Below are 57,671 nucleotides of genomic sequence, written 5' to 3'. Positions count from 1 at the left end.
AGTCGCTCGGCCATGTTGTTCGGTGTGTACAACTGGCCGCGCGGGTTCAGCGCGACGGCCTGCTTCTCCAGCACCAGCGCGGCCAGCGGGATGTCCTGGGTGACCACCAGGTCCCCCGCGGCGACCCGCTCGACGATGGCGCTGTCGGCCACGTCCAGCCCCTGCGGCACCTGGATCGAGCGCAGCCAGCGCGAGGGCGGGGTGCGGATCCACTGGTTGGCGACCAGGGTCAGTTCGATCCCGACCCGTTCAGCCGCACGGAACAGGATGTCGCGGATGACGGTGGGACAGGCGTCCGCATCCACCCAGATGCGGGGAGAGGCGTGTTCAGCGGGGGTTTCAGCTTCAGTCATTTACCCAGTGTAGGGTAGGAAAAACCTGAATGGGGACTCGGAGTTAGCCGCGAGAGGCTGCCAACCCTTGTCACGCCTAGCGGGTGACGTATTCCCATGAACGTCGGGGCTATCGCTTTTTGCAGAAAACACGCGTATCGTGCGACCCACTGTGTTTGCTAGGGTCACCGTGAATCGTGGCCTGGTGCAGTTGATCTCACGATCCGCTCATCGATCCGCTTTACCAACGCCTGCAACTCAGTCTCGGCCCCGATACCCGGTGGCTGCGATTTTTTTCAACATGTGTTTCAGGAGTTAGTAAAAATGTCTGAACGTCAGACCGGTACCGTCAAGTGGTTCAACGACGCCAAGGGCTTCGGCTTCATCACCCCGGAAAGCGGCCCGGACCTGTTCGTGCACTTCCGCGCGATCCAGGGCACCGGCTTCAAGACCCTGCAGGAAGGCCAGAAGGTTACCTTCATCGCCGTCCAGGGTCAGAAGGGCATGCAGGCTGACCAGGTGCAGGCGGTCTAATCCGTCTGCTACCGTTGGGTAGCCAGAACGCCGGAAGCGAAAGCTTCCGGCGTTTTTTATTGCCCGCCGTTTTTTTTTGTAGAGTCGAGCCATGCTGGACTGCGCCCAAAGACAGTCGAGCATGGCTCAACTCTACAAAGGACATGCAGCCGGCGCGGTACGATGCGCGTCTCCCCAAGGGATCACCCCCATGCGCATCGTCCACCATCTGGAAAACTCCCGTTCGCTGCGCGTGCTGTGGATGCTGGAGGAGCTGGGGTTGGACTACGAACTGCGCCGCTATCCGCGCGATCCGAAGACGCTGCTGGCGCCGCCGGAACTGCGCAGCGTGCATCCGCTCGGCAAGTCGCCGGTACTGCAGGATGGTGAGCTGGTACTGGCCGAGTCCGGCGCGATCCTCGACTACCTCGCTGACCGTTACGACACGCAACGCCAGCTGTCGCCGTCACCAATGCCGGCCGACGGGGCCGAACGCATCGCTTACCGCTACTGGCTGCACTACGCCGAAGGCTCGGCGATGCCACCGTTGCTGCTGACCCTGGTGATGGGCCGCATACGCAACGCGCCGATGCCGTTCTTCGCGCGCCCGATCGCACGCAGCATTGCCGACAAGGCCGAGCGCGGCTTCATCGGCCCGCAGCGGCGCCTGCACCTGGACTGGATGGAGCGCCGCCTGGCCGAAAGCCCGTGGTTTGCCGGCGAGCGTTTCAGTGCGGCCGACATCCAGATGAGCTTCCCGATCCAGGCCGCTGCCGCGCGCGGTGGTGGCCTGGACGACAAACCGGCACTGCGTGGCTTCCTCAAGCGTATCGGTGAACGCCCGGCCTACCAGCGTGCCGAGGCCCACGGCGGCCACCTGCAGGCGCTCGGCGGCAATTGAGGAGGGCGGCCGTCGCCCTCATCTCCAGCACCATGGATACCGACACTCCCCGTTTCGACAACCGCCTGCTGCACACCCTGCCGGGCGACCCCGAATCCGGCCCGCGCAGGCGCGAAGTGCTGGGCGCCGCCTGGTCGCCCGTGATGCCGACCCCGGTGACGGCGCCCACGCTGTTGGCCTGGGCGCCGGACGTCGCCGAAATGCTTGGCTTCGATACCGCTGAAGTCGAAAGCGAAGGTTTCGCGCAGGTATTCGGCGGCAATGCGCTGTACGCCGGCATGCAACCGTGGGCAGCCAACTACGGTGGCCATCAGTTTGGCCACTGGGCCGGCCAGCTCGGCGACGGGCGTGCGATTTCGCTGGGTGAGCTGGTTGCGCCGGATGGCCAGCACTGGGAGCTGCAGTTGAAGGGGGCCGGGCCAACGCCGTACTCGCGGGGGGCCGATGGACGGGCAGTGCTGCGCTCATCGATCCGCGAATTCCTGTGCAGCGAGGCGATGCATCACCTTGGCGTGCCGACTACGCGCGCGTTGTCACTGGTCGGCACCGGTGAGGACGTGGTGCGCGACATGTTCTATGACGGCCATCCGCGTGCCGAGCCAGGCGCCATCGTATGCCGGGTCTCGCCGTCGTTCCTGCGCTTCGGTTCGTTCGAACTGCCGGCCTCGCGCGGTGAAACCGCCCTGCTGCAGCAGCTGGTGGATGCCTGCATCGCCCGCGACTTCCCCGAACTGCAAGGGCAGGGCGAGGCGCTGTACGGCGACTGGTTCGCGCAGATCGCGGTGCGCACGGCCGAGATGATCGCGCACTGGATGCGTGTCGGCTTCGTGCACGGCGTGATGAACACCGACAACCTGTCCGTGCTCGGTGTGACGCTGGATTACGGCCCCTATGGCTGGGTCGAGGACTTCGATCCGGACTGGACGCCGAACACCACCGACGCCCAGGGGCGCCGCTACCGCTTCGGCACCCAGCCGCAGGTGGCGTACTGGAACCTGAGCCGATTGGCGCAGGCGCTGTCGCCGCTGTTCGCCGATGTCGCACCGCTGCAGGCAGGCCTGGCGGCTTACCAGTCCACGTTCGTGGCCTGCACGCGTCGCGATGCTGCAGCGAAGCTGGGGCTGGCTGCTGCCGACGATGATGACCTGCAGCTCTACCAGCGCTGGCAACAGCTGATGCAGGAGGGCGCAATGGACATGACCCTGGCTTGGCGCGCACTGATGCGCATCGACCCGGCGGCAGCAGATGCGACGGTTCTGGACGCGGTGTACTACGACGAGGCGCGGCGACAGGCAGTGCAGGCACCGCTGCGGCACTGGCTGCAGGACTACGCAGCGCGCCTGCGCCGCGATCCGCTGGCGGCCAGCGAACGCCAGGCGAAGATGGCAGCGGCCAACCCGCTGTACGTGCTGCGCAACTGGCTGGCCCAGGAAGCGATCGACCGCGCAGAGCAGGGGGATCTCGGCGGCGTCCATGCACTGCAGGACGTGCTGCGCGACCCGTACACCGAGCGTGCCGGCCTGGAACACTTCGCTGGCAAGCGCCCGGCGTGGGCCGACAATCGCGCCGGTTGCTCGATGCTGTCCTGCAGTTCCTGAGGGTGGGTTTCGGCAGGGCTGAGCCCTGCACCTGCGGAGGCCAGATCAACAGCCAGAGCAAAAGCGGATTCCGTGGTTTGGCGGGGCGGTGTCGGAGTGCGGGGACGCTGCAAGTACGTCCCTGTAAGCTTGGCAGCCGCATCCATGCGGCTGACACCCCGCACTCCGACACCGCCCCACCTCCGACAGATTCCCGCGGCTGTGGGTAGGTGTCGACCTTGGTCGACACATCTGTCAGATATCGAATGAAATTCCGGGGTCAGATCCGTTTTCCTTCGTAAAACGGATCTGACCCCATGAGCAATTCCGACAGATCGCAGGAAACTGTCGAAGGCGGGGTGGGTCCGGTTGCGGGGGCGTGAACGCCATGGATGGCGCGACCGAGCCTACGCGGACGTATCTACGGCGTCCCCCGCAACCGGGCCCGCCCCGCCATCCCCCGGGATGCAGGCAGTTGCAGTTGCAGTTGCAGTTGCTGTTGAGGTTGCCGGCCAGCGGCCGGCACTACGGCAGGTGCCGGGCGCAGCCCGGCCGGACACCACCAACAGGCAGGCGGCGCCCGGAACAGGTACCCTATGCCGCCATCAGATAGCCAATGTGACATGACCGACGCCATCGTCGCTCCGCAGTGGGCCTCCCGCCTGCGCGACATCGCCGACTTCCCCAAGCCCGGCATCCTGTTCAAGGACATCATGCCGCTGCTCGCCCATGGCGAGGATTTCCGCGGCGCGATCACCGCGATGGCCGACCGTTGGCGCGACCAGAAGCTGGACGCAGTGGTCGGCATCGAATCGCGTGGGTTCATCCTCGGTGCCGCGATGGCGCTGGAGCTGGGCGTCGGCTTCGTGCCGGTGCGCAAGCCGGGCAAGCTGCCGGGCCAGGTCCTGCGCGAGGAATACACGCTGGAATACCGCAGCGACTGCATCGAAGTGCATGCCGATGCGCTGCCGGCCGGCGCCCGCGTGGTGATCATCGACGACGTGCTGGCCACCGGCGGCACGCTGGTCGCTGCGCTGTCGCTGGTGCGCCGCCTGGGCGTTGAAGTGGTCGGCGCCGGTGTACTGGTCGAACTGGACGGCCTCGGAGGTCGCGCCCGCTGGGAATCGGACCTGCCGCTGCACACCGAACTGGTGTTCTGACCGAAGGGTGGGTGCCAACCAGGGTTGGCACCTGCCAGAGCGAATGGCCGGGAGCCGGTCGTTGCCAACCTTGGTTGGCAGCACTTTTCGCGACGGGTGCCATGGACGGGCCAACCAAGGTTGGCCGCTACCAGGCCAGATCGTTACCAACCGTGGTTGGCAACGCTGCTTCAATCACATCATCCGCACGCGGAAACGACGGCCCTTGATCTTGCCGGCTTCCAGCTTGGCCACGGCCTTGTTGGCCTGCTCGCGCGCGATCGCCACATAGGAGCGGGTCGGGAAGATCGCGATCTTGCCGATGAACTTGCTCGACAGGCCGGCATCACCGGTCAGCGCACCGAGGATGTCGCCCGGGCGCAGCTTGTCGGTCTTGCCACCGTCGATGCGCAGCGTGCGCATCGCGGCCTGCGGCAGTTCGGCCGGGCGCGAGGTTGCCAGCGGCGTCTTCTGCCAGTCCAGCGGCTGCCCCATCTGCGCTTCGATGGCGTCGGCGCGGGTCTTCTCGCGGCCGGCCACCAGGCTGATCGCCAGGCCGCTGGCACCGGCGCGCCCGGTACGGCCCACGCGGTGCTGGTAGCTTTCCACGTCGGTCGGAAGCTCGTAATTGATCACTGCCGCCAGCTCTTCCACGTCCAGGCCGCGCGCGGCGACGTCGCTGGCGACCAGCACGTTGCAGCTGCGGTTGGCCAGCAGCAACAGCACTTCCTCGCGGTCGCGCTGCTCCATGTCGCCGTGCAGGGCCAGTGCGGAGAAGCCGAACTGCTGCAGCGAGTTGGCCACTTCGTCCACGTCCTTGCGGGTGTTGCAGAACACGACCGCCGATTCCGGCGTGTACTTCAGCAGCAGGCCGGCCAGCGCCTTCTGGCGATGCGCCGGTTCCACCTCGCAGAACAGGTGGCGGATGGCCGGTGCCTGGTCGGCGCCTTCCACGGTCACTTCCACCGCGTCGCGCAGCAGGTCACGCGCCATGGCGCGGATGCTGTCGGGGAAGGTGGCGGAGAACAGCAGGCTCTGGCGGTCCCTATGGGTGCGGCCGGCGATCTCGCGGATCGGCTCCTCGAAGCCCATGTCGAGCATGCGGTCGGCCTCGTCCAGCACCAGCGTGCGCACCGCGCCCAGGTTCAGCGCGCGCTTGCGTGCCAGCTCCTGCACGCGGCCGGGCGTGCCGACCACCACATGCGGATCGTGGCCTTCAAGCGAGGCCAGCTGCGGGCCCAGCGGCACGCCGCCCACCAGCAGCAACAGCTTCAGGTTGGGGATGCCGGTGGCCAGCTTGCGGATCTGCTTGCCGACCTGGTCGGCCAGTTCGCGGGTCGGGCACAGCACCAGCGCCTGCACGCGGATCAGGCTGGGGTCGATGGCCTGCAGCAGGCCCAGGCCGAAGGCGGCGGTCTTGCCGCTGCCGGTGGGTGCCTGTGCGATCACATCACGGCCATCGAGGATGGCCGGCAGGCTCTGCGCCTGCACGGGGGTGAGGGTGGTGTAGCCGAGGGCATCCAGGCCGGGCTGCAGGGCCGGGCTCAGCGGCAGGGTCGAGAAGTCAGTCATGGCGCATTGTACCTGCCTGCGCGGCCGGTCCCGCCTGATCGGATGGGGTCGAATCCCTTTCCGCAGGAAAGGGCTCCGACCCCATCGGAGTCGTCATCCACGCAGGGCGTGAATATACCCGGGGGGCGTCCACGCATGGCGTGAGTACACCGGGGGCATCCACGCATGGCGTGGATCTACGGGTGGATGCCGACCTGGGTCGGCACGCTCCTGCTCAGCCAAGCACCGCCAGTGCACCCTGATGGATCGCCAGGCCACCGAACAGCAGCCAGGCGAACAGGATCAGCGCCAGCAGCAGCGGCTTCAGCCCGGCCTGGCGCAGCGCCGAGACGTGGGTGGTCAGGCCCAGCGCGGCCATCGCCATCGCCAGCAGCACGGTATCCAGCTGCACCAGCCCCGCCTGCAGGCCCGCCGGCAGCAGATGCAGCGAGTTGAACCCGGCCACCGCCACGAAACCAAAAGCGAACCACGGCACCACGATGCGCGCCTTTTTGCCGTCGGCGCTGGCCTTGCCGCCACGCGCCAGCCACAGCGACAGCGCGACCAGGAACGGCGCCAGCAGCATCACCCGCACCATCTTGGTGATCACCGCCGTGTCGGCCGCTGCTTCGTTGACCGCGCGGCCTGCCGCCACCACCTGTGCCACTTCATGCACCGTCGCACCGGTGAACAGGCCGTACTGCCGCGCGTCCATTGCCAGCCAGCCGTGCGACTGCACCAGTGCATACAACGCCGGGTAAAGGAACATCGCCAGCGTGCCGAACACCACCACCGTAGAGACCGCGACGGTGACCTGCGCAGCGCGGCCGCGCACCACCGGCTCGGCGGCCATCACCGCCGCCGCGCCGCAGATCGCGCTGCCGGCGCCGATCAGCATCGCCGCTTCGCGCTCCATCTTGAACACGCGCATGCCCAGCCAGCAGGCCAGCCCGAAGGTGCTGGCGACCACCAGCACGTCCATCAGCACGCCGGCCACGCCGACGTGGCCGATGTCCTGGAAGGTCAGGCGCAGGCCGTACAGCACGATGCCGGCGCGCAACAGCCAGTGCTTGGAGAAGCCGACACCGGCCGCGCTGCTCGGCGCCAGCCGCGGGTAAAGGGTGTTGCCGACCACGATGCCGGCGACGATGGCCACGGTCAGCGCGCTCAGGCCATGCGCCTGGAGCCAGGGAAGCTGGGCCAGGTACAGCGACGCCGCCGCGATCAGGCCCACCAGCAGCAGGCCGGGCAGGCGAGGCTGCCAGCGTTGGCGCAGGGCGGGCAGGGACCAGGAGGAGAGAGCGGTGGCGTTCATGGCGCGACAGGACTGGAGTGATGGGCCAAGCGTGCGCCTGTGTCACTGACCTGTAAAACGAATAATATGGGTGAAACCTACCTATAAAGCGGGTACATTCCATGCGCCTGACCTTGCGCCAGCTGCAGGTCTTCGTCGCCATCGCCGACCATGGCACCACCACTGCCGCCGGCCAGGCCGTCGCGCTCTCGCAGTCGGCCAGCAGCGCCGCCCTGCAGGAGCTGGAGGCGCACTTCGGCACCCCGCTGTTCGACCGCATCGGCCGCCGCCTGGCGCTGAACGGGCACGGCCGCGCGCTGCTGGAGCCGGCGCGCACCTTGCTGGTCAACGCCGCCGATCTGGAGCGGCAGCTGGCCGCCGGCGGCGACCCGTCGCAGGGCGCACCGCTACGGCTGGTGCTGGCCGCCAGTACCACCATCGGCAACTACCTGCTGCCGCCACGCATCGCCGAACTGCTGCGGCAGGCGCCTCAGGCCGAGGTCGATCTGCGCATCGACAACAGTGCCGGCGTGGTCGCCGCGGTACAGCGCCTGGACGTCGACGCCGGCCTGATCGAAGGCCCGTGCCATGAGCGTGGCCTGCAGGTGACCGCCTGGCAGCAGGACCCACTGGTGATCGTGGCTGCCGCCGATGCCCGCGCACGCTGGTCGCTGGATGAACTGCGCCGCGCACGCTGGCTGCTGCGTGAGCCTGGCTCCGGCACCCGCGAAGCCGTGGAACAGGCCCTGCTGCCGCACCTGCGTGGCTTCGCGCAGACCCTGCAGCTGGGCAATACCGAAGCGATCAAGCAGGCCGCCATCGCCGGCCTCGGCCTGGCCTGCCTGTCGCGCCACGCGCTGGAAGAGCCGCTGGCCCTGGGCCGCCTGCGCGTGCTCGAGACTCCGCTGCCGGCCCTGCAGCGCACCCTGTGGCTGGTGCGCCACCCCGGCAAGCAATGGCTGCCGGGGTTGCAGGCGTTGCTGGGGGAGGTGGGGTAGCCATCAGATTTCCAGTCGATTCCATCCATCGACCCTTCTTGTAGCGCTCATCCACGCATGGCGTGGATCTACCGTGTCGACCAAGGTCGACACCCACCAGAGCAGAATGTAGTTCCGACAGATTGCAGGAATCTATCGAAGGCGGGATGGGTCCGGTTGCGGGGGTGTCCGCGGCATGGATGCCGCGGCCAAGCCCCCAGGGACGGGTTTACGGCGTCCCCCGCGACCGGACCCATCCCGCCATCCCACAGGAAACCAGCTTTTGACGTTGCCGTTGAGGTTGCCGGCCAGCGGCCGGCACTACCGCGGGTGCCGGGTGCAACCCGGCCGACGCCCCCAACCCGTACAATATCCGGATGCCTCTGATTACTCTGCAGAACGTCGACTTCAGCGTCGGCGGCCCGTTGTTGCTGGAAAAGGCCGAACTGTCGATCGAGCCGGGCGAACGCATCGCCCTGATCGGCCGCAACGGCGCCGGCAAATCCACCCTGCTCAAGCTGCTGTCGGGCGACCACAAGCCCGATGACGGCGAAGTCCGCGTGCAGCAGGGCGTGCGCGTCACCCGCCTGGAGCAGGAAGTGCCACACGGCGCAGCCGGCTCGGTGTTCGACGTCGTTGCCGATGGCCTCGGTGAACTGGGCCAGTGGCTGGCCGAGTTCCACCATCTCAGCCATGCCGAGGTCTTCGATGGTGAAGCCCTCGGCAATGTGCAGGCCAAGATCGATGCCGCCAACGGCTGGGGCCTGGACCAGCGTGTCAGCGAAACGCTGACCAAGCTCGACCTGGACGGCGATGCCGAATTCGGCCGCCTGTCCGGCGGCATGAAGCGCCGCGTGCTGCTGGCCCGTGCACTGGTATCGAGCCCGGACGTGCTGCTGCTGGACGAACCGACCAACCACCTGGACATCGAAGCCATCGACTGGCTCGAAGCGTTCCTGAAGGGCTGGAGCGGCAGCGTGGTGTTCGTCACCCATGACCGCCGCTTCCTGCGTGCGCTGGCCACCCGCATCGTCGAGATCGATCGCGGCCAGGTCACCAGCTGGCCGGGCGACTGGGCCAACTACGAGCGCCGCCGCGAGGAACGCCTCAATGCGCAGGCGCAGGAAAATGCCCGCTTCGACAAGCTGCTGGCGCAGGAAGAAGTCTGGATCCGCCAAGGCATCAAGGCCCGTCGTACCCGCGACGAGGGCCGCGTGCGCCGCCTCAAGGCGATGCGCACCGAACGCTCGCAGCGCCGCGACCTCAGCGGTAACGTCAAGATGGAAGCCGCGCAGGGCGTCAGCTCCGGCAAGAAGGTCATCGACGTCAAGGACATTTCGTTCGCCTTCGGCGAGCGCACCATGGTCCGCGATTTCACCACCACCATCCTGCGTGGCGACCGCATCGGCCTGATCGGCCCCAACGGCAGCGGCAAGACCACGCTGCTGAAGCTGCTGCTGGGTGAACTGCAGCCGGCCAAGGGTGAGGTCAATGCGGGCACCAACCTGCAGATCGCCTATTTCGACCAGTACCGCGCGGTGCTGCGCGAAGACTGGAGCGCGATCGAGAACGTGGCCGAAGGCCGCGATTTCCTCGAGTTCAACGGCAAGCGCAAGCACGTGCATGCCTACCTGCAGGACTTCATGTTCACCCCCGAGCGCGCGCGTGCGCCGATCACCCGCCTGTCCGGTGGCGAGCGCAACCGCCTGCTGCTGGCCAAGCTGTTCGCGCAGCCGTCCAACCTGCTGGTGATGGACGAACCGACCAACGACCTCGACGTGGAAACCCTGGAGCTGCTGGAAGAGCTGCTGGGCGAGTACACCGGTACGCTGCTGCTGGTCAGCCACGACCGTGACTTCATCGACAACGTGGTGACCTCCACGCTGGTGATGGAAGGCGACGGCGTGATCGGCGAGTACGTCGGTGGCTACAGCGACTGGCAGCGCTATGCGGCCAGCGTGGCTGCGCCTGCCGCGGCCCCGGCTGCCAAGGCGGCGACTGCTGCACCGGCCGCTGCTGCGGCCGCGACTCCCGCAGCCCCCAAGCGCAAGCTGGCGTACAAGGAAGCGCGCGAGCTGGAGCAGCTGCCAAAGACCATCGAGAAGCTGGAAGGCGATGTCGAAGGGCTGACCTCGGCGATGAACGACCCATCGTTCTACACCCGCAGCAGTGCTGAAGTGACGGCGCACACCCAGCAGCTGGCCAAGGTGCAGGCCGAACTGGATGCCGCTTACGCGCGCTGGGAAGAGCTGGAAGGCTGAGCGTTGACCGGCGCCAGCGATCGCGCCGATTGATGTAGAGCCGAGCTCACGCTCGGCTCAGCAGATCCACGCCAGGCGTGGATATCCGGAATCTGTGCGGACCAACGGTCCGCACCTACCAACCAACGGTCCGCACCTACCAACCGACGGTCCGCACCGACCGGGGGGCCGGCCGTCATTTGACCCCGTGCAGATCCCGCAGCTGGCTCGGCCGGCTGCCGAAGTACGCCGCCAGATCGGCGATGTCCTGATCACTCAGGTCCTTCGCCTGCGGCGTCATCAGCGCATGCTGGCGGTCACCGGCGCGGTAGGCCTGCAGCGCGTGCGCCAGGTAGTCACCGTACTGCCCACCCAGCTTCGGATAGGTCGGATCGATCGGCGCATTGCCGTCGGCCCCATGGCAGTCGATGCAGCTCTGGTTGGTGGCTTTGCCCTTCACCTTGGCGCGGGCCTCACCGGCGGCCTCGCGACCTGCCGGCAGGCCGGCGGAGGACGATGAACCGTGCTCGCCGCTGGCATGGCCCGGGTCGGCGGCCGATTTTTCGCTGTTTTCCACCTGCGACTGTGAGCAGGCGGCCAGCAGCAGGGCAACGGACAGGGCGATGGCGTGACGCATCGGATGCGCGGCTTTCGACATGGGCGGGCCTTACTTGACGGTGGACAGGTAAACAGAGAGATCGGCGATCTCCTGTTCGCTGAAACTCATCGACTGCGCCTGCATCGTCGGATGCCGGCGCTTGCCCTGGCGGTACTCGGTCAGGGCCTGGGCCAGATACTGCTGGGTCTGGCCGCCGATCTTCGGCACCCGGTAACTGGGGTAGGCGTTCTTGTAGCCGGTGATCCCGTGGCAGCCCTGGCAGGTGTAGGCCAGGACGCGGCCATTGTCGAAGTTGCCGGTGGGTGCGGCGGGCGCTGGCGCAACGGCGGGAGCCGGGGCCGGGGCGGGTGTGGCAGGAGCAGGAGCGGGCTGTGCGGCGGCCCCAAGGGGCAGGAGGACGGCCAGAGCGAGACAAGCGGCGAGCGGCTGCGGGCGCATGGTGTCGTTTCCGGGGATTCGGGTCTGGTCGTTCCGGCGTGGGGTACGGAACGACCCGAGTATAGCCTCAGGTTTCATCTAGCTGAAATGGGGGCGCGCCGACCAGCGGCGTGAAGGCACCATGACCTTTGGGATATGGTGTTGCCGTGAAGTGGTGCATTACTTTGCCACCACACCTGTCCACGCATCCTTCAGGGACCCGACGATGTCGCACCCAACCTTCCTGTCCGGCCGTCGCAGCGGAATCTGCGCTGCCGCACTGCTGATCTCCACCTCCCTGCTGCTGGGCGGTTGCGCCGCAGGGCCCAATTCCGAAGCCAAGGCTGCCGAGACCAAGGAGGAGAAGAAGGTCGACGCAGTCCCGGTCGAAGTGGCGGTGGCCAGCCATCGTGCCGTCGCGGCCAGCTACACCGGCACGGCCGCGCTGGAACCACGCGCCGAGTCGCAGGTGGTCGCCAAGACCTCCGGCGTGGCGCTGGCGGTGCTGGTCGAGGAAGGGCAGCGGGTCACCGCCGGCCAACCGCTGGTGCGGCTGGACCCGGATCGTGCACGGCTGGCCGTTGCACAGAGCGAAGCGCAGATGCGCAAGCTGGAAAACAATTACCAGCGCGCACAGAAGCTGGTCGGCCAGCAGATGGTCAGCGCCGCCGATGTCGACCAGCTGCGCTACGACCTGGAAAACGTGCGCGCGCAGTACCGGCTGGCCACGCTGGAGCTGTCCTACACCACGGTGGTGGCGCCGATCTCCGGCGTGATCGCATCGCGCTCGATCAAGACCGGCAACTTCGTGCAGATCAACACGCCGATCTTCCGCATCGTCGACAACTCGCGGCTGGAAGCCACCCTCAACGTGCCCGAGCGTGAACTGGCCACCCTGCGCGCCGGCCAGCCGGTGACGCTGGCGGCCGACGCGCTGCCGGGGCAGAGCTTCACCGGCACCGTTGATCGCATCGCGCCGGTGGTGGATTCGGGCAGCGGCACGTTTCGCGTGGTCAGCGCCTTCGACGGCGCCGCACACGCGCTGCAGCCCGGCATGTTCGGTCGCATCCGCATCGACTACGACCAGCGTGCCGATGCGCTGGTCGTACCGCGCCTGGCGTTGCTCGACGACGGTGAGCCGGCGGTGTTCCGCGTGCGCGAAGGCAAGGTCGCACGCGTTCCGGTCAAGCTGGGTTACGCCGAGGGCCCGTGGGTGGAGATCCGTGATGGCCTGGCGGCCGGTGATCAGGTGGTCACCGCCGGCAAGGTCGCCCTGCGCGACGGCACCACGGTGCAGGTGATTGCCGATCCGAAGGCGAAGACGGTCGCTGCGGCCGCCAAGCCCGCAGACAAGGCCGGGAGCAAGCAATGACCGCCCCGGGCCACGACCACGGTGCCTCGCCGGCGAGCGACGGCGCCGCCGCCGGCATGCGCGGCGGCCTGGTGGAGTTTGCCACCCGCCGCCGCGTGACCATCGCCATGTGCACAGTCACGCTGCTGCTGTTCGGCCTGATCGCGCTGGGCAATCTCAAGGTCAACCTGCTGCCCGACCTGAGCTACCCGACGCTGACCGTGCGCACCGAATACACCGGTGCAGCGCCGACTGAAATCGAAACCCTGATCACCCAGCCGGTCGAAGAAGCGGTCGGCGTGGTCAAGAACCTGCGCAAGCTGAAGTCGGTCTCGCGCACCGGCCAGAGCGACGTGGTGCTGGAATTCGCCTGGGGCACCAACATGGACCAGGCCAGCCTGGAGGTGCGCGACAAGATGGAAGCGCTGAACCTGCCGCTGGAGGCCAAGGCCCCGGTGCTGCTGCGCTTCAATCCGTCAACCGAGCCGATCATGCGCCTGGTGCTGTCGAACAAGACGGCGCCGACCAGCGATGCCGATGCGGTGCGCGAGCTGACCGGCCTGCGCCGCTATGCCGATGAAGACCTCAAGAAGAAGCTGGAGCCGGTCACCGGTGTGGCGGCAGTGAAGGTGGGCGGCGGCCTGGAGGACGAGATCCAGGTCGACATCGACCAGCAGAAGCTTGCCCAGCTGAACCTGCCGATCGACACCGTCATCAAGCGCCTGAAGGACGAGAACATCAACATTTCCGGCGGCCGCCTGGAGGAGGGCTCGCAGCGCTTCCTGGTGCGTACCGTCAACCAGTTCGCCGACCTGGAGGAGATCCGCAACCTGCTGGTGACCACCCAGGCCGCCAATGGCAGCGCGGCGGACTCGGCGCTGCAGCAGATGTTCAACATCGCCGCGTCGACCGGTTCGGCGGCCGCCATCGCGGCGGCGTCGGCGGCACAGAGCGCATCGTCCGGCGGTGGCTCCAGCGTGGTTGCCAACGGCGTGCCGGTGCGCCTGAAGGACGTGGCCACCGTGCGCCAGGGCTACAAGGAGCGCGAAGCGATCATCCGCCTGGGCGGCAAGGAATCGGTCGAGCTGGCCATCTACAAGGAAGGCGACGCCAACACCGTGGCCACCGCTGAAGCGCTGCGCAAGCGCCTGGAGCAGATCAAGGGCACGTTCCCGTCCGATGTCCAGCTGACCACCATCGAGGACCAGTCGCGCTTCATCGAGCACGCCATCGCCGACGTCAAGAAGGATGCCGTGATCGGCGGCCTGCTGGCGATCCTGATCATCTTCCTGTTCCTGCGCGATGGCTGGAGTACGTTCGTGATCAGCCTGTCGTTGCCGGTCTCGATCATCGCCACGTTCTTCTTCATGGGCCAGCTCGGCCTGAGCTTGAACGTGATGTCGCTGGGTGGCCTGGCATTGGCCACCGGCCTGGTGGTGGATGACTCGATCGTGGTGTTGGAGAGCATCGCCAAGGCCCGTGAGCGTGGCCTGGGCATCCTGCAGGCGGCGATCGCCGGCACCCGTGAAGTGAGCATGGCCGTGGTCGCCTCGACCCTGACCACCATCGCGGTGTTCCTGCCGCTGGTGTTCGTCGATGGCATCGCCGGGCAGCTGTTCCGCGACCAGGCGCTGACCGTGGCGATCGCCATCGCGATCTCGCTGCTGGTGTCGATGACCCTGATCCCGATGCTGAGCTCGCTGAAGGGGCGGCCGCCGCTGGCGTTCCCGGAAGAGGCGCCGAACGCAGCATGGCAGCCGCAGAAGCGTTGGCAGAAGCCGGTTGCACTGGGCCGCCGTGGCCTGCTCGCCAGCGTGCGCTGGAGCTTCTATGCGCTGGCCTGGCTCGTGGTGCGCCTGTGGCGCGGCGTGGTGGCGGTGGTCGGCCCGGTGATGCGCAAGGCCAGCGACCTGGCGATGAAGCCCTATGCAGGCGCCGAGCGAGGCTACCTGCGCCTGCTGCCGAGTGCGCTGGCGCATCCCGGCAAGGTGCTGGGCGTGGCAGCCATCATTTTCGTGGCGACCATGGCGCTGGTGCCGATGCTTGGCGCCGACCTGATCCCGCAGCTGGCGCAGGACCGTTTCGAAATGACGGTGAAGCTGCCGGCCGGCACGCCGCTGAAGCAGACCGATGCGCTGGTGCGCGAGCTGCAGCTGGCGCATGGCAAGGGCGAAGGCGTGGCCTCGCTGTATGGCGTCAGTGGCAGCGGCACCCGGCTGGATGCCAGCCCGACCGAAAGTGGCGAGAACATCGGCAAGCTGACCGTGGTGATGGAAGGTGGCGGCAATGCGCACACTGAAGCGGCGATCACCGAGCGCCTGCGCGGCACCATGAGCCAGCACCCGGGTGCCCAGGTCGACTTCGCGCGGCCGGCGTTGTTCAGCTTTTCCACGCCGCTGGAAATCGAACTGCGCGGGCAGGACATGGCGACCCTGGAAGTGGCCGGCCAGCGCCTGGCGGCGATGCTGCGCGGCAACGCCCACTACGCCGACGTGAAGTCGACGGTGGAAGAGGGCTTCCCGGAAATCCAGATCCGCTTCGACCAGGAGCGCGCCGGTGCGCTGGGCCTGACCACCCGCCAGATCGCCGACGTGGTGGTGAAGAAGGTGCGTGGCGACGTCGCCACCCGCTACAGCTTCCGTGACCGCAAGATCGACGTGCTGGTGCGCGCCCAGGAAGGTGACCGCGCCAGCGTGGAGAGCATCCGCCGGCTGATCGTCAATCCGGGCAGCACCCGCCCGGTGACCCTGGACGCGGTGGCCGACGTGGTCGCCACCACCGGCCCCAGCGAGATCCATCGTGCCGACCAGACCCGGGTGGCGGTGGTGTCGGCCAACCTGCGCGACATCGACCTGGGCGCCGCCATGCGCGAAGTGCAGCAGATGGTGGCCGAACAGCCGCTGGGCGCAGGCGTGGGCCTGCACATCGGTGGCCAGGGCGAGGAGCTGGCGCAGGCGGCGAAGTCGCTGATCTTCGCCTTCGGCCTGGCGATCTTCCTGGTCTACCTGGTGATGGCCTCGCAGTTCGAATCCCTGCTGCACCCGTTCGTGATCCTGTTCACCATCCCGCTGGCGCTGGTCGGCGCGATCCTGGCGCTGATGCTGACCGGAAAGCCCATCTCGGTGGTGGTGTTCATCGGCCTGATCCTGCTTGTCGGCCTGGTCACCAAGAACGCGATCATCCTGATCGACAAGGTCAACCAGCTGCGCGAGGCCGGCGTGGCCAAGCATGAGGCGCTGGTGGAGGGTGCGCGTTCCCGCCTGCGCCCGATCATCATGACCACGCTGTGCACGCTGTTCGGCTTCCTGCCGCTGGCGGTGGCGATGGGCGAGGGCGCCGAAGTGCGTGCACCGATGGCGATCACCGTGATCGGTGGCCTGCTGGTGTCGACGCTGCTGACGCTGCTGGTGATCCCGGTGGTGTACGACCTGATGGATCGTCGCGGCGACGCCTACTACCGTGAGCGCGGCCGCAAGCACGCCGGTGAAGGCCTGCATGGCGACGAGGGCGGCACAGCGGGTGTGGAGGAACCGGCATGAGTGTTGCCGAGTTCTCCATCCGCCGTCCGGTCACCACCATCATGTGCTTCGTGTCGCTGGTGGTGATCGGCCTGATCGCTTCGTTCCGGCTGCCGTTGGAGGCGCTGCCGGACATCTCCGCGCCGTTCCTGTTCGTGCAGATTCCCTACACCGGCTCGACCCCGGAAGAAGTGGAACGGACCATCATCCGTCCGGTCGAGGAATCGCTGGCGACGATGACCGGCATCAAGCGCATGCGCTCGTCGGCCACCTCCGAGGCGGCGCTGATCTACATCGAGTTCAGCGACTGGGACCGCGACATCGCCATTGCCGCGTCGGACGCGCGCGAGCGTATCGACGCGATCCGCAGCGACCTGCCCGACGACCTGCAGCGCTACAACGTGTTCAAGTGGTCCAGCAGCGACCAGCCCGTGCTGAAGGTGCGGCTGGCCAGCACCACCGACCTGACCACCGCCTATGACATGCTCGATCGTGAGTTCAAGCGGCGCATCGAGCGTATTCCCGGTGTGGCCCGCGTCGATATCACCGGTGCGCCGCCGAACGAGGTGGAGATCGCCATCGATCCGAACCGGCTCAACGCGCATGGGTTGAGCATCAACGAGCTGAGCGAGCGCCTGCGCACGCTGAACTTCTCGATCTCGGCCGGGCAGATCGATGACAACGGCCAACGCGTGCGCGTGCAGCCGGTAGGCGAGATCACCGACCTTCAGGAGATGCGCGACCTGGTGATCAACGCCAAGGGCCTGCGCCTGGGCGACTTCGCCGACGTGCGCCTGAAGCCGGCGCGGATGAACTACGGGCGCCGCCTGGACGGCAACCCGGCGGTGGGCCTGGACATCTTCAAGGAACGCAGCGCCAACCTGGTGGACGTTTCGCGTGCGGCACTGGCCGAGGTCGAGGCGATCCGCGCGCAGCCGTCGATGCGCGACGTGCAGATCAAGGTGATCGACAACCAGGGCAAGGCAGTGACGTCCTCGCTGCTGGAGCTGGCCGAGGCCGGCGCGGTCGGCCTGATCCTGTCGGTCACCGTGCTGTTCTTCTTCCTGCGCCATTGGCCGTCGACGCTGATGGTGACCCTGGCCATTCCGATCTGCTTCACCATCACCCTCGGCTTCATGTACTTCGTCGGGGTGACACTCAACATCCTGACCATGATGGGCCTGCTGCTGGCCGTCGGCATGCTGGTCGACAACGCGGTGGTGGTGGTGGAGAGCATCTACCAGGAGCGCGAGCGCATGCCGGGGCAGCCACGGCTGGCCTCGATCATCGGCACCCGCAACGTGGCCATCGCGCTCAGCGCCGGCACGCTGTGCCACTGCATCGTGTTCGTGCCGAACCTGTTCGGCGAGACCAACAACATCAGCATCTTCATGGCGCAGATCGCGATCACCATCTCGGTCTCGCTGCTGGCCTCGTGGCTGGTGGCGGTCAGCCTGATCCCGATGCTGTCCGCGCGCATGGCCACGCCCAAGCTGGTGCACTCGCAGACCGGCCTGATCGCGCGCCTGCAGCGACGCTATGCGCAGCTGCTGGACTGGTCACTGCATCACCGCGGTTGGAGCCTGCTCGGCATCCTGCTGGTGGTGCTGGTCAGCCTGGTGCCGATGAAGCTGACCAAGGTCGACATGTTCGGTGGTGAGGGGGGCAAGGACATCTTCATCGGCTACATGTGGAAGGGCGCCTACACCTACCGCCAGATGTCCGAGGAAGTGGCGCGGGTGGAGAACTGGATCGACCAGAACCGCGAACGCCTGCACGTGAAGCAGGTGTATTCCTGGTACAGCGAGCAGGAAGGCAGTTCCACGGTGGTCACCCTGGACGAAAAGTACGCCAAGGACATCAAGTCGCTGCAGGAGGAACTGCGCAAGGGCCTGCCGAAGTCGGCCCGCACCGATTACTTCGTCGGCAACCAGGGCGGCGATGGCGGTGGCGGCAGCAACCAGGGCGTGCAGGTGCAGCTGGTGGGCGACTCCAGCTCGATGCTGCAGGAGATCGGCCAGGAAGTGGTGCCGTTGCTGGCGCAGCGTGCCGAGCTGCGTGACGTGCGCATCGACAACGGCGAGAAGGGCGGCGAGCTGAAGGTGCGCGTCGACCGCGAGCGTGCCGCAGCGTTCGGCTTCAGTGCCGAGCAGGTGGCCAGCTTCGTCGGCCTGGCGCTGCGCGGCGCGCCGATGCGCGAGTTCCGCCGCGGTGACAACGAAGTGCCGGTGTGGGTGCGCTTTGCCGGCGCCGAGCAGAGCAGCCCGGAAGACCTGGCCGGTTTCAGCGTGCGCACCGGCGATGGCCGCAGCGTGCCGCTGCTGAGCCTGGTCACCGTGGACGTTGGTTCGTCCGCCACCCAGATCGGCCGCACCAACCGCCAGACCACGTTGACCATCAAGGCCAACCTGGCCGAGAAGGTCACCGCGCCGGACGGACGCAAGGCGATCGAAGCCGTGCTCAAGCCGATGAACTTCCCGGCCGGCTATGGCTTCACCTTCGACGGCGGCGACTACGGCAACGACGACGAGGCCATGCAGCAGATGGTGTTCAACCTGCTGATCGCACTGGTGATGATCTACGTGGTGATGGCGGCGGTGTTCGAGTCGCTGCTGTTCCCGGCGGCGATCATGAGCGGAGTGCTGTTCTCGATCTTCGGCGTGTTCTGGCTGTTCTGGATCACCGGCACCTCGTTCGGGATCATGTCCTTCATCGGCATCCTGGTGCTGATGGGCGTGGTGGTGAACAACGGCATCGTGATGATCGAGCACATCAACAACCTGCGGCGCAGCGGCATGGGCCGCACCCAGGCGCTGGTGGAAGGCTCACGCGAACGCCTGCGCCCGATCATGATGACCATGGGCACGGCGATCCTGGCGATGATCCCGATCTCGCTGACCGATACGCAGATGTTCGGCAATGGCCCGGAGTATTCGCCGATGGCGCGCGCGATTGCGGGCGGCCTGGCGTTCTCGACGGTGGTCAGCCTGCTGTTCCTGCCGACGATCTATGCGGTGCTCGATGACCTGCGCAATGCCGTGACGCGGTTGATCCGCCGTGCACGCGGGCTGGAGAGGATGGAGCCGGGCGCTGCCCGGCTGTAATGCGCGCCAACGTGTTGTGGTGTGGGGGAGGCCGGTCGTAGTGGGGCGGTCTCCCCCTTTTTTTCTGCTCGCCGCGTCGCGGCTTCGCCCGAGCATGGGCTCGGGCGCTACAGATTCTGTGGCCGGTTGAGAGGCTTACCCCGCCACCTTGCCCCACACCTTGAAGGTGGTCAGCCACAGGCCGAGCATGCTGCCGATGTTGGTCAGCATGAAGGTCAGCACCACGCGGGTAACGCGATTGCGGTACCAGCCCTTCAGGCTCTGCGCATCGTCGCGCAGCTTCAGGAAGTCCTCGTAGGCCGGCTTGCGCAGGCGCGCTTCCACCAGCGCCGAGAATGCGCCGGTCGGGATGCTCAGGCGGAACGGCTTGAACGGGGCCACCGCGATCGCGGTGAGAATGCTCAGCGGGTGACCGCCTGCCAGCAGGCAGCCCAGGCCCGCCAGGCCGCCGGTATACATTGCCCAGGTCGCCAACAGCTCGGTGCCCACGCCCAGGCCGCCGCGGTAGAAGCCCACACCGATGCCGGTCGCCACGATCGCCAGGATGCCGAGCGTGAACCACGGGATGTTGCGCTTCTTCGGCACCGCCTCCAGCTCGGCGCGCAGCGGCGCCGGTGCCTCGGTATCGGTTTCCAGGTAGCGCGCCAGCCCGGCCAGGTGACCGGCACCGACCACCGCCAGCACTTCACGCTGCTGCGGGGTGTGCTCCTCGCGCAGGCGCGTGGCCATGTAGCGGTCGCGCTCGCCGATGATGGTTTCGTACAGCGCCGGGCTCTCGCTGGCGAACTCACCGAAGCTCGATTCCAGCATGTCGCCCTGCTTGAGCTTTTCGATCTCGTTCTCGCCCACTTCCTCGGACGAGAACAGGCCGGCGCCCAGCCCGGCAACCAGCTTCAGCTTGCCGAAGAACCCAAGCCGCTGCGACGCCCGGCGGAAGGTCAGGCCGACCTCGCGGTCGATCAGGTGCACCGGCAGGTCGCGTTCGCGCGCCAGTTCCACCGCGCGTTTCAGTTCCGCGCCCGGCTCGATGTCGAGCTGTTCGGCCAGGCGGCGCTGGTAGGCGGACAGGGCCAGGTTGGCGGCGAACAGGGCGACGCGGCCCTTGCGGATCACCTCGACCAGGTCGAGCTTGGCCAGCGTGTCCGGGTCGCTCAGCGCCTGCAGGCGCTGCGGGTCCAGTTCAACGGCCACGGCGTCGAAGCGACCGCTGTCGATGGCTTTCTCCACCGCCTCGACGCTGGCGCGTGAGACATGGGCGGTGCCCAGCAGGGTGTAGCGCACGCCGTCGCGTTCGACGACGCGCACCGGCTGGCCGGCGAACAGGTCGTCACCGGTCTCGGGAAGGGTTTCGGTCATGGGTTCATTCATTGGAAGGTGCGGTGTCGGCGCCATCGCCGAGCGCGCGCTGCATCTGCACGGTGTCCAGCCAGCGGCCATGCTTGCGGCCGAGGCCACGGAACACGCCGACCAGCTCGAAGCCGAAGCGTTCGTGCAGCTTGATTGAAGCGGTATTGGTCGGTTCGCCGATCACCGCCACCATCTGCCGGTAGCCACGCGCCACGCAGGCGTCGATCAACGCCTGCAGCAGGCCGGTGCCGACGCCCTTGCCCTGGAACGCGGCATCGACGTAGACCGAGTTTTCCACGGTCCACTGGTAGGCAACGCGGGTGCGGTAGGTGTTGGCGTAGGCATAGCCGGCCACCTGGCCGTCAATCTCGGCGACCAGGTAGGGGAAGCCGCGGTCGATGATGTCGCGCATGCGGCGCAGCATCTCGGACGCGTCCGGAATGTCGTACTCGTAAGTGTTGACGAAGTCGGTCACTTCCACCGCGTAGATCGCGGTGATCGCGTCGATGTCGGCCGGGCCGGCATCACGGATGAGGACGGCCATGCGCGGGCTCCGGCTCAGTCGATGTAGCGCTTGAGCAGGTCGCCGTAGGCATCGATGCGGCGATCACGCAGGAACGGCCAGATGCGGCGCACGTGCTCGCTGCGCTGCAGGTCGACGTCGCACAGCAGCACGGTGGCCTCGGTGCCGGCCTCGGCCAGGAACTCGCCCTGCGGGCCGAGCACGTGGCTGTTGCCCCAGAACTGGATGCCCGACGCGCCCAGCGGCGAGGCCTCGTGGCCGACGCGGTTGCAGCTCAGCACCGGCAGGCCGTTGGCCACCGCATGGCCGCGATGGCTCAGCACCCAGGCGTCGCGCTGGCGGGTCTTCTCGTCCTGCACGTCGTCCGGATCCCAGCCGATCGCAGTCGGATACAGCAGCAGCTCGGCGCCGGCCAGCGCCATCAGGCGCGCCGCTTCCGGGTACCACTGGTCCCAGCACACCAGCACGCCCAGGCGGCCCACCGAGGTGTCGATCGGCGTGAAGCCGATGTCGCCCGGGGTGAAGTAGAACTTCTCGTAGAAGCCCGGGTCGTCCGGGATATGCATCTTGCGGTACTTGCCGAGCAGCGTACCGTCCTTCTCGAACACCACGGCGGTGTTGTGGTACAGCCCGGCAGCGCGGCGCTCGAACAGCGAGCCGACCAGCACCACGCCATGCTTCTTCGCCAGCGCGCCAAGGCGCTCGGTGCTCGGGCCCGGAATCGGCTCGGCCAGGTCGAACTCGTCCACCGATTCGTGCTGGCAGAAGTACGGGCCGTTATGCAGTTCCTGCAGCAGCACCAGCTTGGCACCCTGCGCAGCCGCCTCGGCCACGCGTGCTTCGATCACCGCCAGGTTGGCGGCGGCATCACCGTGGTTGCGCTCCTGGATCAGGGCGACGGTAAGGGGGCTGCGCGAGTTCATGCGGGGCGTTCCTGCGGGGGAAAACCAGCATGTTAGCGCGGATGGGCGGCGACGGCGTGTCGCGCGCTGAATGGCGCAGCGGGTAGTGCCGGCCGCTGGCCGGCAATCCCGTGGATCCATCAGGCATTGCAGGGTTGCCGGCCAGCGGCCGGCACGACCGTTACGCCTTCAACAGCCCAGCCGGCAGCTGCATGGTGATGCAGTGCAGGCTGCCGTTCTGCCAGATCAGCGAGCGGCAGGGCACCTGCACGATCTCTCGGCCCGGGTGCGCCTGTGCCAGCACGTCGCGGGCCAGGTCATCGGCCGGGTCGCCATAGGCCGGCATCAGCACCGCGCCATTGACGATCAGGTAGTTGGCGTACGAGGCAGCCAGGCGACGGCCTTCGTCGATCACCGGCCGGGCCCACGGCAGCGGGAACAGGCGGTACGGCTGGCCATCCCTGGTGCGTAGCGCGGCCAGCTCATTGCCCATCGCCTGCAGTTCGGCGTAATGCGAGTCGCTCTCGTCGTCGCAGGCCTGGTAGACGATGCTGTCAGCGGAGGCGAAGCGGGCGAGGGTATCGATGTGCGCGTCGGTGTCGTCGCCTTCCAGGTAGCCGTGGTCCAGCCACAGCACGCGGTCCTGCTGCAGCCAGTCGGCCAGGTCGGCGCTCAGGCTGGCGCGGTCGCGGTCCGGGTGGCGCTCGTGCAGGCACTTCCAGGTGGTCAGCAGGGTGCCTTCACCGTCGGTCTCGATGCCGCCGCCTTCCAGCGCGAACGGAATGCTGCGGACCGGCGCATCGTTGAATACGCCGGCCTGGTCGAGCACGCCCACCAGCTGGTCATCCAGGGTGGCGTCGAACTTGCCGCCCCAGCCGGTGAAGCGGAAATCCAGCAGCTGGAAGCCGCCGTCGGCACGGCGCAGGGTGATCGGGCCGGAGTCGCGCAGCCAGGTATCGTCGTAGGCCGCCGTGGTGAAGTGGACCTTGTCCATGTCGATGCGGTTGGAGCGCAGCCGCATCTCGGCGTAGGTCTCCACATCGTCGTCGGCCACGCAGATCAGCACCGGCTGGAAGCGGGTGATGGCCGCGACCAGGGCGATGTAGGTCTCTTCCACCTGGCCCAGGCGGTCAGCCCAGTCGGTATCGGCGGTGGGCCAGGCAATCAGGACGCCGCTCTGGGCTTCCCACTCGGCAGGAAAACGAAGGGTCTGGTTCATGGTCTCGCTACACAGGCCCGCCCACGGCGGGTAATGGGATCAACGGATCGGCGGTTTCGGGCCGATTTCGTTCGGGTCCGCCTGGTTGGCCACCACGTCGATCACCTTCTGCTTCTCGAAGTAGACGGTGAACTGCGGGTACACCCAGCGGTTGATGGTCGGCCATTGCCGCTTCTGCCCGCCACGCGGCTGCAGCTGCTCGCTGGGCGCGCCGAACTGCGCCTGCACCTGCTGCATGCTCTGGCCGCGCACGGGCAGGGCACCGGCCGGCTTCTCGCGGGCACGGTCGACAAGCAGGGTATCGGCCAGTGCCGGTGTGGCGGCGGCCAGGGTGGCCATCACGGCCAGGGCGGACAGGTAACGCTTCATCTCGATCTACTCCCCAGTGGTCAAGAAAGGCGATTACAGCAAAAACGGCAGGAAAAAGCCGCATAAACAAAAAACCGCCCGAAGGCGGTTTCTTGCATGGGGTCGGCCCCGCGTAGGGCCAGCCGCAGCCGGAAGGCTGTGAGGCTTAGCGCTGACGCGCCTTGAAACGCGGGTTCGACTTGCAGATGACGAAGATCTTGCCACGACGACGCACGACCTTGCAGTCACGGTGACGGGCCTTCGCCGACTTCAGGGAGGACAGGACTTTCATGGCATACCTCGGCGTAAACAGTAGTTGTTCGGGTGGAGCGTGGCCGCGATATGCGAAAGACAATCGGCAGTTGACGCTCGTTCAAGCCCGCCATTCTACCGGGCTTTTCCTCGTGGTTTCAAGTGGTTGCACAAAAGATCCCGCTGGGGGCGTCTGGCAGGGGCTAGAATGGCCTCTTCACACGCTCTGGGACCCCCATGAATCCACTCGCTCCCGTCCTGACCATCGACGGCCCATCCGGGGCCGGCAAGGGTACCATCAGCCGCATCATCGCGCGCCGGATGGGCTGGCATTACCTGGATTCGGGCGCGCTGTACCGGGCGGTGGGCGTGGCCGCAAGCTGGGCCGACATCGATACCTCCGACGCCTCGGCGCTGGTGCGTTGCACCTTCGACACCCACGTTCAGTTTGTCGAGCAGGGCGATGCCATGCGGGTCATGGTCAACGGCACCGATGCCACCGACGAGCTGCGCCTGGAGACCACCGGTGCGCTGGCCTCGGCCATTGCCGCCATTCCCGAGGTCCGCGCTGCCCTGAAGGAGCGCCAGCGCGCATTCAGGGAGCTGCCGGGCCTGGTCGCCGACGGCCGCGACATGGGCACGGTGATCTTCCCGGACGCCTCCTACAAGGTCTTCCTGACCGCCAGTGCCGAGGAGCGCGCCGAGCGCCGGCATAAGCAGTTGAAAGACAAGGGGGTTTCTGTTAACTTTGATGACCTCCTGCGCGAGATCATGGCCCGCGACGCCCGTGATGCCCAGCGTACCGTGGCGCCCCTGAAGCCGGCAGACGATGCTGTCCTCATCGACACCACAGGCATCGGCATCGATGATGTCGTTGCCAGAGTGATGGATCTGCTTCCGGTTCCGGCTGCCTGATCCGTTCGCGCGGGAGCGCTGCCAGCAGCATCGGCGGTGGTCGCGCATAGCAGTGCTGTACCAGCTCCGTCGCGCAATGATGCGTGGCGGTTTTCCTACTACACACGACCTGCGTTTCCGGGGTCGACCAACAGGCGGGCGGTCGCCATTCCCCTGAAGGGGACGCCACCGACCCATGTGTCCAACAGAGTAAATCTAATGACCGAATCATTTGCCGAACTGTTTGAAGCCAGCCAGGCCAATCTGGCCAAGCTGAAGCCGGGCGCCATCGTCAGCGGTACCGTTGTTGAAGTCCGCGGCGACGTCGTGGTGATCAACGCTGGCCTGAAGTCCGAAGGCATCGTGCCGATCGAACAGTTCCGTAACGACGCTGGCGAAATCGACGTCGCCGAAGGCGACATCGTCAAGGTCGCCCTCGACTCGATCGAGAACGGCTTCGGCGAAACCGTCCTGTCGCGCGAGAAGGCCAAGCGCGCGATGGTGTGGGACGAGCTGGAAGAAGCGTTGGAAAAGAACGAAACCATCACCGGCCGCATCAGCGGCAAGGTCAAGGGTGGTTTCACCGTGGACATCAAGGATGTCCGCGCCTTCCTGCCGGGTTCCCTGGTCGATGTGCGCCCGGTGCGCGATCCGGCCTACCTGGAAGGCAAGGAACTCGAGTTCAAGCTCATCAAGCTGGACCGCAAGCGTAACAACGTCGTGGTCTCGCGCCGCGCTGTCGTCGAAAGCGAGCACTCGGAAGAGCGCGAGCAGCTGATGGACAAGCTGCAGGAAGGCGCGATCCTGAAGGGTGTCGTCAAGAACCTGACCGATTACGGCGCGTTCGTGGACCTGGGCGGTATCGACGGCCTGCTGCACATCACCGACATGGCGTGGAAGCGCGTGCGTCACCCGTCGGAAGTCGTGAACGTCGGCGACGAGCTGGACGTCCGCGTGCTGAAGTTCGACCGCGAGCGCAACCGCGTTTCGCTGGGCCTGAAGCAGCTGGGCGAGGATCCGTGGGACAACATCGGCCGTCGTTACCCGGCCAACAGCCGCGTCTTCGGCAAGGTCTCCAACGTCACCGATTACGGTGCGTTCGTTGAGATCGAGCCGGGCGTCGAAGGCTTGGTGCACGTCTCGGAGATGGATTGGACCAACAAGAACGTCAACCCGTCCAAGGTTGTCCAGGTTGGTGATGAAGTCGAAGTGATGGTGCTGGACGTCGATGAAGAGCGTCGCCGTATCTCGCTGGGCATGAAGCAGGTTGCCGCCAATCCGTGGGAAACCTTCGCTGCCACCCACAAGAAGGGTGACAAGGTGTCGGGCCAGATCAAGTCGATCACCGACTTCGGCATCTTCATCGGCCTGGACGGCGGCATCGACGGCCTGGTCCACCTGTCCGACATCAGCTGGAACACCACCGGCGAAGACGTCGTTCGCAACTTCAAGAAGGGCGATACCCTGGACGCCGTCGTCCTGGCTGTCGATCCGGAGCGCGAGCGCATCTCCTTGGGCGTGAAGCAGCTGGAGCAGGATCCGTTCGGCCAGTACATGGCTGCCAATCCGAAGGGCTCCAAGGTTGAAGGCGTGGTGAAGGAAGTCGACGCCAAGGGCGCGATCATCGAGCTGGCTGACGGCATCGAAGGTTACGTCTCGGCCCGCGACATCGCCAACGAGCGCGTTGACGACGCCACCCAGCACCTGAAGGTCGGCGACAAGGTCGAAGCCAAGTTCGTGGGCATGGACCGCAAGGGCCGTACCCTGCAGCTGTCGATCAAGGCCAAGGACGACGCGGAAATGCGCGAAGTGCTGGAGGAATACCAGTCCTCTTCGGCTTCCAGCGGCACCACCCAGCTGGGCGCGCTGCTGCGTGCACAGCTGAACGGCAACAAGTCCGAGTAATCGGCCTTACGCTTTTCGTTGTTTCCTGGACGGCCCGGGCATTGCCCGGGCCGTTTCAGGCTGAGATGCCCCTGATGTGAGCCGGTAATGACCAAATCCGAACTGATCGAAATCCTTGCGCGCCGCCAGGCGCACCTGAAGGCCGATGATGTCGATCTGGCGGTGAAGTCGTTGCTGGAAATGATGGGCGGATCGCTGTCCGCCGGGGATCGCATCGAAATCCGTGGATTTGGCAGCTTCTCGCTGCACTATCGTCCGCCGCGCCTGGGTCGCAACCCGAAGACCGGCGAATCGGTTGCCCTGCCGGGCAAGCATGTCCCCCATTTCAAGCCGGGCAAGGAACTGCGCGAGCGGGTCAGCAGTGTGCTGCCGCTGGACGCCGATCCGGCCTGAGCCTTCCGTCGCGCCACCGCGTGCGAATCCAGCCGCGAGTCGGATAAGCTACGGACTCCTGCCACTGGAGCTGTCGCATGAAGGTTTTTCGTCTGCTGGTCCTGCTGGCGGTACTCATTCTTGGGTTGATCATCGGTGCCATGAACATGGACGAGATGACCATCAACCTGCTGTTCACCCAGCTTAAGACCTCGGTCGGCGTGGCCATCATTGCCGCGTTGCTGATCGGCGTCATCGTTGGCGCTGGCCTGGTGCTGGTGAGCGTGGTCATTCCGCTCTACAGCCAGCTGCGCCGCGCCAACAAGTCCGCTGCCGCCACGCCGGCACCGGTTGCTTCCCCTCAATCTTTTGATGGACGCTGATCGAAGATGGATTTCGTCACCGAGTGGTTCTGGTTCTTCCTGTTCGTTCCGCTGGCCGCCCTGGCTGGGTGGGTGATCGGGCGGCGCGGTGGTCAACGCCACGGTGACAGCCAGGTCAGCCGCCTGTCGAGCACCTATTTCCGTGGCCTGAACTACCTGCTCAACGAGCAGCCGGACAAGGCCATCGAGCTGTTCCTGCACATCGCCGAGCTGGACAAGGAAACCTTCGAGACCCAGGTCGCGCTGGGCCACCTGTTCCGCCGCCGCGGCGAAGTCGACCGCGCCATCCGCCTGCACCAGGGCCTGGTCAACCGCCACGACCTCAGTGATGCACAGCGCGTGCAGGCCCTGCTGGCGCTGGGCGAGGATTACATGAAGTCCGGCCTGCTGGACCGTGCCGAGACCGTGTTCACCGAGCTGGCGCAGCTGGATCAGCGCGCACCGCAGGCGCTCAAGCACCTGATCGGCATCTACCAGGCCGAGCGCGACTGGGAAAAGGCGATCGACAACGCGACCCGTTTCGAGGACGTCACCGGCGAGCCGATGGGCAAGCTGATCGGACAGTTCGAATGCGAACTGGCCGAACGTTTCCGTGGCGCCGGCAAGCTGGAAGAGGCGAGGGCAGCGATCGCCCGCGCCTACCAGGCCGACGCGATGTCGGTGCGCGCCGGCATCATCGAGGGCCGGCTGGAAACCGACGCGGGCAATCCAGAGGCCGCCGTGCGCGCCTTCGAGCGCGCCGCGCGCAACGACCCCGAATACCTGCCGGAACTGCTGCCGGCACTGATGCAGAACTATCGCAGGGTCGGCGATCTGGCAGGTGCACGCGCGTTCCTGTCGGAGATGACCGAGCACTACCGCGGCATCGCCCCGGTATTGGCGCTGACCCGGTTGATGGAAGAGCAGGAAGGTGTGGCGCCGGCCCGTGCCTACCTCGGTCGCCAGCTCAAGGATCGCCCGTCGGTACGTGGCGAATCCGCGCTGATCGATCTGACCCTCGCCGAGGGAGCCGATTCCACCGCCACCCTGCATGACCTCAAGCACATCACCGACCAGCTGCTGGTGCGCAACCCGGCCTATCGCTGCACGCGCTGCGGCTTCGGTGCGCGTACCCACCACTGGCAGTGCCCGAGCTGCAAGGAGTGGGGGACGGTCAAGCCGCTGCTGAACTACGCGGTGCTCTGATCCATGCCCTGGCTTGTGATGGGCGCGCTGCTGGGGCTCGCCCTGCTCAGTGCGTTGCTGACCTGGGCTGCGCGGGGCTATGCACTGCGCCAGCAGTTGATGGACCAGCCGGGCGAGCGTCGCAGCCATAGCGTTGCCACCCCGCGCGGTGGCGGCATCGCCATCGTCATCAGCCTGCTGGTGACCGCCGGCGTGGCCATCTGGGCCTGGCCCGAAAGCACGCCGACGGTGCTGGTGGCCAGCCTTGGGCTGGTGCTGGTGGCCGGTATCGGCTGGTGGGACGACCACAAGCCCCTGCCGGCGATGCGTCGCCTGCTGGTGCATTTCATCGCCGCAGCGCTGTTGGCCGGCCTGGTCAAGGTGAATGGTGGCAGCTGGCTGTTGGCGGTGCTGGTGCTGCTGTTCACCGCGTCGCTGATCAACATCTGGAACTTCATGGACGGCATCAATGGCATCGCCGCCAGCCAGGCCGTCGTGGCGATGCTGGGGCTGGCGCCGGTGCTGCCGTGGCCCTATTCACTGGCCGCCGTGGCGCTGGGCCTGGCCTGCCTTGGATTCCTCCCGTTCAACTTCCCTCGCGCCCGGATCTTCATGGGCGATGTCGGAAGCGGTGCGCTGGGGTATGCGGTCGCAGTGGTGCTGGCGATCGCCAGCGTGCGTACCGATATCAACTGGATCCTGCTGCTGGTACCGGTTTCGCCGTTCCTCGTGGACGCGGGCTTCACACTGCTGGCGCGCATCATTTCCGGACAACGCTGGATGGAACCCCACACCCAGCATGTCTACCAGCGCGCGGTGCAGGCAGGAGCCAGTCACCCGCAGGTGACAGGGATGTACTTTGCTTTGGGTCTGTTCAGTATTACAGTGTTCAATGTCTGCTCCGATTTGCAGCCGAGGTGGGAGGCTGTCGTGGCGATCGCGTGGTTCATCGCGCTGAGCGTCCTCTGGCTCCTCCTGCGCAATGGAATGCGCCACCGACAAGGAATTACCTGAATTATGGCTTCACCCTGGCGGGACAGAATCCTCGGCCTGATGCCGCGTTCGGCCATCGTCTGCCACGACCTCTTCATGGTCTGGGCATGCTGGCAGCTGCTCCATGCAGGGCGTTACTCGATCCTGCCCAACGCCCCGGCGCTGCCCCTGTGGAACGTCGATACCACCCTGGTCCTGCTGCTGCAGGGCCTGGTGTTCTGGCGCGTGGGCCTGTACCGCGGCCTGTGGCGGTTTGCCAGCGTCAGCGACCTGCTGAACATCTTCAAGGCCAGCTTCATCGGCATGGTGGCCATCATCCTGGTGCTGATGTGGAAGCGCTTCGACGGCGTACCCATGTCGGTGCTGGTGATCTACCCGTTCGCGCTGTCGGCACTGCTCGGCGCGCCGCGCCTGCTGTACCGCGCCTGGAAGGACTACCAGGCACTGCAGTCCGATTCCAGCGCCCGCCGCGTGCTGATCCTCGGCGCCGGCCAGGCGGCCGAGACCCTGGTGCGCGACCTGCGCCGCTCCGGCAACTTCGAGCCGGTCGGCCTGCTCGACGATGCACCGCACCTGCGGGGTGCCAAGCTGCAGGGCCTGCCGATCCTGGGCACGCTGGATGACGCGCCGACGGTGGTCCGCGAGACCGCTGCCAAGCTGCTGGTCATTGCCATGCCGTCGCTGGACGCCGCAGGCATGCAGCGCGTCGTCGCGATCTGCGAAAGCACCGGCGTGCCGTTCCGTACCGTGCCCAAGCTCAGTGACATCCTGCAGGGCCAGTCGCTGCCGGGCCAGCTGAAGGAAGTGGCGATCGAGGACCTGCTGGGGCGCAAGCCGATCATGCCGGACTGGAACCTGATCCGCGGCTGGTTGGGTGGGCGCACCGTGATGGTTACCGGCGCCGGTGGTTCGATCGGCTCGGAGCTGTGCCGCCAGTGCGCGCGGCATGGTGCCGGTCGCATCATCCTGCTGGAGATCAGCGAGCTGCTGCTGCTGACCATCGAGGGCGAGCTGCGTCGCAGCTTCCCCGATGTCGAGATCGAGGCGGTGCTGGGCGACTGCGGTGACCCAGCGGTGATCCGCCACGCGCTGTCGCTGCACCCCGTCGATACCGCTTTCCATGCGGCCGCCTACAAGCATGTACCGGTGCTGGAACGCCAGCTGCGTGAAGCAGTGCGCAACAACATCCTGGCGACCGAGAACGTCGCGCGCGCCTGCCTGGAAGCCCGCGTGGAGCATTTCGTGTTCATCTCCACCGACAAGGCGGTCGACCCGGTCAATGCGCTGGGCGCGAGCAAGCGCTACGCCGAGATGATCTGCCAGAGCCTGGACCAGAAGTCCACGCATACCCGTTTTGTCACGGTGCGCTTCGGCAACGTGCTGGCGTCGGCCGGCAGCGTGGTGCCGCTGTTCCGCGAGCAGATCCTGCGCGGTGGCCCGGTCACGGTCACCGACCCGGAAGTCAGCCGCTACTTCATGACCATTCCCGAGGCCTGCCAGCTGATCCTGCAGGCGGCCGCATCGGCGTCGCATGGTGCGATCTATACCCTCGACATGGGCGAGCCGGTGCCGATCCGCGTGCTCGCCGAACAGATGATCCGCCTGACCGGCAAGCAGCCGTACAAGGACATCCAGATCATCTATACCGGCCTGCGTCCGGGCGAGAAGCTGCACGAGACGCTGTTCTATTCGGACGAAGATTACCGCTCCACCGCGCACCCGAAGATTCTTGAAGCCGGCGTGCGTACGTTCTCGCGCGACCTGGTGCTGGGCAACGTTCCGCGCCTGCGCGAGGCGATTGCCAGCTACGACACCGCCCGCATCCAGGAAATCCTGTTTGCGACGATGCCGGAATTCTCGCCAATCGAACAGGATGCTTACATTTCATCCGCTAAAGTCGTGCCTTTTCCGGCACGTGAGGCCAACAGGCACCAATGAGCAAGCGAATTCGCAAAGCAGTTTTCCCGGTGGCAGGATTGGGGACGCGTTTTTTGCCAGCAACCAAGACTGTGCCGAAGGAGATGCTGCCGATCATTGATCGGCCGCTGATCCAGTACGCGGTGGATGAGGCGATCGAAGCCGGCTGTGACACGCTGGTGTTCATCACCAACCGCTACAAGCACGCCGTTGCCGACTATTTCGACAAGGCGTACGAGCTGGAGCAGAAGCTTGAGCGCGCTGGCAAGCAGGAGCAGCTGGAACTGATCCGGCACGTGCTCCCCAATGGTGTGCGCGCGATCTTCGTGACCCAGGCCGAGGCGCTGGGCCTCGGGCACGCGGTGCTGTGTGCCAGGTCGGTGATCGGTGACGAGCCGTTTGCCGTACTGCTGCCCGACGACCTGATCTGGAACCGCGGTGCGGGCGCGCTGAAGCAGATGGCCGACCTCAACGAAGCCAGTGGCGCCAGCGTGATCGCGGTTGAAGACGTGCCGCACGATAAGACCGCCAGTTACGGCATCGTCGCCACCGACGCGTTCGATGGCCGCAAGGGCCGTATTTCGCAGATCGTCGAGAAGCCGAAGCCGGAGGACGCGCCGAGCGACCTGGCGGTGGTGGGTCGTTACGTGCTCAGCCCGAAGATCTTCGAGCTGCTGGAACAGACCCAGACCGGTGCCGGCGGCGAGATCCAGCTGACCGATGCGATTGCCGAGCTGCTGAAGACCGAAGAAGTCGATGCCTATCGTTTCGAGGGCACCCGCTTCGACTGCGGCACGCACCTGGGTCTGGTGGAGGCGACGATCCGCTTCGCGCTGGACAACCCGAAGCTGGCTGGCCCGGCGCGGGAGAAGCTGGCGGCGATGCTGGCGGAATAAGGGTTTTATCAAGCGCTCCGTGCGGCGCCTTGATTGATACGTGGGGGAGAGGGGGGATGGCCCTCTCCAAAGCACGCCAAAGCCCTTCCATGGTGCTCGATGGCGCCATCCATGGCGCCAACGGTTTTGGAGAGGGCCATCCGCCCCCTCTCGACAGTTTCCGTGTGACGCGGACGGGAAGGGCGGAATCAAAGGCAGAAGCAAAAGCAAATAGGCAGCCACTGGCTGCCTTTTTTCGTGGGTTGGGGTCAGATCCCTTTGCGCAGCAAAGGGATCTGACCCCAGCCTTTGACCCTGCCTTTGCTCATCCCTCCGCCGCGGGGAGGCTGGAATGGCCGGGTTGGCAGGGCTGCCCGGGACCGTTGGCGCCATGGATGGCGCCATCGAGCCCCATGGAAGGGTTCACGGCGTGTCCCGGGCAGCCCTGCCAACCCGACCCACGCCATGAAGCCCAACGAGGCAACGCCTTGAACCTTACAGCGCCTCGAAAATACCCGCCGCACCCATGCCGGTGCCGATGCACATCGTCACCATGCCGTACTTCTGCTGGCGACGACGCAGGCCGTGCAGCAGGGTTGCGGTACGGATCGCGCCGGTCGCACCCAGCGGGTGGCCCAGGGCAATCGCGCCGCCCAGCGGGTTGACCTTGGCCGGGTCCAGGCCGCAATCGCGGATCACCGCCAGCGACTGCGCGGCGAAGGCTTCGTTGAGCTCGATCCAGTCCAGCTGATCCTGGGTCAGGCCGGCCTGCTTCAGTGCCTTCGGGATCGCGGCGATCGGGCCGATGCCCATCACTTCCGGGCGCACGCCGGCCACCGAGAAGCTGACGAAACGGGCCAGCGGGGTCAGGCCGTAATCCTTGATCGCCTGCTCCGAGGCCAGCAGCACGGCGCCGGCGCCGTCGCTCATCTGCGACGAGTTGCCGGCGGTGACGGTGCCGCCGAACTGGCCGTTGCGGAACACCGGGCGCAGCTTGGCCAGGCCTTCGGCCGAGGAGTCCGGGCGGGGGCCTTCGTCGGTGTCGGCGATCTTGTTGCGGGTGATGATGCGCTGGCCGTCGGCCAGGTCCGGCAGGTGCGAGACGATCTCGTACGGGCTGATCTCGTCGTTGAACTCGCCGTTCTGGATCGCGGCCATGGCCTTCTGGTGCGAGGCCAGGGCAAAGGCGTCCTGGTCTTCGCGCGAGACCTTCCACTCTTCGGCGACCTTCTCGGCGGTGATGCCCATGCCGTAGGCGATGGCAACGTGGTCGTTGTCGAACACGCTCGGCGCCATGGCGATCTTGTTGCCCATCATCGGCACCATCGACATCGACTCGGTGCCGCCGGCCAGCATCAGGTCGGCGTTGCCCAGGCGGATCGCGTCGGCGGCCTGCGCCACGGCCTGCAGGCCGGAGGAGCAGAAGCGGTTCACGGTCTGTGCGGCGATGGTGTTCGGCAGGCCGGCCAGCAGCACGCCGATGCGGGCCACGTTCATGCCCTGCTCGGCTTCCGGCATGGCGCAACCGATGATGGCGTCATCGATGCGGTTGACGTCCACGCCCGGGGCCTGGGCGACGACGCTGCGCAGCACGTGCGCAAGCATGTCGTCGGGGCGGGTGTTGCGGAACATGCCCTTGGGCGCCTTGCCAACCGGGGTACGGGTGGCGGCGACGATGTAGGCGTCCTGGATTTGCTTGGTCATTGCAGTGATCTCTTGAATTTTTTAGCCGGAGTGCCGACCAACGGTCGGCACCCACCGGAAGCAGGGATGGGCGATCAGTTACGCAGCGGCTTGCCGGTCTTCAGCATGTGCGCGATGCGGGCCTGGGTCTTTTCCTGCTGGGCCAGTTCGACGAAGTGCTTGCGCTCCAGGGTCAGCAGCCACTCTTCGTCGACCAGGGTGCCGCGGTCGACCTTGCCACCGCACAGCACGGTAGCGATGCGCTCGGCGATCTCGTAGTCGTACGGGCTGATGAAGCGGCCTTCCAGCATGTTGACCAGCATCATCTTGAAGGTGGCGATACCCACGTCACCGGCCACCTGGATGCGGCGTGCCGGCAGCGGCGGGCGGTAACCCGCTTCGGCCAGGGCGCGTGCTTCGGCCTTGGCGATGTGCAGGGCCTCGTAGCTGTTGAACACCACCTTGTCGGTGCTGCGCAGCAGGCCCAGTTCCTTGGCGTTGACCGCCGAGTTGGACACCTTGGCCATCGCCACGGTCTCGAAGGTCTTCTTCAGTTCGGCGAACACGTCGCCGCCCGGGCCCGCGGCCTGCGAGGCGCGCACGGCCAGTTCCTTCAGGCCACCACCGGCCGGCAGCAGGCCGACGCCGGCCTCGACCAGGCCGATGTAGCTTTCCAGGAAGGCCACGGTCTTGGCGCTGTGCATCTGGAACTCGCAGCCGCCACCCAGGGCCAGGCCGCGCACGGCAGCCACCACTGGCACCAGCGAGTACTTGATGCGCTGGCTGGTGCGCTGGAAGTTGGCAACCATTTCTTCGAACTGGTCGACCTTGCCGGCCTGCAGCAGGCCGAGGGCACCGGCCAGGTCGGCACCGGCGGAGAAGGGTTCCTTCTGCTGCCAGATCACCAGGCCCTGGAAGTCCTTCTCGGCGCGGCTCACGCATTCCTGCAGGCCGTCCAGCACCTGGTCGGACACGGTGTTCATCTTGGTCTTGAAGCTGACCACGGCGATGCCATCACCGTCGTGCCACATGCGCAGGCCGTCGTTCTCGAACACGGTCTCGCCCGGCGCGAACGTCTCGCCCAGCAGCGGATCGGGGAAGCGCTGGCGCTGGTACACCGGCAGCGACGAGCGCGGCAGCTTGGCGTTGCGCGACGGGCTGTAGCTGCCTTCGGCGGCATGCACGCCATCGCGGCCATCGAACACCCAATCCGGCAACGGGGCATTGCTCATGCTCTTGCCGGCGACGATGTCATCGGCGATCCACTGCGCCACCTGCTTCCAGCCGGCGGCCTGCCAGGTCTCGAACGGGCCCAGCGACCAGCCGTAGCCCCAGCGGATGGCCAGGTCGACGTCGCGCGCGGTCTCGGCGATGTCGGCCAGGTGGTAGGCGCTGTAGTGGAACAGGTCGCGGAAGGTCGCCCACAGGAACTGCGCCTGCGGGTGCTGGCTCTCGCGCAGCTTGGCGAACTTCTCGGCCGGGTTCCTGATCTTCAGGATCTCGACCACTTCCGGCGCGGCAGCGCGATCGGCCGGACGGTAGTCCTGCTTCTCCAGGTCCAGCACCACAATGTCCTTGCCGACCTTGCGGAAGATGCCGGCACCGGTCTTCTGGCCCAGCGCGCCCTTGGAAATCAGCGCGTCCAGCCACTTCGGCGACTTGAAGAATTCATGCCACGGGTCATTCGGCAGGGTGTCGCCCATGGTCTTGATGACGTGGGCCATGGTGTCCAGGCCGACCACGTCGGAGGTGCGGTAGGTGGCCGACTTCGGGCGGCCGACCAGCGGACCGGTCAGGCCGTCCACTTCATCGAAGCCCAGGCCGAACTGCTGGGTGTGGTGGATGGTGGACAGGATCGAGAACACGCCGATGCGGTTGCCGATGAAGTTCGGGGTGTCCTTGGCGTACACCACGCCCTTGCCCAGGGTGGTGACCAGGAACTCTTCCAGGCCTTCCAGCACGGCGGCGTCGGTGGTGGTGGCCGGGATCAGCTCGGCCAGGTGCATGTAGCGCGGCGGGTTGAAGAAGTGCACGCCGCAGAAGCGGTGGCGCAGCTGCTCGGGCAGCACGTCGGCCAGCTTGTTGATGCCCAGGCCCGAGGTGTTGGAGGCCAGCACCGCGTGGTCGGCCACGAACGGCGCGATCTTCTTGTACAGGTCCTGCTTCCAGTCCATGCGCTCGGCGATGGCCTCGATGATCAGGTCGCAGTCCTTCAGCTGCTCCAGGCCGGACTCGTAGTTGGCCGGAGTGATGGCTTCGGCCAGCGACTTGCTGGCCAGCGGTGCCGGGCTCAGCTTGCCCAGGTTGGCGATCGCCTTCAGCACGATGCCGTCGGCCGGACCCTCCTTGGCGGGCAGGTCGAACAGCACGGTGTCGACGCCAGCGTTGGTGAGGTGGGCAGCGATCTGGGCACCCATGACGCCGGCACCCAGCACGGCGGCGCGGCGGACTAGCAGGGAATTGGACATGGTGTAGGGCCTTTGTTGGTCAGCAGTTACTGGGTGGAATCAAAGGGAAGCGGGCAGGGCGCTGGCGCGAGCGGCGGCGCGGAACCCGGCTTCGGCGAAATGGATCAGTTCGTGGGCGGCATGGGCACGATGCGCCGCTTCAGTGACACCGGCGGGACGCTTGATCAGCCCGAAGTCGGCCATGGCATAGGTGAGCGAGCCGGCCAGGAAATCCAGGCGCCAGTACAGCTCTTCCTTGCTCAGGTCGGGTACGCACTCGCCGATGGCCTTGCCGAACGCACGCAGCACATGGCCGTAGTGGTCGGACAGGAACTTGCGCAGGTTGTCGTTCTTCTCGGCGTAGGCGCGGGCGATCACGCGCACGAAGGCACCGCCGTTCTGGCGGTCCTGGGCCAGCGCCAATGCCGGCTCGACGAACGCGGCCAGCACCGGGCGCAGCTGCCCGGGATGTTCGCTGCGGGCGCGTTCGAGCTGCGACAGGCGGGCGCCGGTCATCTCGTCCATGCGGCGGCGGAACACCTCGTTGACCAGGTTCTCCTTGGAGCCGAAGTGGTAGTTGACCGCTGCGATGTTGACGTCGGCCTGGCTGGTCACCTGGCGCAGCGAAGTGCCGGCGAAGCCGTGCTGTGCGAACAGCTCCTCGGCCGCGCCGAGAATGCGGTCCTTGGTCGAGAAGTGGGCGGGTTTGGCCATCGGCGGGCGGACCTTAATCAAACGATTGTTTGATACTAGGACCAGACGGTAGCGTATGGCATTTTGCAGTGCAGCAAAAATGGCCCGGACGGTCAGAATCCACTCAGCTGGGTGAATGGGGTAGGGGTCGGATCCCCGCAGGGGCTCCGACCCCGACACTGGGCCCGGAATGGGGTCAGAGCCCCTGTGGGGATCTGACCCCTGCCATGAGGGTTTGCCGGCCGGCGACCGGCACTACCACGCCAGCGCTTTATCTTTTACAATTCGCCTACGTTTATCAGGCTAAGCCCGCGTCCCGACGCGGGTTTTTTTCATGTTACCCTTCGGGCCATCAGCGGCCCGATTCCATTGGAGACATCCCATGGCGCTGGAGCGCACCCTTTCGATCATCAAGCCGGACGCCGTTGCCAAGAACGTCATCGGCGAAATCTACGCCCGCTTCGAGAAGGCCGGCCTGAAGGTCGTGGCCGCCAAGTACAAGCAGCTGTCGCGCCGTGAAGCCGAAGGCTTCTACGCCGTGCACCGCGAGCGTCCGTTCTTCAACGCGCTGGTCGAGTTCATGATCTCCGGCCCGGTGATGATCCAGGCCCTGGAAGGCGAGAACGCCGTCCTGGCCCACCGCGACCTGCTGGGCGCCACCAACCCGAAGGAAGCCGCGCCGGGCACCATCCGCGCCGACTTCGCCGAATCCATCGATGCCAACGCCGCCCACGGCTCGGACTCGGTCGAGAATGCCGCGATTGAAATCGCCTACTTCTTCGCCGCCACCGAAGTCGTTTCGCGCTGAGAGTAATGCCGTGAACGAGGTCGTACAGTCCCCCGCCATCCAGCCGCTGCCGAAGTCGGCACCCACGGCTGGCAAGCAGAACCTGCTCGACCTCGATCGCGCGGGCCTGGAGAAGTTCTTCGTCGAGGTTCTCGGCGAGAAGAAGTTCCGTGCCCATCAGGTGATGAAGTGGATCCACCATCGCTACGTCACCGATTTCGATGAAATGACCGACCTCGGCAAGGTCCTGCGCGCCAAGCTGCAGGCCCATGCCGAGGTGCTGGTTCCGAACATCGTGTTCGACAAGCCCTCCGCCGACGGCACCCACAAGTGGCTGCTGGCGATGGGCGTGGATGGCAAGAACGCCATCGAGACCGTGTACATCCCGGACAAGACCCGCGGCACGCTGTGCGTGTCCTCGCAGGTCGGTTGCGGCCTGAACTGCACGTTCTGCTCCACCGCCACCCAGGGCTTCAACCGCAACCTGACCACTGCCGAGATCATCGGCCAGGTGTGGGTTGCCGCGCGCCACCTGGGCAACGTGCCGCACCAGATGCGCCGCCTCACCAATGTGGTGATGATGGGCATGGGCGAGCCGCTGATGAATTTCGACAACGTCGTGCGCGCCATGAGCGTGATGCGCGACGATCTGGGCTACGGCCTGGCCAACAAGCGCGTGACCCTGTCGACCTCCGGCCTGGTGCCGCAGATCGACCGCTTGTCCGCCGAGAGCGACGTGTCGCTGGCAGTGTCGCTGCATGCGCCGAACGATGCGCTGCGCGAGACCCTGGTGCCGCTCAACAAGAAGTACCCGATCGCCGAGCTGATGGCCTCGTGCGCACGCTACCTGCGCGCCAACAAGCGCCGCGAATCGGTCACCTTCGAATACACCCTGATGAAGGGCATCAACGACAAGCCCGAGCATGCCCGCGAATTGGCCCGCCTGATGCGCCAGTTCGACAACGCGGTGCAGGCCAAGGATTCGGGCAAGGTCAACCTGATTCCCTTCAATCCGTTCCCGGGCACCCGCTACGAGCGTTCGGAAGAAGCGCACATCCGCGCCTTCCAGAAGATCCTGCTCGACAGCAACGTGCTGACCATGGTCCGCCGCACCCGTGGCGACGACATCGACGCCGCCTGTGGCCAGCTCAAGGGCCAGGTGATGGACCGCACCCGCCGCCAGGCGGAGTTCAACAAGACGCTGCAGGCGGGGAAGGGGAGCGATGCCGCGGCCTGACCGCCTCTGGCTGGCGCTTCTCGCAGGCGTGCTGGCCGTTGCGGTCGGCGGCTGCAAATCCCATCCCAAGGCCAAGCTCGGTCCGAGCCAGGCGCCGGTCTACTCGGTGGGTGACCCGGAAAGCGTGCGGCGCGAAGTGCGCTGGCGCGACCTGTTGACGCTGGCGACCCGCGACATGCAGGTCGGCAATCTCGATGCCGCCGAGCGCAAGGTGCGCGAAGCACTGAAGCTGGCGCCCGAGGCGCCCGATGCGCTGGTGCTGCAGGCCGGCATCGATGACCGTCGTGGCCGCACCCGCCAGGCCGGCGAGAACTTCCGCAAGGCCGCCGAACTGGCGCCGCAGCGCGGCGACGTGCTCAACAACTACGGTGCCTGGCTGTGCCAGCAGGGCCAGCCGGCCGAATCGCTGGTCTGGTTCGACCGCGCGTTGCAGGCGCCGGGTTATGCCACCCCGGGCGAAGCCCAGGCCAATGCCGGCAGCTGCGCACTGGATGCGGGCCAGCTTGAACGTGCCGAACGCGACCTGCGTGCCGCGCTCGTGGCGGCCCCGGCCAACCCGGTCGCGCTGGAGTCGATGGCCCAGCTAAGCTACCGCCAGGGCCGCTACATGGAGGCCCGGGCCTTCGCCGAACGTAGGATTGCGGCTGCACCCGCAACGCGTTCCGTGTTACAACTTGCGTCTCAAATCGAAGTGAAGCTGGGCGATCGGGCGGCATCTGATCGTTATCTGCAGCGGATTCGACAGGAATTTCCGCAGGACGCGGGCTCCTAACTCCAGGGTTGATGCATTGTGATTGATGACCAGACTGTGAGCGCTCTCGAGACTGCGGCCGGCTGCGGCACCCGCCTGCGCCAGGCCCGCGAAGCGGCCGGACTGACCCTCGAAGATGTCGGCTCGCGCCTGCGCATGCCGGTCCAGGTGGTCAAGTCGCTGGAAGAGGAACAATGGCAGAAGCTGGGGGCGCCGGTGTTCGTGCGTGGCCAGCTGCGCAGCTATGCGCGCCTGCTCGACGTGGATGTCGGCCAGCTGCTGGAACAGGCCCAGGTCGGCCCGGTGGTTCCGCCCACCCTGGTCAGCCATACCCATACCCCGCGTGCGCGCCGCATCGCCGAGAACCTCGGCCGGCGCGTGCTGTATGTCGGCATCACCGCCGTGCTGGCGGTGCCGGTGTGGTTCGCCACCCGTGGCCACTTCGACGGCAGCGCGACCCCGTCGCCGAGCACCGCCTCGCTGGATGTGATCCCGGCCGCCGTGCCGGTCACCCCGTCCACGGCCGGTGCCGAGGCTGTTGCGCCGGCCGAAGCGGCCACTGCCCCGGCCAGCAAGCCCGCGGCCACCCCGTACGTGGCCTCGCTGGCCCCGGTGCCGCGCCCGGCGCCGGCTCCGGCGGCTGCCGGCAACGCGCTGGAAATGCAGTTCAGCGGCGACAGCTGGGTCGACATCGGCGGCCCGGACGGCAGCACCGTCGAGAAGGCGCTGATCAGGTCCGGCGAGACCCGCAGCTTCACGCCGGGCCAGGTGACCCGGGTGACCCTGGGCAACGCCTCGGCGGTCCAGGTTCAGCAGAACGGCGCTATCGTCGATCTGACCCCCTACCAGCGAGCCAACGTGGCACGCTTTCAGGTATCCTCTGAAGGCTCCGTTGTCCCGGTTTCGCACTGAGGCGCGGTTTCACCACCTTCGATAATCCCAATGGTCCCTCCCGACGGGCGGGGCGAGAGTACGCATGGCGATCGACGATCTGCTCGACGAGCACGAACAAAGTGAACGCGTCCGCAGCTGGCTGCGGAAGAATGGCGCCAGCATCCTCGGTGGCGTAGTCATCGCCATCGGTGCCATTGCCGGCTGGCAGTGGTACCAGAAGGATCAGGGCGGCAAGCTGGCCTCGGCCAATGTCGAGTACCAGAAGGCCCTGCAGGGCCTGCAGCAGAACAAGCTTGACGATGCCGCCAAGGCGGTCAAGGCGCTCGAAGCCGGCCCGTCCAGCATCTACGGCGACCTCGCGGCGCTGCAGCTGGCCAAGGCCCAGGTCGACGCCGGCAAGAATGAAGAGGCACTGGCAACCCTGCGCAATGTGAAGGTCGAAGGTGACCTGCAGCGCGTGGTCGACCAGCGTGTGGCCCGCCTGCTGGTGGCCACCGGCAAGAGCGACGAGGCCATCAAGCTGCTGGGCAGTGCGACCGACAGCAGCAGCCTGGAAATCCATGGCGATGCGCTGATGGCGCAGGGCAAGCGTGATGAGGCCCGTGCACAGTACGAGAAGGCGCTGAAGACGCTGGACGTGGCAGCGCCGCAGCGGCGCCTGCTGGAAACCAAGGTTATGGACGCCGGCGGCACCGTCGCCGCCCCTGCGGAGTCGGTTTGATGAGTCAGAAGGTCATGATCACCCGCGTCGCCACCGTGCTCCTGATGGGCATGGCCCTGACCGGCTGCAGCACCATGAAGGGCTGGTTCGCCGGCAAGGACGCGGCCGCGAAGAAGGCACAGGAACCGGCTGAGCTGGTCAAGTTCGAGCCGACCGTGAAGGTCAGCAAGGCCTGGTCGGTCAACCTCGGCAAGGGCGAGCGCCGCATCGGCGTGCGCCAGGGCCCGGCGGTCGCCAACGGCCACGTGTTTGCTGCCGCGATCACCGGTGGCGTGCACGCCATCGACCTGCAGACCGGCAAGAAGGTCTGGACCTGGGAGCCGAAGAAGGAAAAGAAGAAGGCGAAGCTGCGCCTGTCCGGCGGCCCGGGTGTCGGTGAGAACCTGGTCGTGATCGGCACGCTGGATGGCCAGGTCATCGCGCTGGATATCAACGATGGCAGTGAGAAGTGGCGCGCCCGTGTTCCGGGTGAAGTCATCGCCGCGCCGGCCGTGGCCCAGGGCATGGTCTACGTGCGCAGCAACGACGGCCGCGTTACCGGCTTCGATGCCGGCAACGGCACCCAGAAGTGGTTCAACCCGAGCGAGCTGCCGGCGCTGACCGTGCGTGGCAACGCGCCGGTGGTGACCGGCCCGGGCGTGCTGTTCATCGGCAAGGACGAGGGCGCGGTTGCGGCCCTGGCCCAGCAGGATGGCCGCACGCTGTGGGAACAGAACCTCGGCAACGGCGAAGGCCGCACCGAGCTGGAGCGCATGGCCGACGTCGACGGCGCTCCGGTGCTGGAGGGCAACACCCTCTACGTGAGCAGCTTCAAGAACCAGACCATGGCCATCGAAGGCCCGACCGGTCGCCCGCTGTGGGCGCGCGACCATGGCGGTGCCGGTGGCGTGGCGGTGTCGTCGGGCAATGTGTTCGTCACCGACAACAAGGGCGGCGTGTTCGGCCTGGACAAGGCCAGCGGCGCGGCCATGTGGTCGCAGACCGCGCTGGCCCGTCGATCGCTGACCGGCCCGGCGCTGCACGGCGACTACGTGGTGGTCGGCGACTACAAGGGATACGTGCACTGGTTGCAGGCGTCCGATGGTGCGATGGCGGCACGGGCAAAAAGTGGCGGCGACGCCCTGCTGGCCCAGCCGGTCGTCGCAGACGGGGTGCTGCTGGTGCAGAACGTTGATGGCAAGCTGACCGCCTTCCGGTTGGCAAATTAAAAATTGGAGTAATCGCGATGCTGCCTTTGGTCGCCCTGGTTGGACGGCCGAATGTCGGCAAGTCGACTATTTTCAATGCGCTTACCCGCACCCGTGACGCGCTGGTCCATGACCAGCCCGGCGTCACCCGCGACCGCAACTACGGTGTCTGCCGGCTGGACGAGGACAATCATTTCCTCGTCGTCGACACCGGCGGTATCGCGGAAGAGGAAGAGGGTCTGGCAGGGGCTACCACCCGCCAGGCCCGCGCCGCTGCGGCGGAAGCCGACCTGATCCTGTTCGTGGTCGACGCCCGTGAGGGTACCTCGGCGATGGACGACGAGATCCTGGCCTGGCTGCGCAAGCTGTCGCGCCCGACGCTGCTGCTGATCAACAAGATCGACGGCACAGACGAGGACACCGTGCGTTCGGAGTTCGCCCGCTACGGCTTCGGCGAGATGCTGACCGTGTCGGCCGCGCATCGCCAGGGCCTGGACGACCTGCTGGACGAAGTGATCCAGCGCCTGCCGGAAGAAGGCAGCGGCGAAGAGCTGGACAACGATCCGAACCGCATCCGCATCGCCTTCGTCGGCCGCCCGAACGTGGGCAAGTCGACCCTGGTCAACCGCATCCTCGGCGAGGAGCGCATGATCGCCTCCGACGTGCCGGGCACCACCCGCGACTCGATCGCGGTGGACCTGGAGCGTGATGGCCGCGAGTACCGCCTGATCGATACCGCCGGCCTGCGCCGTCGGTCGCGCGTGGACGAGGTCGTCGAGAAGTTCTCGGTGGTCAAGACCATGCAGTCGATCGAGCAGTGCCAGGTGGCCGTGCTGATGCTCGACGCCACCGAAGGCGTGACCGACCAGGACGCCACCGTGCTCGGTGCCGTGCTCGATGCCGGCCGCGCGCTGGTGATCGCCATCAACAAGTGGGATGGCCTGACCGAGTACCAGCGCGAGCAGGCCGAAACCATGCTGTCGCTGAAGCTGGGCTTCGTGCCGTGGGCCGAGTCGGTGCGCATCTCGGCCAAGCATGGTTCGGGCCTGCGTGAGCTGTTCCGCGCGGTGCACCGCGCGCACGAATCGGCGAACAAGACCTTCACCACCAGCGAAGTGAACAAGGCGCTGGAAGTGGCCTACGAGACCAACCCGCCGCCGACCATCCGCGGCCACGTCTCCAAGCTGCGCTACGTGCACCCGGCCGGTTCCAACCCGCCGACCTTCATCGTGCACGGCACCCGCCTGAAGGAGCTGCAGGAGTCGTACAAGCGCTACCTGGAGAACTTCTTCCGCAAGCGCTTCAAGCTGATAGGCACGCCGGTGAGCTTCATCTTCCGCGAGGGTACCAACCCGTACGAGGGCAAGAAGAACGTCCTCACCGAGCGGCAGGTCAAGGCCAAGCGGCGCTTGATGAAGCACGTCAAGGGCAAGTGATTCACGAGAAGGCGGCCGCAGGGCCGCCTTTCTTGTTTGTGGTAGTGCCGGCCGCTGGCCGGCAACCTCGCGTCGTCCGGTGCGTTCATGGCCATGCCGGCCAGCGGCCGGCACTACCCATGTTTGCAGGTATCGGTCAACGCGGCCTGCCGCCACGTGCGCGATAATGCCGCCATGAGCATCCAAGAGCTTTCCCCCGCGCAGGCGCGCGAGCGCCTGGCCCATGGCGCGGTGCTGATCGACGTGCGCGAGGCGCACGAGCGGGCCGGCGGCATGGCCGAGGGCGCGCGCGGCGTGGCCAAGGGCGAGCTGCAGGCCGACCCGGCCGCGCATCTGCCGCGGCATGACCAGGAGATCCTGCTGATCTGCCAGAGCGGCAAGCGCTCGGCCGATGCCGCGCAGTTCCTGCTGGAGGCCGGCTACACCCACGTGGCTTCCGTGACGGGCGGCACCGTGGCCTGGCGCGAGCAGTCGCTGCCGCTGGTGCAGCCGCTGGCCAGTGCTGCCGACCGTGACTTCTTTGATCGCTATTCGCGCCACCTGCTGCTGCCGCAGGTGGGCGAGGCCGGGCAGCGCCGGCTGCAGCAGTCGCGCGTGCTGGTGCTGGGCGCGGGTGGGCTGGGCGCACCGGCTGGGTTCTACCTGGCCGCCGCCGGGGTAGGGCACCTGCGCTTCGCCGACCACGACCGCGTGGAGCGCAGCAACCTGCACCGCCAGATCGTGCATACCGAAGCCAGCGTCGGCCAGTTCAAGGTCGATTCGGCGCGCGAGCGGCTGCTGGCGTTGAACCCGTCGATCGACGTCGAGGCGGTGCCTGAGCGGGTCACGTCCGAGAACGTGGATGCGCTGCTGGAGGGCGTGGACGTGGTGCTGGATGGGTCGGACAACTTCCCGCTGCGCTACCTGCTCAACGACGCCTGCATCAAGCACGCCACGCCGCTGGTGTATGCCGCCATCGAGCGCTTTGACGGCCAGGTAAGCGTGTTTGACGCTGGCCGCCAGCGCGGCGTGGCGCCGTGCTACCGCTGCCTGTTCCCCGAGCCGCCGCCGCCGGAGTTCGCGCCGAACTGTTCCGAGGCCGGTGTGCTGGGCGTGCTGCCCGGCCTGGCGGGCGTGCTGCAGGCGACCGAGGTGCTGAAGCTGCTGCTGGGCATCGGTGAGCCGCTGGTTGGCCGCCTGCTGCGCTTCGACGCGCTGGGCATGCGCTTCCGTGAGACCGGCATCCGGCCGGACCCGCATTGCCCGGTGTGCGCGCCGGGCGTGCCGTTCCCGGGATATATCGATTACGCCGCGTTCTGCCGGGGTGGGTGAACCCGGCCGGGCGTCATCCACGCATGGCGTGGATCCACGGCGGGGAACCTGGCCGGGGATTCATCCACGCATGGCGTGGATCTACTGTAGAGCCGAGCCCATGCTCGGCTGCTTCTGGCCTCGGCACGAAGAGCAGCCGAGCGTGGGCTCGGCTCTACAGGTTGTGGTTGTGCCAACCAAGGTTGGCACCCACCGACGCGGATGCATGGTTTCGGGATGATGCTGGGGGTCACTCCCGGTATCGTTCCATCTCCAAGACAATCCGGCGCAACATGCGTGCTATTGCCGTCATCGGCATTGCTCTATTGTTGAACGCGATTCTGGATCTTGGGGAACACACCGCATGGCGGTAGAAGCAGCGACCAGCGAGCTGGTCAAGGTCGTCGCCCTGTTGGGCGCGGCGGTGGTGATGGTGCCTTTGTTCCGTCGCGCCGGCCTGGGCTCGGTGCTGGGCTACTTCGCCGCTGGCCTGGCGATCGGACCGTTCGGGCTGGGCTGGTTCTCCGACCCGCAGGCGATCCTGCATACCGCCGAACTCGGCGTGGTGATGTTCCTGTTCGTGATCGGCCTGGAGATGCGGCCCTCGCACCTGTGGAGCCTGCGCAAGGAAATTTTCGGGCTGGGCACGCTGCAGATCGTCACCTGTGCGCTGGTGCTGACCAGCATCGCCAAGCTGTTCGGGTTGCCGTGGCAGGTGGCCTTCATCGGTGCCACCGGCTTTGTGCTCACATCCACCGCAGTGGTGATGCAACTGCTGGCCGAGCGCGGTGACATCGCGCTGCCGTCGGGGCAGAAGATCGTCTCCATCCTGCTGTTCGAAGACCTGCTGATCGTGCCGCTGCTGGCGCTGGTGGCGTGGATGGGCCCGAGCGCGGGCAGTGCCGACGGCGAGGGCTCGCGCTGGCTGTCGGTAGCGATCGGCGTCGGCGCCATCGTCGGCCTGGTGCTGGTCGGCCGCTTCCTGCTCAATCCGCTGTTCCGCGTGCTGGCCGAATCGAAGGCGCGCGAGGTGATGACCGCCGCCGCGCTGCTGGTGGTGCTGGGCGCGGCGCTGCTGATGCAGCTGTCCGGCCTGTCGATGGCGATGGGCGCGTTCCTCGCGGGCGTGCTTCTGAGCGAGTCGACCTTCCGCCACCAGATCGAGGCGGACATCGAACCGTTCCGCGGCATCCTGCTGGGCCTGTTCTTCCTCAGCGTGGGCATGGCGCTGGACCTGGGCGTGGTGGCTGGCAACTGGCAGCTGATCCTCGGCCTGGTGCTGGCGTTGATGGTCGCCAAGGCGCTGTGCATCTACGTGGTGGCGCGCATCATGGGTAGCGACCACGCGCAGGCGCTGGACCGCGGCGTGCTGATGGCGCAGGGCGGCGAGTTCGCCTTCGTGCTGTTCTCTGCCGCGGCATCGGCCGGTGTGATCAACCTGGAGATCAATGCCAACTTCACCGCCGTGGTGGTGTTGTCGATGGCGCTGACCCCGCTGGTGGTGCTGGTCTACAAGCGCATCGCGCCGAAGCCGACGGTGAACATGGACGGCGTGGACGAGGCCGAGGGTCTGTCCGGCAGTGTGCTGCTGATCGGCTTCGGCCGCTTCGGCCAGGTCGCCAGCCAGTCGCTGCTGGCGCGCGATGTGGACGTGACCATCATCGACAACGACGTGGAGATGATCCAGAGCGCCGCGCGTTTCGGTTTCAAGATCTATTACGGCGACGGTACGCGACTGGACGTGCTTCATGCCTCGGGCGCGGCCACCGCGCGTGCGATTGCGGTGTGCGTGGACAAGGCCGAGGCCGCCGACCGCATCGTCGAACTGGTGTCGCACGAGTTCCCGCAGGCCAAGCTGATGGTGCGCTCGTTCGACCGCGAGCATTCGCTGCGGCTGATCCATGCCGGTGTCGATTTCCAGATCCGCGAGACGTTTGAGTCGGCGGTGCTGTTCGGCCAGGCCGCGCTGGTGGAACTGGGTGCGGATGAAGACGACGCGGTGGAGATTGCCGAGCAGATCCGTCGCCGCGATGCCGAGCGTTTCGAGCTGGAGATTGCCGGTGGTGGCTTGAATGCCGGCGCCAAGATGGTGTTCGGCAATTCAGCCCAGGGCGTGCCGACGCCGACGCCGTTCACCGCGCCGAAGCGGGCAAGCAAGACGTTGAACCCGCAGGACGTGCCGGAAGAGGAAGAATAACGTTTGCGGGTCGGATCCCTTTCCAGCGGAAAGGGCTCTGACCCGCTACGTCGTGCTGGGGTCAGAGCCCTTTGCCTGTGGCAAAGGGATCCGACCCCGTCAGGACCCCATCCTGCGGTGGGCGAGGGGGCCTGAATCAGGGACAATAGCGTCCCCGCCGCCCCACGCCTGCTCCCGATGACCGATTCCGCCCCCCAGCACCCTGCCCGCATCCTTGATGGCCGCCGCATCGCCGAGGACCTGCTCGACAGCCTGAAGGTGCGCGTCGACGCCCGCGTGGCGGCCGGTGGCAGCCGCCCGGGCCTGGCCGTGGTGCTGGTCGGTGGCGACCCGGCCTCGACCGTATACGTGCGCAACAAGCGCCGTGCCGCCGAGAAGGTCGGCATCGAGGCACACGACTACGATCTGCCGGCCGGTACCACCGAGGCCGAGCTGCTCGAGCTGATCGACCAGCTCAACGCCGATCCGAAGATCAACGGCATCCTGATCCAGCTGCCGCTGCCGGGCATCCCCGATGCGCGCCGGCTGATCCAGCGCATCGACCCGCGCAAGGACGTGGACGGCTTCCACCCGGAAAACGTCGGCCACCTGGCCCTGCGCGAGTTCGGCCTGCGCCCGTGCACCCCGCGCGGCATCACCACGCTGCTGGGCCACACCGACCAGCCGGTGCGCGGCCGCAACGCCACCATCGTGGGCGTGAGCAACCATGTCGGCCGCCCGATGGGCCTGGAGCTGCTGATCGCCGGCTGCACCGTGACCAGCTGCCACAAGTTCACCCCCAAGGACGTGCTGGAACAGGCCGTGCGCAACGCCGACATCCTGGTGGTGGCGGTAGGCCGCCCCGGCATCGTGCCGGGCGAGTGGGTGAAGCCGGGCGCGGTGGTGATCGACGTCGGCATCAACCGCTTGGATGACGGCCGCCTGGTGGGCGATGTCGGGTTTGAGGCGGCTGCCCAGCGGGCGAGCTGGATCACCCCGGTGCCGGGTGGCGTGGGCCCGATGACCGTGGCCACGTTGATGCAGAACACCCTGGAAGCGGCGGAAGCGCTGAGCTGACCTTTTGGGGTGGGGGCAACCGTTGGCCTGCTCCTGGTAGGTGCCAACCTTGGTTGGCACACATCCATCGGGGCCATCGGCCCATCTGGGGTGCCGGTGCCGGACGGATCGTGCCAACCAAGGTTGGCACCTACCAAAGGCGGTTCCGTGGGGGTTCCCAAGAGGCGCGTGGCCCCGGTCCGTCGCCCTGAACCAATCGCCGCCGGCGCGACACTGCGTCGCATCTACCCCCTGCCACGCGGCGCGAAAAAGGGGTAAAATGTCGCGCTTCCCCACATCTCGGGTATGCCGATGCTGCGCATCCAGGCTGAAGCACTCACTTACGACGACGTCTCGCTCGTCCCCGCCCACTCGACCATCCTGCCCAAGGACGTCAACCTCGAAACGCGGTTGACCCGAGACCTGAAGCTCAAGCTTCCGATCCTGTCCGCCGCGATGGACACCGTCACCGAAGCCCGCCTGGCCATCGCCATGGCCCAGCTCGGCGGCATGGGCATCATCCACAAGAATCTCAGCCTGGAACAGCAAGCCGCGGAAGTGGCCAAGGTCAAGAAGTTCGAGGCCGGTGTCATCCGCGACCCGATCACCGTCGGCCCGGAAACCACCATCCGCGACGTGCTGGCCCTGACCCAGGCGCACAACATCTCCGGCGTGCCGGTGGTGGGCAGCGACGGCCAGCTGGCCGGCATCGTGACCCACCGCGACATGCGCTTCGAGACCGAGCTGGACGATCCGGTCCGCCACATCATGACCAAGAAGGATCGCCTGATCACGGTCAAGGAAGGCGCCGCGTCTGACGAAGTGCTGCAGCTGCTGCACCGCAACCGCATCGAAAAGGTGCTGGTGGTCAATGATTCGTTCGAACTGCGTGGCCTGATCACCGTCAAGGACATCCAGAAGAACACCGACTTCCCCAACGCTGCCAAGGATCTGTCGACCCGCCTGCTGGTCGGCGCTGCCGTCGGCGTGGGTGGCGATACCGATCGCCGCGTGGAAGCGCTGGTCGCCGCCGGCGTGGACGTGATCGTGGTCGATACCGCGCACGGCCACTCGCAGGGCGTGCTGGACCGCGTCAGCTGGGTCAAGAAGAACTTCCCGAACGTGCAGGTCATCGGTGGCAACATCTGCACCGGCGAAGCTGCACTGGCGCTGCTGGACAGCGGCGCGGACGCCGTGAAGGTCGGCATCGGCCCGGGCTCGATCTGCACCACCCGCGTCGTCGCCGGCGTCGGCGTGCCGCAGGTCACCGCCATTGATCTGGTGGCCGAAGCGCTGCAGGACCGCATCCCGCTGATCGCCGACGGTGGCATCCGCTACTCGGGCGACATCGGCAAGGCGCTGGCCGCCGGTGCCTCGACCATCATGGTCGGCGGCCTGCTGGCCGGTACCGAGGAATCGCCGGGCGAGACCGAGCTGTACCAGGGCCGTTCGTACAAGAGCTACCGTGGCATGGGTTCGCTGGCTGCAATGGAGAAGGGGTCGAAGGACCGCTACTTCCAGGACGCCGCCACCGCCGACAAGCTGGTGCCGGAAGGCATCGAAGGCCGCGTGCCGTACCGCGGCCCGGTGGGCGGCATCATCCACCAGCTGATGGGCGGCCTGCGTGCCACCATGGGCTACGTGGGTTGCGCCACCATCGACGAGATGCGCAGCAAGCCCAAGTTCGTGAAGATCAGCGGCGCCGGCCAGCGTGAGAGCCACGTCCACGACGTGACGATCACCAAAGAGCCGCCGAACTACCGCGCCTGATGCGCTTGCGAACTGCTCTTGCGATTACGGGCAGCCTGCTGATGGCAGGCTGTTCGTTGTCCGAACCGCCGCCGCGCTCCGGGTCTCCGGGCGCGGCGGTTTCGCAATTGCAGGACGTGCAGGCGTGCCAGAACGCGTTCTCGCTGCCGAAGGGCTGGCAGGTGCAGGCCGCTGGCGAGCAGCGCTGGCTGCTGAAGGGCGCCGGCGAGCGTCCGCTGCAGGTCATCCTGCGGTGCGTTACCGATCTGGGTGACAGGCTTGAAGACCCCGTGGTCACCGCCGAGCTGGGGCCACTGGAGCCGAAACGGATGAGCGTACAGTCCGCGTTCTGGGGCAACGCCGTGGATTCCGGTTACCCGATGCGCGCCTTTCAACGGCGCATCGTGCCCGGCACCGAAGTGCAGGAAATCGCCGAGCTGCCGCGCGCTGATCGCGCCAACCCCAACGCACCGCATGGCCTGCTGATGCTGCGCTGGGACGAGGAAGACCCCTCACATATTCAACAACGCGAGGCGTTCATCGCCACGCTGATGCAGAGCCTTGAAGCGCCGGGCGCTGCGAAAAACACCACTGGAACGGCACCATGACCAACATCCATAACGACAAGATCCTCATCCTCGATTTCGGCGCGCAGTACACGCAGCTGATCGCCCGCCGCATCCGCGAGCTGGGCGTCTACTGCGAAATCTGGGCTTGGGACCACAACCCGGCCGAGATTGCCGCGTTTGGCGCCAAGGGCATCATCCTGTCCGGTGGCCCGGAATCGACCACGCTGCCGGGTGCGCCGGCCGCGCCGCAGGAAGTGTTCGACAGCGGCCTGCCGATCTTCGGCATCTGCTACGGCATGCAGACCCTGGCCGCCCAGTTGGGTGGTGCTACCGAAGCCGCTGACCAGCGCGAATTCGGCCACGCCGAAGTGAACGTGATCAACCCGGATGCACTGTTCAAGGGCCTGAGCGACCACGGCGGCGAGCCGAAGCTGAATGTCTGGATGAGCCACGGCGACCACGTCTCCGTGGCACCGCCGGGCTTCACCATCACCGCCACCACCGACCGCATTCCGGTGGCCGCCATGGCCAACGAAGAAAAGCGCTGGTACGGCGTGCAGTTCCACCCGGAAGTGACCCACACCCTGCAGGGCCAGGCGCTGCTGCGCCGCTTCGTGGTGGACGTGTGCGGCTGCCAGACCCTGTGGACCGCCGCCAACATCATCGATGACCAGATCGCCCGCGTGCGCGAACAGGTGGGCGATGACGAAGTGATCCTGGGCCTGTCCGGCGGCGTCGATTCGTCCGTGGTGGCTGCGCTGCTGCACAAGGCCATCGGCGAGAAGCTGACCTGCGTGTTTGTGGATACCGGCCTGCTGCGCTGGCAGGAAGGCGACCAGGTGATGGCGATGTTCGCCGAGCACATGGGCGTTAAGGTGGTGCGCGTGAATGCCGCCGACCGTTACTTCGCCGCGCTGGAAGGCGTGAGCGACCCGGAAGCCAAGCGCAAGATCATCGGCAACCTGTTCGTCGAGATCTTCGACGAAGAGTCGAACAAGCTGAAGAACGCCAAGTGGCTGGCGCAGGGCACCATCTACCCGGACGTGATCGAGTCGGCCGGCAGCAAGACCGGCAAGGCGCACGTGATCAAGAGCCACCACAACGTGGGCGGCCTGCCGGAGCACATGAAGCTGGGCCTGGTGGAGCCGCTGCGCGAGCTGTTCAAGGACGAAGTGCGCCGCCTGGGCGTTGAGCTGGGCCTGCCGCGCACCATGGTCTACCGCCATCCGTTCCCGGGCCCGGGCCTGGGCGTGCGCATTCTGGGCGAAGTGAAGCGCGAATACGCTGAACTGCTGGCCAAGGCCGATGCCATCTTCATTGATGAGCTGCGCAAGGCCGATCTGTACGACAAGACCAGCCAGGCGTTTGCCGTGTTCCTGCCGGTGAAGTCGGTGGGCGTGGTGGGTGACGCGCGCGCTTATGAGTGGGTGATTGCGCTGCGTGCCGTGGAGACGATTGATTTCATGACGGCGCATTGGGCGCATCTGCCGTATGAGTTCCTGGGTACGGTGAGCAACCGGATCATCAATGAGTTGCGGGGGGTGTCGAGGGTTGTTTATGACATCTCGGGGAAGCCGCCGGCGACCATTGAGTGGGAATGAGTTGAGAGAACGAGGGCGCCGAGAGGCGCCCTTGTTGTTGGTCGTGCCCGCTATCTATTCATCAGGCGAATGGGAGATAGTGGGCAGGTCGTCTTCCACAGGTCCCATCGCCCGCAAGGGGGACCTGGTACGCGTGCATTGAGAGGGCATCGACTATGCGCTGCTCGACGAATTGACCCATCTGAAGACGCACAATTTCAGCCCGGCGCTCTACCAGTTCCTAGCTCGACACCTTCCCGACGAGATACAAGCCAAGACCCACCTGGACGGAATAGTTGACCTGATGTTTATTCGATTTCTCAATGGGGTTCTTGGGAGAAGCAGCTACTGGGTAAGCGGCTCCTCGGCAAAGAATTGCCAGGCTGCTGGTTGCAAGGCCGCGGCCCTTTTTGACCCGAACGGGTGTCGACTGGGGCTTTGGTCGGTGGTCAAGCCTCTCCGGATAATGTTAAATGCCGAGTTGTCGGCCGGAGATTGAGACTCTAAGATCAATCCGCGTCAAGGAACGATCCCAAATCATGGTGTGCTCTGAATACGGCATATCGGGGGAACCACGCGACAGTGCATTCTAGGAGGGCATGGCTGCACTAAGATCCAGTTGTACAAAGGGGGGAAGGTCAACCACAGGTTGCTTTGCGGATAGGTCATTTGACCGAACCAAGGGGCCGGTTATTGGATAGTAGCGCGCTAACGAGGGACTGATGCTCAACGACTACGGATTTGAAAGTGCGCAATGGGATGCGGCTAGGCAGCAAGCAAAAGCTATCCTCGTTGATGTTGCGACGCGCAAAGGCACGATTGCCTACTCTGAGCTCGTCGGCCAGATTAGTGCGCTCCGCCTAGAGCCACATGACGCGAGGTTGTTTCATCTTCTCGGGGAGATCAGCAGCGACGAGGACAAGGCCGGTCGAGGTATGCTTACTGCTATCGTCGTACACAAGTCTGGCGATATGCAGCCCGGGCCGGGGTTCTTCGAGTTGGCCAGATCTCTAGGTAGGAACACTACGGATCCGTTGGTTTGCTGGATATCTGAGTTCAACAAAGTGCATGACTACTGGGCCAATAGGCACGACCGAGCATAAAGATTCATTCAATCCAAATCCGCGTCGCGGCCCGGCTTTTTTTTGGCTTGGAGCCTCGCAGGGGAGGGCATATGGCGAGCTTCGAGTTCACGGCAAACCAGTCGTTTCTGCATGCTTCTGGCCATCCCATCACCATCCCAAAGAGTCAGCTCACCCATGATGAGTTGCTCTCTCTCAGGCTTGATCACAAGCATGTCTTAGTTACGCTCCCTCATGGTGAGCGATTTGAGGCCGAGATCTATTATGGCAATGCGGGATATGGTGAGTATTATCAAATTCGCTTCAATGGTGGCAGCCGCAGCCTTCCCGGCTACATCAAGCTCAATGACCAACTGATTGTCCTGCTAGAGAAAGCTGCCGGCCGTAGTCACGCAACGCTGGAGTATCAGGTGTGAGCCTGGCGATTCATTCAAGTCGAAGAAATTTCGTGGCACGGCCTAATTCTTGCATTGTAAATGTCCGTTCCTTTCCCCTAAAGGACACTGGGAATTGTGGGCCAGCGCCGCGACATGCCTGTTGGAATCTTGATTCTCGCAGAAAATGAGGTTGCAGTTTTCATCTTCACGGCATTGCGACTAGAAACTATATTCAAGCCGGACTCGCTTCGCGGATCGGCTTAACTCACACGTTGGCACCGCAAACAAGCTCATGACGGATCTCACGCACAGCAAGAAGGTAACCGTGTCCCTTGAGGAGCTGGCAAGTGATTCGCAGCAGTTAAAGCGCATCATGATCGAACTGGTTTCTCCTCCCGGGAGCCCTATGTTCCCATTGGATTTCCTAGCCCTCGCGGCTACGAAGCGCCATGCCAGTACTACCAGTGCATTTGTGTCTGCCATCAATTCTTGGAACATGGTCGTCGCAAGATCACTTCTGAGAATTCATATCGACACTTCGCTGAGATTTTCCGCAGCGTGGCACGTTGAAAACCCCCATGAGTTCTCCATGGAGGTTCTAAGGGGCGGGCGGATAGACAAGTTGAAGACTAGGTCCGGGGATCGTCTTACGGATGCGCATCTGGTGAAGCTCCACACGGACAAGCATCCTTGGCTCCCCAATGTCTACGAGCATCTTTGCGGATACGTGCACTTCTCCGGCTCCCATATCATAGATTCAATCAATGATCTGAGTGGCGGGGACCGGGCAATTGAGTTCTTGATCTCCGATCAAGACCGAAAATTTCCAGACTTCAGTTGGCTTGAGGTGACGGAGTGCTTCCGAGAAGCAACGGGGATCCTTGAGACCTATTTGCGTGGTTGGGGTGCAACCAAGCGATTGTCACCGGATCAGCTTAAATCACTACGAAGAGATACCTAACGTTATTCCAATCCGAAGCTGCTTCGCAGCCTGGCTTGTACGGCCATCCAGGGGTGCGGAGGATGGGGCTAGATCAGAAGTTTGCAGATATTTTCCAGTTGTTCGTGATTTCGGGGTCAAACCGCGGTTGTTCGCCGGCTTGTTAGCCGGACCCCGCCATCCTAAGATCGCACTGCATCAAGGGGAAGGCCCGCCATACGGCGCATCGTGGGTAATTCGTATAGCCGGACCTGCGGATCCTTTTGTCTATTATGTAGTTTGGCCTACAGGGGAAAATCATGGAAGCTGATACTAGGGCGTGTGTCGCTTACGTAGCACTGCGGCTAATTTCAGGAAAACAGTCAAGTTCGGTGTACGACTACTCTCAAGGTAGGTACATCAGTATCGGAGGTGCCATATCCGAGTCAAACGTCAAGGTTTATGACTACAGTCGTTCTGCGCATTTTGGGGGAAATGGCCACGATGGCCGCTTCAAGCTCTACGACTACGGCCATTCGCGCCACCTGAGCCTTGAGGTCAGTGGGAACCAGTACAAAGGCTATGACTATGGAGCTGGCAGCCATTTCAGCGGCAAAGTCAATGGTTACTCAACAGCGCTGTACGACTACGCCAATGGCGCATATTTCAATTATTCGGTGTAACCATAAATAATACACTCAAGCCGACGCCGCCTTCGCGGCTTGGCTTAACCAAGGCGTTAGGTGTCAATGTCCCTTTTCGACTTCAGAGCCAATTGGAAGGAGGAGTTGGTCATAGATCCTAAGGCAGGGGTCTACTAGCGGCGGCAGCGCTCAACAATTCATTCAAGCCTAGCAGCGATGCGGATGACTTGAGTCGACGCTGTGAACGACCGCTGCTGGCCGGAAGCTGCCCCGCGGTCCAGCTGGTTTCGATAGAAATGCAACCATCCACTTGTTGGGCAGTGTGGACATGATCCGGCGAAGAATTGACCTACGCCTGTGCCACCGATTACTGCGACTTCGCGGTACCGTTTGCAATTGCATCGGACCCGCAGAGTCGAGCGGTGTCTCTGGTTGAAGAATGTTTCCAAAAGGAATAACTCTGAATGCAGTTCATCGTCGACGGACCTGATATCCCGGACGCGCTCCTGCAGGCGCACGAAGAGGGTCGTGTGGTGTTCTTCTGTGGCGCGGGAATTTCCTACCCTGCTGGCCTGCCAGGTTTCAAGGGGCTGGTAGAAAGGATCTACCGCCTGAACGGTACGGCTCTCTCGGACATTGAGCGCGAGGCCTTTGATCGAGGTCAGTTCGACGCAACCCTCGATTTGCTCGAGAGACGCTTGCCTGGCCAACGTCTGGCCGTTCGTCGAGCATTGGCAGAGGCACTCAAGCCAGAGCTTCGCCGCAAAGGAGCAATCGATACACAAGCGGCGCTGCTACGTCTTGCGCGCGGTCGCGATGGCGCAGTCCGTTTGGTCACTACAAACTTTGACCGCATATTTCACGCAGCTGCCAAGCGCACAGGTCAGACGTTCCAAACCTACGCCGCGCCGATGCTGCCAATTCCGAAGAACAGCCGTTGGGACGGGCTCGTCTACCTACATGGCTTGCTGCCTGAAAGGACGGACGCCACTGCATTGAACCGGCTGGTGGTCACCAGCGGCGATTTCGGTCTGGCTTACCTCACGGAGCGCTGGGCCGCGCGGTTCGTAAGCGAGCTGTTCCGCAACTACGTGGTGTGCTTCGTGGGCTACAGCATCAACGATCCGGTGCTGCGTTACATGATGGATGCACTGGCAGCCGATCGGATGCTGGGCGAAGTTACGCCGCAAGCTTGGGCGCTGGGCGATTGCAAACCGGGTGAGGAGCGCCGGGCAACCATAGAGTGGGAGGCCAAGGGCGTAACGCCCATCCTTTACTCCACCTCTGCCGGAAGCTACCCCCATTCGGCACTGCACCATACCTTGCGCACCTGGGCTGATACCTATCGCGATGGTGTTCAAGGGAAAGAAGCCATCATCGTCAAACATGCTTTTGCACGTCCTCAGGACAGCACTCGGCAGGACGACTTCGTCGGGCGCACTTTGTGGGCACTATCGGATAAGTCCGGTCTACCGGCAAAGCGCTTTGCGGAGCTCAATCCGGCCCCGCCACTAGACTGGCTTCTGGAGCCACTGTCGGACGAGCGCTTTACGTTCATCGATCTGCCGCGCTTCCGTGTTCCGCCTCAGGCAGAAGTAAATAGCAAGCTGCGATTCAGTCTGATTCGCCGGCCCGCGGCGTATGACCGCGCCCCTTCCATGTTGCTGGTGAGTGGCGGTGTGAGTAATAGTGATTGGGACGATGTGATGTTCCAGCTCGCACGCTGGTTGGTGCGACATCTCGATGATCCGAGGCTGATCATTTGG

Annotated in this window: 48 protein-coding genes (2 of these 48 running past the window's edge); 34 read left to right on the top strand and 14 right to left on the bottom strand. The window is 65.6% G+C overall.

The annotated features are described in order from the left end of the window. Positions 1-353 carry the 5' portion of a YaiI/YqxD family protein gene (locus tag AC5P6H_RS08440; protein WP_014646834.1) on the bottom strand. 136 nt of this gene lie to the left of the window's left edge, so 353 of the gene's 489 nt are visible here — the first part of the coding sequence; the start codon lies at positions 351-353; the stop codon falls past the left edge of the window. A gap of 303 nt (positions 354-656) precedes the next feature. Here AC5P6H_RS08440 and AC5P6H_RS08435 point away from each other — a divergent pair, with 303 nt between their 5' ends. The 4 genes from AC5P6H_RS08435 to AC5P6H_RS08420 all read left to right on the top strand — a co-directional run bounded on the left by AC5P6H_RS08435 (position 657) and on the right by AC5P6H_RS08420 (position 4,483). Next, entirely contained in the window at positions 657-866 is a 210-nt protein-coding gene (locus AC5P6H_RS08435) for a cold-shock protein (RefSeq protein WP_005416210.1), read from the top strand. Positions 867-1,056: 190 nt separating this feature from the next. Next, the gene (locus tag AC5P6H_RS08430; protein WP_111205980.1) at positions 1,057-1,746 is read left to right on the top strand and encodes a glutathione S-transferase family protein; all 690 of its coding nucleotides are present in this window, start codon (positions 1,057-1,059) and stop codon (positions 1,744-1,746) included. 32 nt (positions 1,747-1,778) lie between these two features. Next, positions 1,779-3,344, top strand: a complete 1,566-nt coding sequence (locus tag AC5P6H_RS08425; RefSeq protein ID WP_126411966.1) for a protein adenylyltransferase SelO — start codon at positions 1,779-1,781, stop codon at positions 3,342-3,344. 602 nt (positions 3,345-3,946) lie between these two features. Beyond that, positions 3,947-4,483, top strand: coding sequence for an adenine phosphoribosyltransferase (locus AC5P6H_RS08420; protein WP_049405272.1), 537 nt, complete (start codon positions 3,947-3,949; stop codon positions 4,481-4,483). 174 nt (positions 4,484-4,657) lie between these two features. Here AC5P6H_RS08420 and dbpA read toward each other — a convergent pair whose 3' ends face one another. Continuing rightward, positions 4,658-6,034 carry an ATP-dependent RNA helicase DbpA gene (gene dbpA, locus AC5P6H_RS08415; protein WP_014646838.1) on the bottom strand — a complete coding sequence of 459 codons (1,377 nt, stop codon included), beginning with the start codon at positions 6,032-6,034 and terminating at the stop codon, positions 4,658-4,660. A 214-nt stretch (positions 6,035-6,248) separates the two neighbouring features. Beyond that, on the bottom strand, positions 6,249-7,328 hold the full coding sequence (locus AC5P6H_RS08410; RefSeq protein ID WP_495202516.1) for a YeiH family protein: 1,080 nt from the start codon (positions 7,326-7,328) through the stop codon (positions 6,249-6,251). A gap of 101 nt (positions 7,329-7,429) precedes the next feature. Between AC5P6H_RS08410 and AC5P6H_RS08405 the strand changes: the two genes are divergently transcribed. Further along, a complete protein-coding gene (locus tag AC5P6H_RS08405) occupies positions 7,430-8,305 on the top strand; it encodes a LysR substrate-binding domain-containing protein (protein WP_014646840.1) in 876 nt (291 codons plus the stop codon). A gap of 356 nt (positions 8,306-8,661) precedes the next feature. After that, the gene (locus tag AC5P6H_RS08400) at positions 8,662-10,545 is read left to right on the top strand and encodes an ATP-binding cassette domain-containing protein (protein WP_126411970.1); all 1,884 of its coding nucleotides are present in this window, start codon (positions 8,662-8,664) and stop codon (positions 10,543-10,545) included. Positions 10,546-10,720: 175 nt separating this feature from the next. Here AC5P6H_RS08400 and AC5P6H_RS08395 read toward each other — a convergent pair whose 3' ends face one another. Next, complete coding sequence (locus AC5P6H_RS08395) at positions 10,721-11,182, bottom strand: c-type cytochrome (RefSeq protein WP_005416218.1); 462 nt, start codon at positions 11,180-11,182, stop codon at positions 10,721-10,723. A gap of 9 nt (positions 11,183-11,191) precedes the next feature. Then, positions 11,192-11,581, bottom strand: a complete 390-nt coding sequence (locus AC5P6H_RS08390) for a c-type cytochrome (protein WP_014646842.1) — start codon at positions 11,579-11,581, stop codon at positions 11,192-11,194. Positions 11,582-11,786: 205 nt separating this feature from the next. On the opposite strand from AC5P6H_RS08390, the gene AC5P6H_RS08385 reads away from it, so the two are divergent. The 3 genes from AC5P6H_RS08385 to AC5P6H_RS08375 are packed head-to-tail and all read left to right on the top strand — an operon-like array spanning position 11,787 to position 19,533. Beyond that, on the top strand, positions 11,787-12,932 hold the full coding sequence (locus tag AC5P6H_RS08385) for an efflux RND transporter periplasmic adaptor subunit (protein WP_014036886.1): 1,146 nt from the start codon (positions 11,787-11,789) through the stop codon (positions 12,930-12,932). Then, the gene (locus tag AC5P6H_RS08380) at positions 12,929-16,450 is read left to right on the top strand and encodes an efflux RND transporter permease subunit (RefSeq protein ID WP_495202515.1); all 3,522 of its coding nucleotides are present in this window, start codon (positions 12,929-12,931) and stop codon (positions 16,448-16,450) included. Before AC5P6H_RS08385 ends, AC5P6H_RS08380 begins: the two co-directional genes overlap by 4 nt. Next, positions 16,447-19,533, top strand: a complete 3,087-nt coding sequence (locus AC5P6H_RS08375; RefSeq protein ID WP_495202514.1) for an efflux RND transporter permease subunit — start codon at positions 16,447-16,449, stop codon at positions 19,531-19,533. Before AC5P6H_RS08380 ends, AC5P6H_RS08375 begins: the two co-directional genes overlap by 4 nt. A 135-nt stretch (positions 19,534-19,668) precedes the next feature. Here the strand turns inward: AC5P6H_RS08375 and AC5P6H_RS08370 are convergent, their stop codons facing one another. The 6 genes from AC5P6H_RS08370 to ykgO form a co-directional block, all read right to left on the bottom strand. Then, positions 19,669-20,889 (bottom strand): TraB/GumN family protein, encoded by a 1,221-nt coding sequence (locus tag AC5P6H_RS08370; protein ID WP_014646845.1) that lies wholly within the window; start codon positions 20,887-20,889, stop codon positions 19,669-19,671. Between the two features lie 4 nt (positions 20,890-20,893). After that, the gene (locus AC5P6H_RS08365; RefSeq protein ID WP_014646846.1) at positions 20,894-21,424 is read right to left on the bottom strand and encodes a GNAT family N-acetyltransferase; all 531 of its coding nucleotides are present in this window, start codon (positions 21,422-21,424) and stop codon (positions 20,894-20,896) included. Between the two features lie 14 nt (positions 21,425-21,438). Next, positions 21,439-22,326, bottom strand: coding sequence for a carbon-nitrogen hydrolase (locus AC5P6H_RS08360; RefSeq protein WP_008267821.1), 888 nt, complete (start codon positions 22,324-22,326; stop codon positions 21,439-21,441). A gap of 160 nt (positions 22,327-22,486) precedes the next feature. After that, the gene (locus AC5P6H_RS08355) at positions 22,487-23,524 is read right to left on the bottom strand and encodes an agmatine deiminase family protein (protein WP_014646848.1); all 1,038 of its coding nucleotides are present in this window, start codon (positions 23,522-23,524) and stop codon (positions 22,487-22,489) included. Positions 23,525-23,563: 39 nt separating this feature from the next. After that, the gene (locus tag AC5P6H_RS08350; protein WP_227837998.1) at positions 23,564-23,863 is read right to left on the bottom strand and encodes a hypothetical protein; all 300 of its coding nucleotides are present in this window, start codon (positions 23,861-23,863) and stop codon (positions 23,564-23,566) included. A gap of 175 nt (positions 23,864-24,038) precedes the next feature. Continuing rightward, a complete protein-coding gene (ykgO, locus tag AC5P6H_RS08345) occupies positions 24,039-24,164 on the bottom strand; it encodes a type B 50S ribosomal protein L36 (RefSeq protein WP_005409283.1) in 126 nt (41 codons plus the stop codon). Between the two features lie 197 nt (positions 24,165-24,361). Between ykgO and cmk the strand changes: the two genes are divergently transcribed. The 8 genes from cmk to galU all read left to right on the top strand — a co-directional run bounded on the left by cmk (position 24,362) and on the right by galU (position 32,648). Beyond that, on the top strand, positions 24,362-25,039 hold the full coding sequence (gene cmk / locus AC5P6H_RS08340; protein WP_014036894.1) for a (d)CMP kinase: 678 nt from the start codon (positions 24,362-24,364) through the stop codon (positions 25,037-25,039). A 198-nt stretch (positions 25,040-25,237) separates the two neighbouring features. Then, on the top strand, positions 25,238-26,923 hold the full coding sequence (gene rpsA, locus AC5P6H_RS08335) for a 30S ribosomal protein S1 (RefSeq protein ID WP_005416230.1): 1,686 nt from the start codon (positions 25,238-25,240) through the stop codon (positions 26,921-26,923). An 87-nt stretch (positions 26,924-27,010) separates the two neighbouring features. Continuing rightward, a complete protein-coding gene (locus tag AC5P6H_RS08330; RefSeq protein ID WP_005409286.1) occupies positions 27,011-27,316 on the top strand; it encodes an integration host factor subunit beta in 306 nt (101 codons plus the stop codon). A 77-nt stretch (positions 27,317-27,393) separates the two neighbouring features. Then, complete coding sequence (locus AC5P6H_RS08325; protein ID WP_014646849.1) at positions 27,394-27,678, top strand: LapA family protein; 285 nt, start codon at positions 27,394-27,396, stop codon at positions 27,676-27,678. Between the two features lie 6 nt (positions 27,679-27,684). Next, the gene (gene lapB, locus AC5P6H_RS08320) at positions 27,685-28,863 is read left to right on the top strand and encodes a lipopolysaccharide assembly protein LapB (protein ID WP_014646850.1); all 1,179 of its coding nucleotides are present in this window, start codon (positions 27,685-27,687) and stop codon (positions 28,861-28,863) included. 3 nt (positions 28,864-28,866) lie between these two features. Beyond that, positions 28,867-29,856: an MraY family glycosyltransferase gene (locus AC5P6H_RS08315; RefSeq protein ID WP_227864448.1), complete on the top strand. Its 990-nt coding sequence runs from the start codon at positions 28,867-28,869 to the stop codon at positions 29,854-29,856. Positions 29,857-29,859: 3 nt separating this feature from the next. Then, entirely contained in the window at positions 29,860-31,773 is a 1,914-nt protein-coding gene (locus AC5P6H_RS08310; RefSeq protein WP_014646852.1) for a polysaccharide biosynthesis protein, read from the top strand. Continuing rightward, positions 31,770-32,648 (top strand): UTP--glucose-1-phosphate uridylyltransferase GalU, encoded by an 879-nt coding sequence (galU, locus tag AC5P6H_RS08305; RefSeq protein ID WP_032960751.1) that lies wholly within the window; start codon positions 31,770-31,772, stop codon positions 32,646-32,648. The genes AC5P6H_RS08310 and galU overlap by 4 nt, the downstream gene beginning before the upstream one ends. A gap of 474 nt (positions 32,649-33,122) precedes the next feature. On the opposite strand, the gene AC5P6H_RS08300 is transcribed toward galU, so the two are convergent. The 3 genes from AC5P6H_RS08300 to AC5P6H_RS08290 form a co-directional block, all read right to left on the bottom strand. After that, positions 33,123-34,331, bottom strand: coding sequence for an acetyl-CoA C-acyltransferase (locus AC5P6H_RS08300; RefSeq protein WP_495202513.1), 1,209 nt, complete (start codon positions 34,329-34,331; stop codon positions 33,123-33,125). Positions 34,332-34,405: 74 nt separating this feature from the next. Then, a complete protein-coding gene (locus AC5P6H_RS08295) occupies positions 34,406-36,778 on the bottom strand; it encodes a 3-hydroxyacyl-CoA dehydrogenase/enoyl-CoA hydratase family protein (RefSeq protein WP_049440713.1) in 2,373 nt (790 codons plus the stop codon). A gap of 39 nt (positions 36,779-36,817) precedes the next feature. Further along, the gene (locus AC5P6H_RS08290) at positions 36,818-37,471 is read right to left on the bottom strand and encodes a TetR/AcrR family transcriptional regulator (RefSeq protein ID WP_014646856.1); all 654 of its coding nucleotides are present in this window, start codon (positions 37,469-37,471) and stop codon (positions 36,818-36,820) included. 361 nt (positions 37,472-37,832) lie between these two features. Between AC5P6H_RS08290 and ndk the strand changes: the two genes are divergently transcribed. From ndk to dsr1, 17 genes are all read left to right on the top strand, one after another. Beyond that, complete coding sequence (gene ndk / locus AC5P6H_RS08285; RefSeq protein ID WP_005409295.1) at positions 37,833-38,258, top strand: nucleoside-diphosphate kinase; 426 nt, start codon at positions 37,833-37,835, stop codon at positions 38,256-38,258. 10 nt (positions 38,259-38,268) lie between these two features. Further along, positions 38,269-39,474, top strand: coding sequence for a dual-specificity RNA methyltransferase RlmN (gene rlmN, locus AC5P6H_RS08280; protein ID WP_005409296.1), 1,206 nt, complete (start codon positions 38,269-38,271; stop codon positions 39,472-39,474). After that, a complete protein-coding gene (gene pilW, locus AC5P6H_RS08275; RefSeq protein ID WP_041863329.1) occupies positions 39,461-40,246 on the top strand; it encodes a type IV pilus biogenesis/stability protein PilW in 786 nt (261 codons plus the stop codon). Before rlmN ends, pilW begins: the two co-directional genes overlap by 14 nt. A gap of 18 nt (positions 40,247-40,264) precedes the next feature. Beyond that, positions 40,265-41,137 carry a RodZ domain-containing protein gene (locus AC5P6H_RS08270; protein ID WP_032960759.1) on the top strand — a complete coding sequence of 291 codons (873 nt, stop codon included), beginning with the start codon at positions 40,265-40,267 and terminating at the stop codon, positions 41,135-41,137. A gap of 64 nt (positions 41,138-41,201) precedes the next feature. Next, positions 41,202-41,840 carry a YfgM family protein gene (locus AC5P6H_RS08265; RefSeq protein ID WP_014646859.1) on the top strand — a complete coding sequence of 213 codons (639 nt, stop codon included), beginning with the start codon at positions 41,202-41,204 and terminating at the stop codon, positions 41,838-41,840. Then, complete coding sequence (gene bamB / locus AC5P6H_RS08260; protein WP_046430197.1) at positions 41,840-43,048, top strand: outer membrane protein assembly factor BamB; 1,209 nt, start codon at positions 41,840-41,842, stop codon at positions 43,046-43,048. The genes AC5P6H_RS08265 and bamB overlap by 1 nt, the downstream gene beginning before the upstream one ends. A gap of 17 nt (positions 43,049-43,065) precedes the next feature. Then, positions 43,066-44,463 carry a ribosome biogenesis GTPase Der gene (der, locus tag AC5P6H_RS08255; protein WP_014646861.1) on the top strand — a complete coding sequence of 466 codons (1,398 nt, stop codon included), beginning with the start codon at positions 43,066-43,068 and terminating at the stop codon, positions 44,461-44,463. A gap of 174 nt (positions 44,464-44,637) precedes the next feature. After that, on the top strand, positions 44,638-45,774 hold the full coding sequence (moeB, locus tag AC5P6H_RS08250; protein WP_495202512.1) for a molybdopterin-synthase adenylyltransferase MoeB: 1,137 nt from the start codon (positions 44,638-44,640) through the stop codon (positions 45,772-45,774). Positions 45,775-46,117: 343 nt separating this feature from the next. Beyond that, a complete protein-coding gene (locus AC5P6H_RS08245) occupies positions 46,118-47,950 on the top strand; it encodes a monovalent cation:proton antiporter-2 (CPA2) family protein (protein ID WP_069117135.1) in 1,833 nt (610 codons plus the stop codon). 177 nt (positions 47,951-48,127) lie between these two features. Then, complete coding sequence (folD, locus tag AC5P6H_RS08240; protein ID WP_069117134.1) at positions 48,128-49,006, top strand: bifunctional methylenetetrahydrofolate dehydrogenase/methenyltetrahydrofolate cyclohydrolase FolD; 879 nt, start codon at positions 48,128-48,130, stop codon at positions 49,004-49,006. 291 nt (positions 49,007-49,297) lie between these two features. Continuing rightward, a complete protein-coding gene (gene guaB, locus AC5P6H_RS08235) occupies positions 49,298-50,755 on the top strand; it encodes an IMP dehydrogenase (protein WP_032958143.1) in 1,458 nt (485 codons plus the stop codon). Between the two features lie 107 nt (positions 50,756-50,862). Further along, positions 50,863-51,342, top strand: a complete 480-nt coding sequence (locus AC5P6H_RS08230) for a hypothetical protein (RefSeq protein WP_495202539.1) — start codon at positions 50,863-50,865, stop codon at positions 51,340-51,342. Further along, complete coding sequence (guaA, locus tag AC5P6H_RS08225) at positions 51,339-52,904, top strand: glutamine-hydrolyzing GMP synthase (RefSeq protein ID WP_005413109.1); 1,566 nt, start codon at positions 51,339-51,341, stop codon at positions 52,902-52,904. The genes AC5P6H_RS08230 and guaA overlap by 4 nt, the downstream gene beginning before the upstream one ends. Positions 52,905-53,605: 701 nt before the next feature. Next, positions 53,606-53,986 (top strand): hypothetical protein, encoded by a 381-nt coding sequence (locus tag AC5P6H_RS08220; protein ID WP_495202511.1) that lies wholly within the window; start codon positions 53,606-53,608, stop codon positions 53,984-53,986. Between the two features lie 71 nt (positions 53,987-54,057). Continuing rightward, entirely contained in the window at positions 54,058-54,381 is a 324-nt protein-coding gene (locus tag AC5P6H_RS08215) for a hypothetical protein (RefSeq protein WP_495202510.1), read from the top strand. 1,200 nt (positions 54,382-55,581) lie between these two features. After that, positions 55,582-55,944: a hypothetical protein gene (locus tag AC5P6H_RS08210; RefSeq protein WP_495202509.1), complete on the top strand. Its 363-nt coding sequence runs from the start codon at positions 55,582-55,584 to the stop codon at positions 55,942-55,944. Between the two features lie 425 nt (positions 55,945-56,369). After that, a protein-coding gene (dsr1, locus tag AC5P6H_RS08205; RefSeq protein WP_495202508.1) for an anti-phage defense-associated sirtuin Dsr1 crosses the window boundary here: on the top strand, positions 56,370-57,671 show its 5' portion. Its footprint extends 2,529 nt past the window's final position; only the first 1,302 of its 3,831 coding nucleotides appear in the window; it begins with the start codon at positions 56,370-56,372; its stop codon lies beyond the right edge, outside the window.

Source organism: Stenotrophomonas sp. YJH_SMC_110 (genome assembly GCF_059369255.1).
Note: the sequence above shows the minus strand (reverse complement) of the source record. Positions and strands in the feature narration are given on the sequence as shown.

Bases quoted from the DNA above. Each gene is read 5' to 3' on its own strand.
- AC5P6H_RS08435 (WP_005416210.1), top strand. From the start codon at position 657: ATGTCTGAACGTCAGACCGGTACCGTCAAGTGGTTCAACGACGCCAAG.
- AC5P6H_RS08430 (WP_111205980.1), top strand. From the start codon at position 1,057: ATGCGCATCGTCCACCATCTGGAAAACTCCCGTTCGCTGCGCGTGCTG.
- AC5P6H_RS08425 (WP_126411966.1), top strand. From the start codon at position 1,779: ATGGATACCGACACTCCCCGTTTCGACAACCGCCTGCTGCACACCCTG.
- AC5P6H_RS08420 (WP_049405272.1), top strand. From the start codon at position 3,947: ATGACCGACGCCATCGTCGCTCCGCAGTGGGCCTCCCGCCTGCGCGAC.
- dbpA (WP_014646838.1), bottom strand. From the start codon at position 6,034: ATGACTGACTTCTCGACCCTGCCGCTGAGCCCGGCCCTGCAGCCCGGC.
- AC5P6H_RS08410 (WP_495202516.1), bottom strand. From the start codon at position 7,328: ATGAACGCCACCGCTCTCTCCTCCTGGTCCCTGCCCGCCCTGCGCCAA.
- AC5P6H_RS08405 (WP_014646840.1), top strand. From the start codon at position 7,430: ATGCGCCTGACCTTGCGCCAGCTGCAGGTCTTCGTCGCCATCGCCGAC.
- AC5P6H_RS08400 (WP_126411970.1), top strand. From the start codon at position 8,662: ATGCCTCTGATTACTCTGCAGAACGTCGACTTCAGCGTCGGCGGCCCG.
- AC5P6H_RS08395 (WP_005416218.1), bottom strand. From the start codon at position 11,182: ATGTCGAAAGCCGCGCATCCGATGCGTCACGCCATCGCCCTGTCCGTT.
- AC5P6H_RS08390 (WP_014646842.1), bottom strand. From the start codon at position 11,581: ATGCGCCCGCAGCCGCTCGCCGCTTGTCTCGCTCTGGCCGTCCTCCTG.
- AC5P6H_RS08385 (WP_014036886.1), top strand. From the start codon at position 11,787: ATGTCGCACCCAACCTTCCTGTCCGGCCGTCGCAGCGGAATCTGCGCT.
- AC5P6H_RS08380 (WP_495202515.1), top strand. From the start codon at position 12,929: ATGACCGCCCCGGGCCACGACCACGGTGCCTCGCCGGCGAGCGACGGC.
- AC5P6H_RS08375 (WP_495202514.1), top strand. From the start codon at position 16,447: ATGAGTGTTGCCGAGTTCTCCATCCGCCGTCCGGTCACCACCATCATG.
- AC5P6H_RS08370 (WP_014646845.1), bottom strand. From the start codon at position 20,889: ATGACCGAAACCCTTCCCGAGACCGGTGACGACCTGTTCGCCGGCCAG.
- AC5P6H_RS08365 (WP_014646846.1), bottom strand. From the start codon at position 21,424: ATGGCCGTCCTCATCCGTGATGCCGGCCCGGCCGACATCGACGCGATC.
- AC5P6H_RS08360 (WP_008267821.1), bottom strand. From the start codon at position 22,326: ATGAACTCGCGCAGCCCCCTTACCGTCGCCCTGATCCAGGAGCGCAAC.
- AC5P6H_RS08355 (WP_014646848.1), bottom strand. From the start codon at position 23,524: ATGAACCAGACCCTTCGTTTTCCTGCCGAGTGGGAAGCCCAGAGCGGC.
- AC5P6H_RS08350 (WP_227837998.1), bottom strand. From the start codon at position 23,863: ATGGCCACCCTGGCCGCCGCCACACCGGCACTGGCCGATACCCTGCTT.
- ykgO (WP_005409283.1), bottom strand. From the start codon at position 24,164: ATGAAAGTCCTGTCCTCCCTGAAGTCGGCGAAGGCCCGTCACCGTGAC.
- cmk (WP_014036894.1), top strand. From the start codon at position 24,362: ATGAATCCACTCGCTCCCGTCCTGACCATCGACGGCCCATCCGGGGCC.
- rpsA (WP_005416230.1), top strand. From the start codon at position 25,238: ATGACCGAATCATTTGCCGAACTGTTTGAAGCCAGCCAGGCCAATCTG.
- AC5P6H_RS08330 (WP_005409286.1), top strand. From the start codon at position 27,011: ATGACCAAATCCGAACTGATCGAAATCCTTGCGCGCCGCCAGGCGCAC.
- AC5P6H_RS08325 (WP_014646849.1), top strand. From the start codon at position 27,394: ATGAAGGTTTTTCGTCTGCTGGTCCTGCTGGCGGTACTCATTCTTGGG.
- lapB (WP_014646850.1), top strand. From the start codon at position 27,685: ATGGATTTCGTCACCGAGTGGTTCTGGTTCTTCCTGTTCGTTCCGCTG.
- AC5P6H_RS08315 (WP_227864448.1), top strand. From the start codon at position 28,867: ATGCCCTGGCTTGTGATGGGCGCGCTGCTGGGGCTCGCCCTGCTCAGT.
- AC5P6H_RS08310 (WP_014646852.1), top strand. From the start codon at position 29,860: ATGGCTTCACCCTGGCGGGACAGAATCCTCGGCCTGATGCCGCGTTCG.
- galU (WP_032960751.1), top strand. From the start codon at position 31,770: ATGAGCAAGCGAATTCGCAAAGCAGTTTTCCCGGTGGCAGGATTGGGG.
- AC5P6H_RS08300 (WP_495202513.1), bottom strand. From the start codon at position 34,331: ATGACCAAGCAAATCCAGGACGCCTACATCGTCGCCGCCACCCGTACC.
- AC5P6H_RS08295 (WP_049440713.1), bottom strand. From the start codon at position 36,778: ATGTCCAATTCCCTGCTAGTCCGCCGCGCCGCCGTGCTGGGTGCCGGC.
- AC5P6H_RS08290 (WP_014646856.1), bottom strand. From the start codon at position 37,471: ATGGCCAAACCCGCCCACTTCTCGACCAAGGACCGCATTCTCGGCGCG.
- ndk (WP_005409295.1), top strand. From the start codon at position 37,833: ATGGCGCTGGAGCGCACCCTTTCGATCATCAAGCCGGACGCCGTTGCC.
- pilW (WP_041863329.1), top strand. From the start codon at position 39,461: ATGCCGCGGCCTGACCGCCTCTGGCTGGCGCTTCTCGCAGGCGTGCTG.
- AC5P6H_RS08265 (WP_014646859.1), top strand. From the start codon at position 41,202: ATGGCGATCGACGATCTGCTCGACGAGCACGAACAAAGTGAACGCGTC.
- bamB (WP_046430197.1), top strand. From the start codon at position 41,840: ATGAGTCAGAAGGTCATGATCACCCGCGTCGCCACCGTGCTCCTGATG.
- der (WP_014646861.1), top strand. From the start codon at position 43,066: ATGCTGCCTTTGGTCGCCCTGGTTGGACGGCCGAATGTCGGCAAGTCG.
- moeB (WP_495202512.1), top strand. From the start codon at position 44,638: ATGAGCATCCAAGAGCTTTCCCCCGCGCAGGCGCGCGAGCGCCTGGCC.
- AC5P6H_RS08245 (WP_069117135.1), top strand. From the start codon at position 46,118: ATGGCGGTAGAAGCAGCGACCAGCGAGCTGGTCAAGGTCGTCGCCCTG.
- folD (WP_069117134.1), top strand. From the start codon at position 48,128: ATGACCGATTCCGCCCCCCAGCACCCTGCCCGCATCCTTGATGGCCGC.
- guaB (WP_032958143.1), top strand. From the start codon at position 49,298: ATGCTGCGCATCCAGGCTGAAGCACTCACTTACGACGACGTCTCGCTC.
- guaA (WP_005413109.1), top strand. From the start codon at position 51,339: ATGACCAACATCCATAACGACAAGATCCTCATCCTCGATTTCGGCGCG.
- AC5P6H_RS08220 (WP_495202511.1), top strand. From the start codon at position 53,606: ATGCTCAACGACTACGGATTTGAAAGTGCGCAATGGGATGCGGCTAGG.
- AC5P6H_RS08215 (WP_495202510.1), top strand. From the start codon at position 54,058: ATGGCGAGCTTCGAGTTCACGGCAAACCAGTCGTTTCTGCATGCTTCT.
- AC5P6H_RS08210 (WP_495202509.1), top strand. From the start codon at position 55,582: ATGGAAGCTGATACTAGGGCGTGTGTCGCTTACGTAGCACTGCGGCTA.